This window comes from Pseudoalteromonas rubra (assembly GCF_000967655.1).
In the GTDB taxonomy this organism is placed as follows: Bacteria; Pseudomonadota; Gammaproteobacteria; order Enterobacterales; family Alteromonadaceae; genus Pseudoalteromonas; species Pseudoalteromonas rubra_A.
Genome location: NZ_JXYA01000039.1, coordinates 1 through 56,231 on the forward strand (window position 1 = coordinate 1; position 56,231 = coordinate 56,231).

Here is a 56,231-nt window from a genome sequence, read left to right on the forward strand (position 1 = left end):
GAACTGGATCTAACCGGTATTCACGCTAATAAGCTGTTGAACTAAGCCGCTACGCGGAGATAGCGGACCACACCATCTGAGTCACACTTACCTTGGGAATAATCCCAGACGATGAACCGAGGTGAGTGATGAATACCTTAATTGAACAAGTCCGATTGGAAATTGCCTATCGAGGCTACTCCAGCAAGACTGAAAAGTCCTACTGTGATGCGCTTCAAAAAGTCAGCCGTTTCCTCAACAAGCCCCTGGATACAGTATCTGCCGATGAGCTTAACCAGTTCTTTAAAGACCCTTCAACTCGACGATTGTCCCGCTCCAGCCAAAGTCTGATAATCAACAGCCTGGCATTTCTGTATAAGCACATTCTTAAGCGCCCACTGAAACTGGATGTGGCATTGCCAAAGGCAGCATTTAAAGCGCCTGCGTATATAAGCAGAAGTGAGATCCAAGCGCTGATCGCAGCTTGCGACCATGTGCGAGTTAAAACGCTTATCATGCTGTGCTACGGATGTGGTTTGCGAATAAGTGAAGCCTTGCAGCTAAAAGTTGCGGATATAGACAGTGAACGCAACACTTTATACATCGAGCATGGGAAAGGGAAGCGCGCTCGCTATGTGGTACTCCCCCCGAGCGTGTTAGCGCAGTTGCGAGCCTATTGGCTTGCATACCGGCCGACGGACTGGCTGTTTTACGCGCCTTATTACCCACAGCGACCAATATCAGCATCTACATTTCGCAAACCACTGCGCGCGTTGGCAAAGCGGTGCGGAGTGAGTAAAGCGGGGCATCCGCATGCCCTTCGTCATGCGTTTGCAACGCATCAGCTTGAGGCAGGTATGCCACTGCATCAGTTACAGCATCAGCTGGGGCATCAGGATATCAGAACAACAGAGGGATATTTGCATTGGTTGCCAGAGCTGGGCCATGGTGGTGTTGACTTACTGGCTCCGGGGTTAATGAAATGAGCGGGGTGCATTTGGCAGACATTTTAAACGAAAGTCTGGCGGACTACATGCAAACGCATTCATTGAGCTATCAGCAAAAGCGGGTATGCGAACATCTGATGGCGTGCAGAACCGGTAAGCTGGGTTATCAGCGCTGGGCCTGCGATACCTGTGAACAGATACAGGAAATAGGGTGCAGCTGTCGTGACAGACATTGCCCACGTTGCCAGGGGTTGGCAACGAAGATATGGGCAGAAAAGCAGCAGGGAAACTTGTTACCCTGCAATTATTTCCATGTGGTGTTCACCTTACCTCACGAACTAAATGGGCTGGCACGGTATCGCCCAGCGGATGTGTATAACAGCTTGTTCAGGGCTGCATGGGAAACGCTCAGCGCATTTGCTCAAAGAAAACAGCATGGCCAGTTGGGCATGACAGCGGTTCTGCATACCTGGGGGCAAACACTGGTGCAGCATATTCACTTACATTGCCTCATCCCGGCGGGCAGCCTGAAAGGTGAAAAGTGGCAGGGGATAAGCAAGGGCTATCTGTATCCGGTCAAGGCATTGTCTGCGGTGTTCAGAGGCAAGATGCTCAGTGCGTTGAATGAAAAAGGGTTAGCCTACAGTGAGCTTGGTATCCCTAAAACTTGGTGTGTGTATAGTAAAGCGTGCCTGAAATACAGTGAACAACTGATTAAGTACCTGGCTCGCTATACACGCAAAGGTATGTTGCATGAATCTCGCCTGGTTAATAACAGCAATAAGGTGGTGCTTTTTACCTACCGGGATTCATCAAATGAAAATAAGCAACGGCTCATGGAGTTGAGTCATGCCGTGTTTATTCAGCGTTATCTATCTCATGTGTTGCCAAGCGGGTTTATGAGAATACGGCACTATGGATTCCTGGCAAACGCGTGCAGAGTTAAGAAACTCGTGATAATACGTACGCAATGTGGCAGCGAGGCAAGGAGGTTGCCAACCGAGGGTAAAGAAGCGCTTTGTACAAGTCCACCAAGCTGGCCGTGCAAGTGTTGCCAAACCGGGCGAGTGTACTTGATGTCGGTGTTGATGGTTGAGAGGTGCAAAGGGCGCGAAGATAACTGGCGAGAAGGAGAAGCAGAGCGAACGAGATAGCGACCCGACGTGGTTGCCTGATAAATGAATATAGCGGTGAAGCGACTCTGCCAATGCAGCATGTAAGGGGGAGAGAGCCGTGCTGTGTCGAAATCACAACACCTTGCCAAATAGGAAAAAAGTGGGTCTAATAACACGCATAAATAACGTTGTTCAGGCAGGGAATGAGTCAGGTTGTAACGGTTTAAGTCACAAACGGTTCAGAACAGAAGTTACTCATCAAAAGCAAATGCCCATAGCATAAACCACACCAGCCGGATACGGCGTGCAGGTAGCGGCCCAGTTCAACAAACGATTATGCGTACTGCGTACGCATGAATACTAAAGCGTTAGGTGAATGGTGTCCCCGTTCAATCAGGAGAAAAATTTTGAGTACTTATCCTTTAAATATTGAACTTCCTTCTTTGAAGTCACTTTTTATTGAGATGTATTTTGGAGAACAGTTGTTAAGTACGGGCACTGCAATCTTGGCTGCAGTTAACAAGGAATCTCGTTGCGCATTAATCACGAATAGACATAATGTAACAGGTCGTCACCAAGAAACCGGGCAGTGTCTAAGTAAAACTCTTGGCATTCCTGATAATATTGTTGTCCACTTTCATCGCTCTGGTTCTCAAATTGGGGAGTGGATAAAGGTCAAACTACCATTGTATCGTGATGATGATAGTCCTTTTTGGATTGAGCATCCTACGTTTGGAGCCTCTGCTGATGTAGTTGCACTTAATGTAAAATGGGGTAGTGATGTCTTGTGTTTGCCATACTATATTGACCTTGATACTGATCGCGTTGGTATGGTTATAAACCCTGCTGAAACTGTAAGCGTTATTGGTTTTCCTTTTGGTTTGTCTACTTCAGGAAAGCTTCCTGTTTGGTCCACCGGTTTTCTCGCTCAAGAGCTAAGTTTGGTCACAGAGGATAAGCCTGAATTTCTAATTGACTGTCGCTCACGGCAAGGGCAATCAGGTTCACCGGTTATTGCATATAGAGTATCGAATTATAGAGTTGTAAATGGGGATAAAATTACAACGAGAGTTTCTCCGCAAATAGCTTGGGAGTTTTTAGGGATTTACTCTGGTCGTATAAACCCTGAGTCTGACTTGGGGAAGGTATGGCATGTTAGTATTTTGAAAGAGTTACTTATTGCGGCTGAAAAAGAATACTACCTTAAAAACTAAATTCACCTAACAAAGCATTTAAGAGTGATTCGCAACGCTTGGCAGTTTCGCTTCGCTCAAGTATAGCCAAGCGCAGCTCACACCTTAATGCGGCGTTAGCAGCCAATCCATACTCGACATTCCAGCGCCAAGGTTTAAGGGTGCTCGACCAGTGCAATTTTCTCAAATATTGGTTTGTCTCGGTGTTTCATTTGGCTGGTGTTTAGCTTACTAAAGTACAAAATCCAAACACAGGTGTTTGCAGGTTTTCTTTAATAAGTTAAAGTACTTACATAAAAATAAATTAGGTACATGTCGGCAGGTGTTTTTACTTAGGTAAAGTTTTGTCGGCTAACAAGGCGCTAAAGCAAGGACTCCAAAAGTTTGGCTCGGCTCATTCTTCGCCAGTGTAGCCAAAACTTTTTCCGCCTCTTAGCTTAGCGTTAAGTGCCAAGGCGTGCGGTGGTTCCAAATTTATGGTGGGCATAGAGTAAGTAAAGTGAATGAAATAGAATTTAACGTGAACGAGACCCTTAAATTGACGTTGTCTCAATCAGCATTACAACATGTCTTGCTAGGAGATGTTTCTGAGCGTTTAGAGACGAAAAATGGTAAAAGAACTGGCGAGAAAGAAAAGATACTTAAAGGCGGTATGCATACAGTAAAAGGCTTTCTTGATCTTAAAAGCTCCCGTGATGATATAGAACATCTTATGTTTTATGACTCAAATAAATATAAGTATTGGTACTATGCTCGTGAACTTCAAAATGGTGTGATTAACTTAAGGCTCCCTAAGGACATCTTTCAAAGCAAAGCTGCTAAATTGACAAATTTTCCTGATGAAAATTACAAATCTGGTTATTTGTGGAAAACGTTGTTTCCTGAGGGGTGGGGACAAAATGAATTGATTGACGTCACAACGCAAGCTTTACAAAATATTGATGTTGAGAGCACTCGTGACGGTGAAATAGTTGGTTATGCCCTGAATGATGACCCTTTGAAAACAATGCGAATATGTATTTTGCACCGAAATGGTGAAATTAATTCTATTTTCCCATCATGGACACAACCATGTACAGGAAACAATGGAAAGCCTTATTCGCACTTTGACAGTATTGGGCATATCATCTCAGAATCTACGTTGTACTTTGACTCAAAACATAGATTAAAGATGCCACCTGAAACATCTTTGTTAGGTGAGGATATTGTGCTAAGCAATTTACCTTATTATACACCGAAGTTTATACGGGATAGAGAGTTTGTTGGAAATGAGGATATTGACAGTTGGACTATTCGTAAAAATCGACTACTACTAGATTTCGCTGGAAATTCAGATGACGAAGTCATAGAAATGACTAAGAACTACTTACTAGACTTGTTAATTGTAAAAGACAACCACCTTACACCTAAATATATTTATGATAATCACTTCTTTGACGTAATTTTTTCTAAGGAAAAATTCAATTCATTTCACATGCCACAAAACATTATTGATGGTATTAATGTTGTTTCTTACTATGACTTATTGCATAGAACTAATCACATTAAATATGTATTGGAGTTTTTGTTAAAAAACATGGTTACCCATACAGGGAGCTTGGATAGTTGGAACAAAAAACGAATTTTAAATACAATGGTTGAAGTTGTACTTTCCCACCATGATAAGTCTTTAGTCTCATCGTTTCTCAATAATCTATCAGAATCTCCTTGTAAACGAGAGTTATTTGTTGACATAAATTGTGCAACATTTGATAAGTTGGATTTGGATGTAGAGGATGTTGTTAAAGAAGATGGAATGTTTGACTTTTCTTTAATTAATGTACATTTAACCCAACAAGAGGTTGCCTGTAAAATTAATCATTTTGAGTATTTTTACAAACTAAGTCTAGGCGAGACTTATTTAACCATATTCAATCAAGATGCACTTGAATCGGTATTTGAAGAACATCATAACTTTAATTTAAAGAGTTTTATTGCAGGTTCTTTGAAGTTTACAAGTTCTCGTGACTTGATGTTATTTTCTGAGCAGTTTGAAAGAATGGTTGAACATATGATAGGCGAAAATAAGTGTAACCTAGACGAATCGACTCTACTGGGGATATTAAAGGACTACTATAGAATTCAGTCAGCTCAAAGACTTAGATATAATCTTTACTATAAAGATGTAATTGATAAGGATCTTGACTATGGTAACCCTAAAAGTAAGGAATTTATACGAGGGACTTGTTTGAAGCATGAAAGACTATGTAATCAGTACTCTATTATGTCTTTTTTTGATTCTTGCGAAAAACTTGCTTCGTATATGGACTTCGTCAAATTACAGAAAGAAGTAGAGAAACAGCGCGAAAATTTTTCTAAACAAGTGCCACCCTTACCTGATAGAAATCATTTGAAAGTTGGCACTTAACAATCTGTTTAAGAGTGATTCGCAACGCTTGGCATTTTTGCTATGCGTTGCGTTTTGTGTTTAAGGTGGTATGCGGGAGCTTCGGTATTGCGTTGCTCACACCTTAACAGGGCGTTATGTACCTAAAGGGAGCCAGTAAGTGTCGAAATCTGTTGCGATTACCATTGAAAGCGAATTCACCAGAGTGGAGTTCTTGAAAAATAGAACACCTGAAACTACAGATGAAGAAGCCAAAAATGCATTTGCACTGTTATCTGAATATAGAGATGGCGGAATATACGTGGCTCACTATTCTGGTTATAGTGAATGGGAAAGGCATGTAAATGGTGACGAATTCGTTCAGGTTTTGGGCGGTGAAACGACATTGATTCTTTTGAGTGGAGGAAAAGAACAACGCAACGAATTATCATCTGGTCAAATGCTGGTTATCCCTAAAGGTGTATGGCATCGGTTTGAATCACCTATTGGTGTGAAAGTAATGACAATTACGCCTCAACCAACGGAGCACAGCATAGATAAACCAAATGGTACATAACAAGCCGTTGCTGGCAGGGACTTTTAACTGTTGGCTTCCCTCACTGCGTTCGTTATTTTAGCCAACTATTAAAATCCCCTGAACGGGGCATTAGCACCCATATTAAGTATGAAGTATCTTCTAATTATTACATTTTTGATTCCGTTTATAGCTTTGGCTGAAACCAGTACATGCTTTGGGACGACTTCTAATGGCAGTCTTACTAATGGAGTGAAACTTCCATCCGAAGGAAAAAACTATGTAGGCTACAGCACAATGGCGAGATTGGCTGGCCGCACCTATGTTCATTCTGAAGTGAGAGATATTGTCGTATCAGCATATAAAGACTTAGAGATTGAGCAGCCAACAAAGGTCTATAAATATGCGGAAACAGGATTCAAGGATGGAGGCCAATTCAAGCCTCATAAAACCCATAGAAACGGGCTGTCAGTTGATTTCATGACTCCAGTAAAGGATATGAATGGAAAATCTGTTCATTTGCCCACAAACGTCTTAAATAAGTTGGGTTACAACATCGAGTTAGATGCGAATGGCCATTATGATGGCATGTACATAGATTACGAAGCGATTGCTGCGCATGTTGTAGCATTGCACAAGCAAGCCAAGGAACATGGACATGATTTATGGCGAGTGATTTTCGACCCGAAATTACAGCCAAATTTATACAAAACAAAATGTGCACAGTATTTGAAGGAAAACATCCAGTTTTCTAAAAAAAGGTCATGGGTCAGGCATGATGAGCACTACCATGTTGATTTTGCAATACCGTGTAAATAACAGTGCTAACAAAGCGCTGCAACTGACAGCCAAACTTGTCACTCGTTTTGCGCACCGCAAAACCAGCGCCATTATTGTCTGCGGGCTGAGTGCCGCGTTGTAAAGATTGGGGGAATTGGTATTTTAATTCGGGGTATTAGAAGTCAGTTAAACCTAAAACCACACTTTTATGCTGAATCTACAAAAGTAGGGGGTGTTGGTTGTTTGCTTGGTGGCAGTCTTGCATTCTATCTGATGTTTGTCATTAACTCGTATTTTGGCATAGAAAATGATGTACCGATGAGGCAATATGAGCAATCGGTTATAGTTGTACTTTTTGTGAGTTACTTCATCACATTGCTAGTTTGCCTTTACGTATTTTGTGCACTTACAGCATTACTCTATTATCGAAATAAATACAATAAAGGCTATATAACGAAGTCAGAGCTTAAAGACATAGCGTTTAAGAGTTTATATCCGCAACGCTGGCAAAAAGGACTTTGAAAATCAGTATAACAAGTGCTTCACCCGAGGACGAAAAACACTTAGCTTGCTCACCTTCGTTGCCAATTTTAACCTGCAATTTTGTGCCGTTTACGGTAAGCATTATATAAATGGATTGATATGAAATTGAGATTGCTACTTCTTATTATAGTCTTAAGCCCATTGGCTCTTTGGTTTGGTTACAAACCGATCCGTATATTGGCTCCTGAGCTCAATGGGTTGGACTGCGTCAGCGCCACTATCTGCATAGATGATATTTCTCAGCTTGATACTGCATCGGAGCTTTATGCTTCAGCGCATGTTTTCATTGAAAAACATGTGGCTCCGTTTGAAACAAATCCCAGCGTTATTTTTTGTTCCAGCAAATCCTGTTTTAACTCTTTCGGTCTTAACGATATGAGAGCTGTAACGGTCAGTACATTTGGCGTTGTGGTTGGCCCCAGGGGTTGGGAATCGAGTTTTCTCGCTCACGAGTTTGTTCACCACTTGCAGCATGAAAAACTTGGCAATTTGGAAGTCTGGTTTGACACGCCTCAATGGTTTATGGAAGGCATGGCTTATTCTCTTACTGATGAGCGTGAAGTTTTAGACGAGCCATGGGAAAGTTACCGTGATGAGTTTGAGCATTGGGTCAAGGACTCTGGCATTGACAATTTTTGGCAAAGAGCGCGTTCGCTGTAGACTCACATACCAAGCCAGTAAAGTGGTGGGACAAAAACAGTTGGTTTTTTGCTCTTGCCTCGCTAAAGTATAACCAGCTGATTTTTAGCCTCTTATTAGGATTTTAGTGTTAAAAGGAAATTAAGTGTATGAAAAAAGAAATCTCAACCAGCTTCAACCTATTGGCAACGGGTACATTGTTGTTCGTTATGTTTGTATTTGAATTTTTTACTATGGATTTTTCAGGTACTTATGAAGACAGAACTTTACTTGGAATAATGTTTTTCCAAGCTGAATATAGAATTATCTTTCTTTTACTTTTGTTTATGGTTGTAGCTATAACAGCCTCTTTTATATTTAAAGAAGTTTGGAATCGGTTGATTCGTGATTTATTTAAAATTAGGGGTATTAACCTCAATGAAGCTTACTCAATTTGTTTCCTTGTGGTTGTTGTTATATCAATTTAATGCAAGCAAGGTCTTAAAGTCTTAACCGTAATAGTTGGCTCGGTTCCGCTTCGTTACAAATTATAGCTAAAAGTCAGTTATCGCTTAAGTTGGTTTTTAATCTAAAGTCGAGTGTTTTTTACAAGGAATTTTCAATGTTTATTGTTTTACTTAGGTTTTCAGAGAATAAGTCGCAAGCTAGTGAATATATGGCAAGCCATAATGATTGGATAAAACAGGGCTTCGAGGATGGCGTTTTCCTGTTGGTAGGCTCACTTCAACCTGGTTTAGGTGGCTCAGTCATTGCTCATAATATATCGAAGGAAGACTTAGAGGTTTTCGTCAATGCAGATCCCTTTGTAAAACATGATATTGTATCGGCTGAAATCTTAGAAATTGATCCGAAAAAAGCAGATAATAGGTTAAGCTTTCTTGTGTCGTAGTTTCAACAAACAACGCAAGCAATTATTTAGTGGCTTGCAATGTACCCTTTAGATGAAATCATAAGCTTAAGGCGTTAGGAAACTTAGCCAGCTAATGACTCAAGGTGGTGCAGGGTATTCACTTCCGTGCTTGACCACCTCGTTTAAGTCAGGAGCTTTTTAAGCTTGGTATATTCAATAGCTTATTTTTCTTTATAGTAAATGTTTGAACGCGATGATTTTTTGTGTTCTCGGTTTAGCTTTACGCTCTTGTCATTATGTTGTTAGGGGCTTTAAGATGGTGCTTAAATTTAAATATGGAATAGCAGCGCTTCTGTTGTCTATATCTGCTGATATTACTGCTCAACCAAGTACAGATCTTCAACTCTCGCAAAGCCTAGTTGGATCATGGACAGTGTCAAAAGCTGATACTTATTATGGACAAGAAGGCCATGTTAGCACATATAGGAAAGATGGAACTTTACAATATATTCAATATACTTCTGGAAAATGTAATTCAATCGACTCAATTACGAACGGTAGTTGGTTAATTAAAGACGGGCAGCTCATGCTCACAGTAACAGAAAGTAACGGTAAAAACCCTTTTCCCATCGGTATAGTAGTTACAGAAAAAATCGTCACTATCGATGATAATTCATTTGTTTTTCTCTCAAGTGAAGGGCGCAAAGTACGCAGAACACGTAGTAATAAGTGTTTATAGAAAAAAATAAAAAATGCTTTAATCAGAGAGGGCAAAAAAATTAAGCTCTTTGATGAAATGTAAACTGGTTTTTTGCGGTCACACGGTAAATGCTATAAGTAAATTATAATATGCAGTATGAACTTAAATTTTTGAGTGAAATTAAATTTGGCCCAGCTTATTACACACTGATAATTGCTGGTAAAAAAGTGCCTAATTTTTTTTATGGATTCACACGCAGTGAGTTACTAAATGGGCGCTATTTAGCAATCGAAGAGTGGCTTACTACTGATTATCAAAAAGGACCAATTACACGAGTAGCGATATTTGACTTGGAGAATAAGCTTGTAACTCGATTAGCAGCTGTGAACAAAGGTTTTGTTGGTAACTTTAAACTGGAGAATAACACTTTCACTTATAACAAAACTTACCATGGGAATGGCAAAGTTGTTGAGTCAGAAGTGGGTTGGAATTTAATCACACAGTGGAGCGATGCTTACTTATAGCAAGTGCTACAATCTCGGGGGTGTAAAACAGCATTTGCTGCCAATTCTAGCCAAGTGTCTTTAATAAATTAGCTAAAACAAAGTCGTGAGTGTTCATAACATTGATTTCAAATATGAATATCTGGGGATGCCTCAGAATCGAGCGTTATACGCAATGTGGAAGTAAGGAGTATTTCTGTGAAAACTGAAGAAAGAAGACTGTTCAAAGAAATCGCTTCCATATTATGGAATGACTGGGACCCGATCGGTGTTAACGATGGTGAAAACGATTGGGATGACGAATACGATAGTTATGTGCCTGAAATATTTCGTTTAGCGTTAGAAGGTCGAGACGCATCAAAAATTGCTCGATATCTTTCTTCTTCTATTGAACAAAACATGGGTTTATCTGCATCTCTACAGCATGACATGAAAATCGCACACAAAATAGTGGAAGCTAAGGTACGCATCTTTGGTTAGCGTATAACAATCAAGTTAAGTGTTTATGGCACAATGTTTTAGGTTTGGGTGGAGGCGTTGTTCACTTCTTAATTGAGTGTTAGGTTACCACGAGAAAATGAGCTAGTGCATTGTAAAATACTTAAGCCAACTACTGAGTAAAGCAAGCTCTGTCACCATATCTTTTCACAAAAAAGGAATTATCCAATGTCTTATTCAGAGACTAGTTGCCTGTGTGGCGGCGTTAAAATTACAGCAAAAAACATCAACCCTAAGTTTACGGTTTGCCATTGTCAGTCGTGCAGAACCTGGGGTGGTGCGCCTTTCTTTGCTCTGAAATGTGGGACTGACGTGACACTGGAAGGAGAGGGCAAGGTAAAAATGTACGAGTCGTCTTCCTGGGCTTCACGTGGTTTTTGTTCTGAATGTGGCACACATCTGTTTTTTAAGTTCACAGAAACCGGTGATTACAATATGCCGGTGGGTTTATTTCCAAACCTGGCGGGGCTGGAAATGGACATGCAGTATTTTAGTGATGTGCGCCCGGGCTACTATTGTTTTGCCAACGAGACTAAGGAAATGACCACGGACGAGATCATGGCTTACTTCGCCGACAAGGTGTAACCGACCAAATATCACACCAATTGGAGTAGTTGACCATAACTGTGATGCCTGCAGGGCAGCTTTTTTGAGTGATTAGTGTAAAATGTCGATTTTTCACATGGTCTTATTATATGGTGGGTTGGCGGCGAGACTGATGGCTCAAACAGCATAGTGTGTGCCCACCATATTGACTTAAATATGAATATCGACAACATCTGAGGTACAGGTGTTTGCCTCACAGGAAAAGTATGAATAATCTGAGAGTTATATTTGGTCTGCTTATTGGCTTGGCGGCAATGATGGCCCGTGCCGATTTGTCTGAGAGTGTTTTTGTGCCAAAAGAAGAGATGGAATTTGCCAAAGGCTACCTCTCTGAAGTTAGGGAAAGAAACTACGAATATGTCTTTAGTCATATTGACCCTGAGTTATCAAGCCAGGTATCTGAAGAGAAGCTTGACGAGATAGCTGCCTACTTTCCTTCGGGACAGTTGCTTTCAACGGTGTTAATTGGATCACAAGTACATACTTATAATGAAGTATGGCAAGGAAACTTTACTTTCGAATATCAATTTGAGTCTGGCTGGGCAGTCGCCAACGCAGCTTTGCAGCGTAAAGCTGATAAAATGACCGTCATTGGTTTTAACGTATATAGAACCAAAGCATCTCAGAAAGAGCTCAACAAGTTTGAACTGACAGGTAAATCAGCGCTACATTACTTGGTTTTGTTGGCCGCATGCATTGTGCCTGTATTTATTATCGTTTCAGTTTTTTATTGTATTAAAACGCCTATACATAAAAGAAAGTGGTTATGGGTTTTGTTCGTCCTGGGCGGTATTGGCACCATGAGCATAAATTGGAGCACAGGTGCTTTAGGCTTTAAAATTGCTGAGTATCAGCTTTTGGGTGCTGGGGTCGTGGCCTCTGGTGAATATGCGCCCTGGATACTCTCAGTGGGCTTTCCTTTGGGAGCGATGGTTTTCTGGTTCAAACGTAAATCATTTATCGAGCAGGATAAAGCCAGCAAGTTAAGCCAACAGAATGCCAGCAACGATGATACCTCTGCTTAAGGTGTTGTTAGCTTGAAAACCCTGGCGACTGGTTTTACTTTACCGAGTTAGCTTTATAGTCAGGGTACTATGAAAAAGCGAGATCCCAGTTTTTCTTTTTTGCATTGAATAGCCCCAGCTACAAATATAAATGTGTAAATTGCGGTGCATATATTAAGAAAGGCGATTTAGAGTGCTATCGTTGTGAACACAAGTTTTCGAATGACAATGTCGAAAAAATGATAAGTCACTACAAGGAGAGTGCGACCGGGAATGGGCACCATATCATTTTCTTGGTTTTATTTATGGCATTCGTACTGGGTATTTTGCTCTTTTCTCGATTTTAGATGGTAAAAAGCTCAACAAGTCGGCGTGCAATACCCGTTGAATTCGTGCTTTTGCAGTCGGCGAGCGCCTTTGAGAGGTTAGGTGAATATATTAAAGCTTTTTTTGCTCATTTTATGTGTGGCTGTCCCTTCAGTTGTTTTATTTTATAACAAGGCGGCACTGGCTTGCGAGATGGCACCTTTCATCGGCTTTGAAGCCGTTCAGGCCGAGCTTTACGTCGATGCGTCGCTCAGTAATGCGCAGCGAGAAAACCTGATAGCACAGGTGCACCAGGCAAAAAACAGAGTGGAGGCGGCTTTTGGTAAAATGCAGTCCAGTCCCAGGTATATCGTGTCTAAAAACCCCGCATATCAACAAGCTGGCTTTAATCCCACTGGAATGGCGCGTAGCGCTTTGTTGAGAGAGTGCGTTTTTATTGGTCCCAAAGGCATGAATGTGGATGTGATAGCACATGAAACCGCGCATGTTGAGGTGTTTCACAGAGCCAGTTTTTTTACTAAAAACTTCAAAATCAAGCCCTGGTTGCTCGAAGGCTCTGGTACTTATGTTGATTACCGCGCTCCTTTGCTTCTGGAGAACATCAATATTGAGCGTGCACAAGTGAGTCGGGTGATGGGCTTGTCAGATTTTTCACCCAAAGATACCTGGGCATATCAGGCGTCGCGGGTGGCATTTGAACGTATTGATCCTAAAACCCTCTATGGGGGCATAGAAAGATTAAACTCAGGCGAAAGCTTCGATACTGTGTTTGGTAAACAACACTAACTAGCCGTTGATTGGACTGCAAAGGGATGGCGCCATAGAAAAATGAAAACAATATACGAACATACTCAGTCAAATGTTTTGGTGATCCCACAGGCGCTGTTCGCAATGAAAGATGTGGCGGTGCTTTGCCATCATCGCAATTCAGCTATTTTTTATAAGTGCCTTGAGCAGGACCTGGTAAACATTGAGTTTTATACCAACACGCCTTGTTTTATATATATCGAATATGGCAAAGAGGTGATCACAAACACTAATAACAGCACGGTCGAGTTAAGTGCGGGAGCTTCTGTCTTTCTTCCTCAGGGATTAAATCTTCAGTCTGATTTTGTGAAAGAAACCGACGCGCTGCGGGCTTACCTGGTGTTTTTTGATGACGATGTGGTCAACGATTACTTAAGTAAAGCTAAGGGGCCTTTTGCTTGCGATGAGCGCAATGAAACCTTTTTCATACAGGATGGTGGCGACGAATTTGCGGCTTTCTTTGCTTCAATTCGCGCAGACATAACCACGCCCGCCTACCTCAACGTCAAACTGCAGGAGCTGCTTCATCTTATTGCCTGGCGCGACAAGCAGCACATTTTTTAACGCCTTGCTGGCGACCAGGAAACGCATTCCGGCCAAACAAAACCTTGCTCGCATGCTGCAAACGCTCGATGTGCTGCACTTATCTGTAAGCGATTTGGCCCATCTGTGCGGAAGAAGCCTTTCAAGCTTTAACAGAGACTTTAAAGAAAGCTATCAGATGACACCAAAAAAGTGGTTACAAGAGAAAAAGTTATCTAAAGCAAAAGACCTTCTGGCAGGCAATGAGCTGTCTGTGACACAAGTTGCGATGGCGATGGGGTATGACAATGTGTCGGCGTTTATTAAGGCTTTTAAGCTTAAATATGGCGTTACCCCAAAACAGATAAAACCGCATAAATGACCGGAAATCGTTACTTTTGACAGCCTTTGAGTAGTTTGGCTTTGACTGTTTGGATAGTCTGAACGCAGGTATTTTATCCCAAAGGAGTAACACATGAGTGTCAGAGTCACCTTAAACTGCCAGGTAAAACCAGAACAATTCCCAGCCTTGTTACCATTTTTACAAGAGAACTTACCCAATGTCAGAGGGTTTAAAGGAAACATGCGCGTGAGCGTTTTATTCGACGAAGCCAATAATGAAATGCTGCTAGACGAGCAGTGGTTAACAACCCAAAGCCACCAGGCGTATTTGCGTTTTATCAGTGATAACGGCGTACTGGCAGCACTGAGTGCATTCCTCAGCGCTCCACCGGTCATCAAGTATTTTCACAAGGTCGAAGTGTAACGAACAGAGCGAGCGAGGCGTTTAAAAATCGTCGTACTCAGGCTTAGCTGTGTTTTTACTTACCCCATATTTTCCTCGCGTGTTAGCCGTTAGAGCCTGTGTTTTGTCTGAGCTTTCCGTTTTTAGTTACAAATCATGTGTTATAACGTAGCATTGATGCTTAGCAAATAGTAAACAAGGAAGCGCGATATGAAAACGATTAACAGCTACCTGGCCATGTTGCTCTGCACTGTGGTCAGTGGTCACGTTATGGCAAAGGAGTTGGTGAAACCCATAACTATCCCCATGTCTGACGGTACATTATTGAGCGGTACAGTATTTTTGCCCAATATTGATAACGCCATACCGATTAAGGCATCACCAGTTGTGGTACAGATCACGCCGTATGGGCGAGAGGAAGCCAAGAAGCGGGGGCAGTTTTTCCGCAACAATGGTTATGTATTTGTCTCAGTTGATAGTCGCGGAAGGGGCACCTCTCAAGGCCACTTTACGCCGTTTGTTGATGATGGAAAAGACGGCTACGATATTGTCGAGTGGCTTGCAAAGCAGCCGTTTAGTAATGGACAGGTGGCCACTTTAGGTGGGTCTTATCGTGGCTTTACACAATGGGCAATTCAAAAGTTTTCACCTCCATCGCTGAAGTCCATGATTGCGATTGCCCCGGTATATCCTGGTAAGGATTTCCCTCTCAGAAATAACATCTTTGCGAACTACACTATGTCCTGGTTAAACATGGTCTCAAAAGCAGGTAAGGGAGCTGCATATGGCGGTGAGCAATGGAACACACTCTACCTCAAACAGAAAAATGAGGGGTTAGCGTTTGCAGATCTGGAAAAGCTGGTGGGCAATCAATCAACGATATATAAAACCTGGTTACAGCATCCAAGCTATGATGACTATTGGCGCGAATTTGTGCCAGCTGCGGCAGATTACAAAGCCATCAAGTTTCCCATCTTGTCTGTGACGGGTCATTATGACGGTGATCAGTACGGTACCCTTAGTTATTACAAGCACCACCAAAAGTGGGGAGATTCGGCGGTATTCGATCAGCATTACCTGCTTATCGGCCCGTGGGATCACAGTGGCACGCGTTATCCAAAAGCTACTCTGGGCGACTTGGCACTGGGAGAGCCTAGTATATTGGATATGAATCAGGTTTATCTCGACTGGTTTAACTGGACGCTAAAGGGCAAACCTAAACCAATATATCTTCAGGGGAAAATTAGTCACTATATGCAAAAGTCGGGCAACTGGTATACCAGTGAGCAGCTGGACCTGGGAAACTGGCACACACTTTATTTTGCGCACAATGCGCTGTCGGATAATCCCAATGTGTTTGTCAAAGAGGCACATAGGCGCTCTCGGTATGTTTACGATCCGATGATAAAAGAGTTGGCCCCGCTTGAATTTGATCTCAGTGCAGAAATACCGCTAAGCCCGAACAATGGCGATCAGCTTACGTTTGACAGCGCCGCGCTTAAAGCAGATCTGGTGCTGTCTGGACAGATACAGGCAGAGTTGTGGCTCAGTATTGATGTGCCAGATACTGATTTCCACGCCAGAGTGTTTGAAGTATGCCCGCAAAGGAAGCCGCTGTTGCTGGCGTTTGCAATCAAGCGCGCCAGATACAGCTCTGGTCTGCAAAATCAGTCGGTTGCTATCTCTGAACAACCGTTTAGGCTAGCTATGAACGACTTCAATTATGTGAGCAGGGTGCTATCTAAAGGCTGTAAGATACGTTTTGTTGTTTCATCAAGTAGCTGGTATCACCAAAAACACTATAACGGGCCCGGCGCAGTTGCATACCAAACTGTGAAAGATGCCAGGGCTGCAAAAGTCACGCTTTGGCATGATAATACGCACGCAAGTCAGCTACGATTGCCGGTGCTTAAAACGTTGCCGGCCTTTAACACTCAGGCCTTTCCCTTAGCAGACGCTGCCAAATGAAAAATGTGGGCACCTTGCAAGTGCAGGGATGTTTTGGGTTCAATATTTTTTGCCGTCGCAAAGCGTGAATCTAAATATCGTCATTGGGCTGAAGGATAATATCATTATGCCTGGCTGTGGCTTATAGTAGGAACTGGGTGTTTATAACTGATTTAAACAATGTGTTCTCTATAACTCTAAGGAAAGTAGATGCGAAAGTTCATTAGTTCAGGCTCTCACCTCGAAGCGCCGATTGGCTTTTCCCGGGCAACGCGTATTGGTGACCATATTGCAGTTTCCGGCACCGCGCCGATAGACAATGGCAAAACAGTTTTTGTCGGAGATGTTTACGAGCAGACAAAATATTGCCTGACGTTGTCACTTCGAGCCATAGAAGAAGCGGGGGGAAGCCTTAGGGATGTCATTCGCACCAGAATAATGCTCACGGATATTGCCACCTGGGAGCAAGCGGCTAAGGCGCATGGAGAGTTATTTTCCGGACAGCGCCCGGCTTGTACCTTCGTTGAAGTGAAAGGCTTTATTGATCCACAGTGGTTAGTAGAAACGGAAGTCGATGCAGTGCTATCCTAGCCAGAGCTAGTATTTAATAGTACCAGGACTATCAGTGATAAGGAGAGATACGTGCAGTTAGAAAGTTGGATAACCTTTTGCTCAATCGCGTTATTAGCGACTGCAACGCCAGGGCCGGCGGCTTTGCTGGTATCTGTACACAGCTTAACTTTTGGTTTTAGAAAGTCGTTATGTACGGTGCTTGGCAACGTCACTGGTTTATTTATCATGTCCGGGCTATCTGTGCTTGGCTTGAGTACAATCGTACTGCATTCTGCTGTGGCCTTTACTGTCATCAAAGTGCTGGGCGCACTCTACCTGATTTATTTAGGGGTAAAGTTGTGGCGGCATGGGCTTGGGAAGGTAGATGTGAGTGGATCTGCCAGTACCAGTGGCAATGTGCTCAGTTTATATTGCCAGGGGGTGCTGGTTGCGCTTACCAACCCTAAGGCAATCGTGTTTACCACGGCGCTTTTCCCACAGTTTATTGTTGTATCAGAGCCTCTGCTGGCTCAGTTTTCCGTGCTGGTGTTCAGTTTTATGTCTTTGTCGGTGTTGTGCTTGTGCAGTTATGCTTTGGCAGCGCAAAGTGTGAAAAACAAAACCCCCAAGTTGGTTTCCGGCTCCTGGTTGGGAAAACTCTTTGGCTCAACCTTTATCGGGGAAGGGTGCTTCCTCGCCACAACCGCAAAGTGAGTTATAGCTAGCCACCCAGCGAGTTTGCTAAATTAAGTATAAGAAATATAAATGAATAAGCAGTTTATCCCTCAATCATTTCAGCCGCCTGTCCGTCATGATACCGAACATTTTCACTTCACCGTGCTGGACACCCGTGTGGCGGAGCTGGACTATGAAGCGGTGATGTCGAGCCTGCAAAGCTTGCAGGGAATTTTCGGTCCTGATTTTGACTGGCCGCGCGCGGATATGACCCTGAATGAGAGTATTGAAAGTCTCAAAGTTCACAGGCACGAGTTTGATACCCGCGCGGCATTTGCCTACAGCGTTTTTGATCCCCAACAGAGCAGATGCCTCGGCTCTGTTTATATCGACCCCAGCCGCTCACCTCAGTACGACTGCGAGGTTTATTTGTGGATCAGAACAGATAGCCAGGCACTTGACCAAGTTTTGTATCAGAGTGTTCAAGCCTGGCTAGAGGATGACTGGCCTTTTCACAAAGTGGCCTTTCCCGGGCGCGCCATTTGCTGGCAAGATTGGGCTTTACAGGTCCAGTAAAAATCATGCTTAGCAGAGTCGAAAGTCATATAGTTTGTGTTAATGCACTCTGACATGCCAAGTGCTTCAGCGATAGTTAGGCGCGTGTGCAGTGTTGTTGATTATTAAAATGACCCATTTTATTTAGAAAACTGTTCAAGCAAAACCAGACCTACGGGCTACGGATTGAACCGGGCCATAACATTAACGTCTCACAGAGGGAATCTGATGAAAACATTCACTATTTTATTGTTAATACTATTCTCCTTTAATACCTATGCCGGGTTTAGATACTCAAATTCACCTTCTGCTGGCAGTGTCGTAGTGCCGGTTAAACTGGCTGATGAGGGGCTGTATAACTTAGTGATAGGGGTTGAGTTTATGACCCGACCTTATGACAAAAAGCCCTATGACACCGACAGCTATGAAGAGTTGATCGATCGTTTACGCATTCAGTGGCGTGAGCCCGCAATACACACTGTACTTGAAAACCCCAATCTCAAGCTGACAGAGTTAGCCGGTGTGAAGAAGGCGGTGACAGCCAAGTTAGAGGCGCTGATTGAGAAAACCAAGCTTAACTACGGCATTTCTAAAAATACTGAGGTGGTTTATTCTGTCAGTCACTTTTACCTATCAAAGCCGGAATAAACGCTTTTGCATTGGCGCATTGATTGGCTTGGCAAGCGGCCTGTTTGATATGTAATCAAAGCATCGAAATTCTAAAAATACCAACGAAAAGGGATGCCAAATCAGCATCCCTTCACATTGCTCACAGCTTGTCAGTTATTGCGACGCTCACTCCTGGTCGTGAAACAGATCTTCAAGTTTCAGCCCGGTGAGCTTTTTCAATGAGTTAAGCAGGTAGTAGAGCGCGATAAAAAAGACAATCATGGTGGGGACCATGATCACCGGATAGCTCAGTGCGGTCATTCGGCCCAGTTCGTTATTATAGGCTTCTGTGCCCGCGGGGCTGACCACAATCATTTTTGCCAGAATATAATTCAGAGCCGAAGACAAGAAAAACGCGCTAGCGAGGATCTTAGAGGCGACCAGCTGCACTTTGGCTAACTTATCGCTGTTGCCCTTGTCTGCTAAGGCTTTTTCAATCCCTTCAATGTCCATCACAGTATCGTTGAACATCAGCGTCTTCAACAAAGGGTACTTAGTATACTGGCTGACGATAATACCAATGCCGATAAGGCCCGGGATCAGCGCTTCTTTAATCGCGATGTACTTGGCATCCAGCTCCAGCAGGCTGATCCCGCCGGTGAGCAGTACCGAGACAACTCCAAGACCCGAGATAAAACTGAATTTACCCGTGTTTTTACGCTCCCACAGGCCAAACCCGAGCGGAAAAGCCAGTGCAACGACAACGCCGAGTGCCGGGCCCAGATGTTGCTCACCCGAAAACTTAGTCAGGATCACCACCGGAATAATAATGTTAAAAATCATTTGGCTGAAAAAGCCGCTTTGTTTCTTATTGGACGACGACACTTTGTCCCCTGTAGTTCTAAACAACGAATGGCTTGAGTGTAAGGCAAAGCGGGTGTGCAGGGCAACTTTAGACTGAGGCGAGTATGGGGCAAAAAAGAAGCCGCATTGCGCAGCTTCTTTTTAATCTGACTGTTACTGAGGGTTAGTGACAGAAGTTCTTAACCCAGGTAAGGTCATTCACGCGGTGCGGAACGTGAAACAGCTTAGTCGCTTGTGCCGTTTGCGGATCAATGGTGAAGATTGCGGCATCGGCATTAGGTTCACGGCCCGACACATACAAGGTGCCTTCGGGTGAAATAGCCAAACCAGATGCCCAGTTAATGCCATGTTTGCCGATCAGTGTCAGCTCCAGGTTTGCATCGGCGCTATACAGGGCGGTGCCTGTGAGTACATATAGCGTGTTGCCGTCTGCCGAGTAAGCAAGGTCACCGTTTTTGAAGTTTTCGTTTGCTGCCTTCATTTTGCCCAGCACGCGTTTTTCGCCTGTGGCTACATCGTAGTCGTAAGCATAAGTACGGCTGGTGGCTTTCAATACGTCACCCGACACATCATAGGCCAGACGAATGACTTTATAGCCATCAGTGACCGACTCCAGCGTTTGCGTTTGTGTCGCCAGATCATAACTGTAAATGTGCGATGCGCGGGTTTTAGTGCTTTGCTGGTCAATAAAATACAGTTTGCCGTTATGAGCAGCGATATTGGATGCCGTGTTGTTCAGGTTGATCACTTTGTCGGATTTGCCTGAGCGAGGGTCAATCTGGTGCACATAACCTTGTTCAGCATCGCCGTAATAGTTGATGGCATACAATCCGCCTTCGCAGACAACGTTGTCATTAGGAAGCTGACCAATAAACGTTCCGCCACGTAGTTCCATCGAGCCTGTGAAGCTGTTTGCTACGACCGGCATAGTTGCCGTACCGTGAGGCGCTGTGATATCCGCTTTAGGTGCTAAGATCACGCCTTCAGTTTGCAGGCCTGCCAGGTTTAGCGTTGTTGCATCCGGGAAATTAAAAATGGTGCGTTGTCTGTGCGCACTTAATGTTGCGTAGCTTTTGTTGTTCAGCGGCGCAAAATTATCTCCATTGCCCGAGATATTGAATACGATGGTGGCATTGTCTGGAATACCCGATACATCGAATGTGTGGCTGGACTGCACGTCCTGACCAGACAAGTTAAATACCTGCAGTTCACTGGTGTTGTCGCCTGTCAGATAAAGGCCACCCCACTGTTTAAGGGTTTCGCCTGTTTGTGGTAGTGCTGCCAGGCTCGTTGAAAGTGCCAGCATATCAGACTGAGCATCTGCAAAATCTACAGGCAGGGCTGGAGCGTTGGCAATGACCTGAGCACCGGTTTCCAGACCTAAACGTACCGCTTCACTGATTTGCTCAGTCTGACCACCGGCAATGATATTACCGACATACTGTCTGCCATTGATGTACTGAATATCTCCGCCGGCAACCAGGTAATGGGCGTTCAGTGCACTTTGATGGCCATACCCAATAGAATAACCATTGAGGCTGACGTCATCGCCTGCGAACACAGCACCCAGTGCATTTCCTGATGTTGAATAAAAGTCATCAAAAACCAGTGCGGCATAGCCTTTATCCAGGTCGTGCTCAGATGATGCACTGACCGAAAATGCACAAGCAACCAGTGCGCTTGCGAACAGCTTTTTCTTCATTAAGTTCTCCACGAGTTAGGCCTGCACAGGTGTTAAAGTGCAGCTGCCTTGTCAAAAATTCGCCTATTCTAGTTCTTTTATACTAATTTGTCTGCACTTTTCTTTGAGTTTGTACCTTATTTGTGTATTTCTCTGGCTCTGAGCTATCCTGGGATGAATAAAAAGTGAGCGAGGTCAAAGGGCTGAGGCCGGACCTTCACAACTGTGATATTGATAAATTTGCCCGGCTAGTTTATGCAACTTACTGGTGCGCATTTGTGTATAAAGTGTCTGTGTTGTTTAATCCTGTAGATCCAATACAATGCCTCAATTGGGTATAAAGTGCCCTTTGAGGACAATAACAATAATAACAGGACCTCATCATGGAGATCAGAAAACTCAATACGCTGAGAGGCCTGGCCGCCCTCATCGTCTTTTTAACGCATTTCAGTGATATCACACATTGGCTGGATGGCGCACTGGGAGGCGGGGCAGGTGCATATGGCGTGATGCTGTTTTTCCTGCTGAGCGGCTTTTTGATGTCTTATCTTTATCTGGATAAGGACTTTGCTTCACGCAGTGTAAAGCACTACCTGGTGGCGCGCTTTGCTCGTGTTGTGCCGCTCTATGTGCTGGTGGTCTTCGCGTCGTTTGCGCTGACAAAGGTGGGCAGCGATCTGCTCTATCATATTCCCGACCATCAGGCTTTGCTGGGGCACCTTTTGTTCCTTTACGGCGACAGCGTGCTCTGGTCTATTCCACCCGAAGTTCAGTTTTATCTTGTGTTTGTGCTGCTGTGGGCGCTCGCCGCGAATCGGCGTGGTTATATTTACCTGCTGATTGCCGGGTGTCTGTTGCTGCTATTTTTTACAAACTTCCCTCGTATCTATGGCGACATTTACGGTGTGCCGTATAACCAGTTCACTGTGCTGCGCAGTCTGCCTTATTTCTTTATTGGCGTGATATTCGGGTTACACTACAGAACCCTGACCATCCCCGCGTATCTGAAAAAACACCGGTTTGTATTTGTATTGTGTTTAATACCCCTGATGTATCCTGAATTGTCGCCCATTACATCGGATGCCAAAAACCGCATGTGGCTCAGCTATGAGGTGCTGCTGGTTATGAGTAGTGTGTTCTTTTGTGTGGTTTTTCTGGTTCCCGACAACAATATCCTGCTGGCCAACAAGGTTGGGGACTTCTTCGGCAAAATCTCTTATTCCCTGTACTTGTTACACATGCCAGTGATCACTTTTATACATCAATTTGACTGGGCTGTTGAAATTAAACTTATCGTTTCATTTGTATTGAGCACGGCGATTGCGTTTGTGTCTTTTGTGTGTATTGAAAAGCCAGCAGCCGGCTTGGTCAGACGTTCGATTGAGGTGTGTAATTCGAAGCTTCCCGTTAGAGGGTGGTCTAAAGCAGAGCGTTTGTAACCGGGTATGCCTAAGAGCATTGCACAAATAGTACTACATAAAGCCTTCGCGGGTTGAGCACAGGCCAGCCGATTGTATGTTATACGCACCCCCTTGTATCTATTATAGAAAGGGCCGCTGTTGTGGTTCCTGGTGACTTTTCACAACAAAATATTGCGAAAAATTGCATAGTTTTTGTTTGACCTGCACGGCGATTCAATTAGAATCGCTTCTTTTTTGTTCGAATATCTGTTGCTGAAAGTGAGGCATTGCATAGTGGTAAACAATATCGTGGGTGTAGCGAGAAGGTCTCTGGTGATCGCGCTGCTGGGTTTTGGGCTAAGTGCTTGTGGAGGAGGTGGCGGTGATTCATCAACTGGATCCCAAACAAACACTCAAACAGGCAACGGCGGGTCTACGGTTTCTCCGAAAAACACAGTACCGACTGTGTCAATCACCGGAGCGCAAAGCGTAAACGAAAATGAAACCTTGACTCTAACTGCCGTTGCCGATGATCGAGATGGCCAGATTAGTCGTTATGCGTGGTCATATCAGTCTGATGCTCAATTGCAGCTAAGTGGTGAAGACAGCCCGACGCTTGAGATCATCACTAAAGGTGTCGATGAAGATACCCAGGTAACAGTCTCTCTGAGCGTCACTGATAACCTGGGCGCACGGGCAACAGCCACTTATCCGGTGACTATTAAGAATGTATTGGAACCATTCTCGATTGAGGTAACCGGAGAAAGCGCATATACAGAACAAACCGATTTCATACTCACTGTTGTGCCTTCTGTAGATGCCAGTCAAATCTCACAGATCACCTGGACGCACGATGCCGCGATTGAGTTGCTGCTCAGTGGAGCTGATACGCCTGAGCTCACCGTTAGCGCCCCGGATCTGACGGATAACCTGGGTGTGAATTTCACGGTCAATGTTGAGCACATTGATGGTCGGGTGCAATCTGAGTCGCATTGGGTACAGATCCGGGCGTTACCGAATGCCTCACCGGCGGTTTCTGTGTCTGCGGATGAAGCAGTGACAGAGGGCGTTACCTTCACGCTGGCAGCAGATGCGTCTGACAGCGATGGTCAGATAGCGCGCTACTCCTGGTCATATAGCTCTGAGCTGCAACTGGTGGTGTCAGATGTGACAGAACGAACCTTGCAGGTGACAGCGCCCGATATAATCTCAGACAAGACCGCTCACTTTAGTGTGACAGTGGAAGACAATCAGGGGGCAACGGCGACGGCTTCGCATTCTGTCTTGGTTCGCGCGCTGCCTAACGTTGCGCCAACGGCTGTCATTCAGGGCGAGACAACTTTGCTTGAAGGGAAACAGCTAATACTCACAGCACAGGCCAGTGACAGTGATGGCCAAATTGAGCAGTATAGCTGGAGTCATACAGCATCTGTTGATCTGTTATTAGATACCACAGTTGAGGGGCAGCTTACCCTTTCCACCCCCGATATTATGGCCGACAGTACTGCCACTGTGTACCTTGAAGTCACCGATAATCAAGGCGCGGTTACCCAGGTTGCACATAACATTGAGATAAAAGCGCTGCCAAATGTTGTACCCCAGGTGAGCATAAGTGGCCCTGCACAGGCCGGCGAACGCACGGCTTTCTCTTTGCTTGGCGATGCGAAAGACTCGGATGGCGAAATCGTGGCTTATCAGTGGCAGCATAATTCAGGTTTGGCTCTGGTATTGGATGGTAGCGAGCGTGCCAGCCTGTCAGTGATCAGCCCGGATATCCAGCAAGCGCAAGAGGTTACATTTACCCTGACCGTGACGGATAATCAGCAAGCGCAATCCAGTTATATTCACCTGGTAACCATTGAACCCAACAGGGTTGAACTCACCATACAGGGTAAGGTGACGGATGCGCCGATCCCATTTGCCGATGTCGTGCTGGACGTCGCACAGAGCAGCTTTACCGCGCAGGCAGATGAACAGGGCGATTACCAGCTGACCTTCAGTGTCGATGAGAGTGAAGTAAATGCGCTGGGTACTTTGCGCGCCACTGACACCACAACCCAGGGGCGTGTAGAGCTGGTATCGCAGCTGGGCGCCGTGTCAGAGCTTCAGGAGGCTGCCGGAGAAGACAGCACACTTAACAGTGATGAGCTATTCGATGTGAACGTCACTAACGTGACTACAGCTGAGTACGCCTTACTGCGGCGTATGCATTCGGCTGGTTTCAATAATGCGAACGAGCTGAAAGAAGCGCGCAAACACATAGCCGCAGGCGAAAAACTGTCGATTGCATCGCTATTAAAAGCAGTGATTGACCACGGGGTTGCTCTACCAGAAGGAGCAGCTTCGACACTGGCGCTTGCACAAAATGCCGAGTTGCTCGCTCAGCTGACGGACTCTCTGGACACAGAGCAGCCCGCGTTACTGACGCAAATTGAAGAGGAAATTAAACAGGATGATACCTTAGTTGATGTTTCCAGCTTTTCGCCTTCAGGCACTTATTACTTACTTGAAACCTCAGTGGTTGACGGTTTTGGCGCCAGCATAGAGTTTAATGAAGACCAGACAGGTTCTCTGGCAGGCAGATCTCTGTCCAACTTCACATGGGAAAAACAAGGGCAGCAAATCCTAATAAATCTGGAGAATGAACTTGATGTCAATACCAGTCAATTTAGCACCCGCACGGGATTTAAGACGACCCAGTTTACCCTGACTATTTTCGACAGTGCGGAGCACGCTCAGGCTGTCACCATTGATTTTGTGCCAACCCAGGCGTTGCCTCAGGCTCCAGAAGGCACCGTTTCAGTTAATGCTCAGTTGTTTGATAGCAACAAGATCACTCAGCTAGCAGACGATGCGTTTATTGGTCAATGGTCGCTGCTATACAGTGATGACCACAGTGAGCCAAGGCGTTATCGTTTTGATATGAATGCCGGTAATCAGAGTAAGGTTTACATAGATAGTTCAAACCTCAATCCAGGCAGAGAAGACTGGGCTGATGTTGGGACCTGGTATTACAGCTGGCCCTGGGAAGAGGTTAGAATTAATACTGCGTATTTATTCAACTTTGGCTTTGTGCCAGTCAGAGAGACTGAGTTTGGTTATCAGGGCTTGATGGTTCAGGGCTACCGCGAAGATAAGCGATTTATTCAGGCTACTCTTATCAAACATCAGGACATTAGTTTTGATGATATTGATTACCAGAAAATGTGGCGCCAGGTAGGTAACAAAGGCTCACAAAGCAAATTTAAAATAGACAGTAACGACAACTTCCAGTACCGCTGGCACAGAGACATTGAAGGTATTAAAGCAAGCGGTGCTTTGTATCAGTATGACTATGAATTTGCAGGCGCGGACGTAGCGCAATGTGATACCAACCTTAGTGCATGCGCTATCAGTAAAACGACCCGCTATAAGCTGCTAGCGATGCATGAGGACAAAATTGCAGTGGAATTTGCTACAAGTGTAGTAAATAGGTCGGATAGCACCAGGCGTATACATTTCTATCGCCTGTCTGACAGGGACTGGAAACTGGGTCAGTTTGATAAGTCGCTCTACAAGAATGATCGCTTGAGACGATTACTAGATCATGGTCTGGGTCTTTATCATGTAACCGATAATGGTGTGTCGCATATTGAGCGAGACCTTCATTGTCCGACTAGGCCGTCTCCAGCTCACTTATGTTCCGACACCTTGATTATCAATGGGGTTGAGTACAAGGCACGGCTGGATGGTACGCGCATAGAACTGGAGCACCTAGTAACTGAAGCCCGTTCGTATCTGTTGATCCAAGACGAATCTGAGTCCGAAGTAGTGTTGTGTCATGTTACAGAGGGAGAATCTTGTAATGCCAATAATACGTTCCGCTTTAGCTACACCAAGCCGGCATTAAACATTAGCTTTGCTATTGAAGGCCCGGGGGAGTTATTGCCAAGTACCTTTGACTATTATTATGGTGAAGCGTTCTTAGTTGCTGTGAACGTGCAGGAAGGTTCACGCCTGGTAAATATTGAAGGGTGTAATGGTTATCTTACTGAACTTCAGGGACAAGCTTACTATCGGGTAAATAATCCAGTTTCAGATTGTGAAATCAGCGCCAGCTTTATTGAGGATTTTGTGCCGACAGTGTCAACCTTATTGGTCGATACAAGCGCGGAGGTTCTACCAACTGGCTGGTACTATGAAATGACGGGTGATAACCGTGGGGTATTTTATGGCACAGGCGCTACTGCAAATTTCTCATTGACACAATCAAACGATAATAGCTCTACTTTCTCCTTTGATGATGAGACGAAAATCCTCGTACAACTTACCGACAGCGAGTTAAAGTGGGTTAATGGTTTCACGCTCTCCTATCAGGGCCAGAATGTGGATATTCGCTGGAGTGCGTCTGACTGGCACGGTGGGAAGGCCAGTATGACGGACGCGCGCTCGGTACACCCTAGTCGCTATCTGGCGTCACTTGACATAGAAAGAGATAACCTAATCGGAGAATGGGCTGTCACCTCTATTGAGCGAGGAAAAACGGTCCGCCTTAATCTCAATGACGATCATACCGGGGCAGTGTCAAGATTTGAACCAGGCTTGGGCACACCGTCACAGTTTACCTGGGAGTTGACCGCACAGAATGAGATCCGTTTGTATGGCGAACAGTCTGGCTTTTCAGCCACAGTGAAGCTATTTGAACAAAGGGAAGGCGGCTATGCATTTGCCATTGAGCAGGTAGAATACGAAGACTTGCCAAATAGTACGGATCTAACCTGGTTGAGGCACGGTTCTGGTTTGCTTATTCGGTTAGGGCAGACGGCTACGACCCTGGAAGATTTGGCTGGGAGCTGGCGGTTCAGTTTAAATGGGTCAAGCCATGGTTTTGAGTTGTACAAGGGCGGTGAACTTCGCTCGGGGCGTTTCAATGGGGCTGCAACAGCCAGGTTGGAAAATCATCAACTGACAGTGAACGCTTTTTACAATGAAGATTTAAAAACATATGATGCGTTGTGTAACGCTGACAGATCACAGTGCAGGCAGCAAGTTGTTGGTTCGTATACCGTGTTGACTTCAATTTCCGGTGATCTCTATGTATTCGAGCATAACGATTCGAGCGCATTTGGTACTCTAGTGCGGGTTAATTTTGACCCGCAAGGGGAGCTTAGCGGATTTGATCGGCATTTGAGTCGTTACAGTCGGTTTTATCAAAAAACTGACTCCTCGCTTCTAAAATGGTCCTTCACCGAAACACATGACGGTAATTACAGTTATTTAAGCATATCCAGTGGCAATAAAATTGGTACCCAATATCAGCTCAGTTATTACAATGATATTGTCGAGTTATTAGGCCCGGATAGCGAGCTCATTCGATATCAAATAGTCGATAGCAATGTCAATTCCATAACACTGTGCCCACTATTTGACGGGCAATGTAACCCGACAGAACAGATTAAATTGGACTACCAGCCTGCCACTGTTGAAGTGACGATTTCTGCTCCTGAAGGCGTAAAGGTAACAAGTAACCTGATTTCACCGTATCTTCATTATGGAGATCGCTTCGAAGTCAGTGTTTTGTTGTATGACCAGGAAGACATGTATGTGTCGTCTTTCGCAGGCTGTGGTATTGAACGCCCCACATATATGTTAGGTGATAAAGTAAACTTTAGGGTTGACTCGCTCACTGAATCTTGTGATTTCAGGGTTTCTGTGGAAAAAGTACCTGAGTCGCATGCAGACAGGCTAGGTGTAACAGATGAGTACTTGCGTGAATGTATTGATTCTAAATCTACAAACTATATTGAGTATGGCTCTGATTTAGCCTGTTATAGCGAGGAAACACAAGCCACAGATCTGGCTGGTTTAGATAAGTTGCGATATTTGGAAAAACTGTACTTAAGAGAGGCGATATTAAGTTCAAATGCACTGCGCTCCATCGAACAATTAACCAACTTAACAGAGTTGACCCTGGAAAAGAGTGAAAAGGACGATGGGGTGTTCGAGCTAGATTTGGGCAATCTCCGGTCCATTGAGAGAGTTGCAGTGTCCAGGGGGGCGCTTGATTCAGTAAAGCTGCTAAATGCAGATTCACTTACCAGCTTCTCTGCGTCTTATACTCAAATCAGCGAACTTGATCTAGCAGAGGCTACGGGCCTGAAAACCGTTTATTTGAAAGGCTCAACCTTAGCTCGATTGGATGTAAGCCAAAATACTCAGTTAAGTCGGTTGGATATATCAGCGTCTCAGGTTCGAGAGGTGACAGGGGTGACAGAGGCGCATCAGTTGGAAACCCTTTTGGCTGAGTACTCGCAGTTGAGTTACCTTGATTTAAGCCAATTCATACATCTTAAAGAACTGGATATTAAAGGAACATTGATTTCGGCTCTGGACTTAACTTTCGCAGCGGATCTGCATGAGTTGGACGCTTCGGACACACCATTGGTTTCTCTGATGCTCAATAGAGAGTCAAATCTAACTCATTTGGTAATTCGAAATGTGCCTCTGACAGCTCTAAATACCGAGTTTATGAAGAACTTACGCTTATTGGATGCGTCTCAGTCTCAGCTGTCGAGTATCGATTTGTCATTCAATTCACAGTTGTCGTCTATCAGGCTTGCAGACGCCCAATTGATGAATATCATTATGCCACAAGAAGGGGGCCATATTTCAGAGCTATATTTGTCGAACAACCCCCTCACGGAGTTCACCGCTAATACGGGCGTTATAAACAGCTTGTATCTAAATGGCACAGCATTAACTTCGCTTGATTTGACGGCACTAGAATACATTGAATCACTGGATATATCTGAGAGTTATATTGCGCAAACGGTGCTGCCTTCAACCCTGGGAAGGCTAAACGCAGAAAACGTCCCAATGACAGAAATCACGATCCCTGATAATTCAAACTTATGGCTTGTTTATTTTAATGGTAATACGCTTAATGCGATTCATGGGCTTGATGCTTTAAATAGCCCGGATCGTAGGCAAAATCTTAATCTATACATATATAACACCCAGGTTGATGAAACCTTATTACAACGCCTTAAATCTATGGATTCTGTGGACGTTATAGGCCAGTAACATCCTGTTCGAGCGAAACTGGTCTGTGTTCCCAGTTTCGCTCAGCACTATCTGTTCGTTAATTCTGTCCAATTTGTTGCCGGCAAGAATAGACGGTTGTGACCCCCATCAGTTATTCACCCCCCAATCTTGTTCGTTAATCGAATTCCCTCTCACACTGTGTGAACTATTGCCCTGGAACCGGGTCAGGTTTATTGGTAGCCAGTGACTGTCAGGTTAACTGCTGGCGAAGCACCGAGTTTTAGGTAATACACCGCGTTATTCAGGGAGTAACTTCTCAATTATGGGTTCTGACAATTCACCGGCATTGAGCCTGGGCGAGCCGCTCCAGGTCTGTGATAAGCAAAGAAAGCGGGCGGTGCGCAAGCGCTGGATCTTAACCGGCTCCACCAGCGCGGTTCTAAAACAGCTTACCCTACCTATGCTGTGGGCGATTCTGGCGTTATTCAGCGCAGACTTGATTGAACTCTATTTTGCCTCGCGTCTGGGTGTTGAAGAGCTGACCGCGATGAGCTTTACCTTGCCTGTTCAGGCGACCTTGTTCGCTTTTGCCATTGGCCTGGGTATTGTCGTGGCAACCCGATTGACGCAGGCAAAAGAGGTAGAGCAGCTGGCTGCGGTTAGCCTGATTTTTACGGTACTGGTCGGCGCCACGCTTGCGGCTGTCATCTGGCTGGGTTTACAGCCTCTGTTGACTTTACTTGGGTTTGCTGAATTTGCTGCGCGGGAGCAAGTTTGGCCGACGCTTGAGCGTTATATGCAGTATCGCCTGGGCGCCGTGGTGTTCTTCTTTATTGTGATGGTGGTGTTTGGGGTGCTGCGGGCGTTTGGCAATATGCGCGGTGCGGCGCAGTTGCTGGTTACTTTTGCTGGATTGCAAATTGTTATTAGCGCCGCTTTGTTCACACCCTGGGCACATTCTGCGTTACCACTGAGTGGTCTGGAGCGCCTTGGGGTTGCACACTTTATTGCGGCGGTGAGTGCCAGCTTATATGCGCTCTATTTATTGCGTATTAAAGAAAATATTTCGCTCAAAGTGCGCTTACTATCACAACGCAGTCGGCAGGCATTTCGCCGTTTGTTCAGGCTGTTTGTGCCTGTTGTGGCTATGCAGCTGCTTACGCCACTGGCCCAGTCGTTATTAATGATGATTGTGGCCTCGCAGGGCAGTGATGCCGTTGCTGCCTTTGGCGTGGTGATGCGAATAGAGCCGCTTGCCTTGTTACTACCCATGGTGCTGACCACGTCATTGCCTATCTTTGTTGGTCAAAACTGGGCGGCGAATAAATCACTGCGGGTGCGCAGGGGGATCAAACAGGCAATAGCCGCTTGTCTGGTCTGGCAATCTGTAATCGCGCTGGTGCTCTTTTGGGGCGCCGACATGCTGGGAGTGGGGTTCTGTAAACAGTCTTTTGTCAGCCAATCCATTGAGCTGGCCATGTGCATTTTACCTGTGTCCTATGCGGCATTGGCAGGCGTTATGCTGTATGTGAGTTGCTGCAACGCAATTGGCCGAAGTGCTCTGGCGCTGAATGTGACCTTAGTGCGCTTGTTTGTGCTCTCCTTGCCCTGTGCCTATCTCGGTGCTCAGCTCAATGGTTTCCAGGGCATTGTCTGGGCACTGGCACTAGCTAATTTTGTGGTGGGGGCCTGGTTGTTGTTTAGGGCACTGAATGTGCAGCGCAGACCACAGGTGCTCACTATGTCATAGCCGTTTATTTATTGATTAGTTATTCGTCATAGCAGTAATTAAAAACACTATGTAAGGATAACTATGAAACACCTTTCCATGAGTGCCGCGGCCATTATATCTGCTGCATTGTTATCAGGATGTCAATCTGATCCTCAGGAGTTACTGGGTTACAGCGCCAATCAACTGTGCTCCAGACATTTCATTTCTAATGAACCCATTGAATTTATTACTCAAAATGTGATTCCGGAGGCGTTGGCGGCACTACCTGACAGGCCTGAGATTGGCGTTGATACAAAGCTAAAGACGGTGAGTGTAAGTGCGCAGGTTGATGGCACCATAATGAAAAGAACATCTGTTTTTCGGCCAGGCTTAGGTTGTACTCTCTTGTTTGACATGACCCCTGAGCAACTACACGCACAAATTAAGCATGTTAACTTACCTGTACTTACTCCCAGCACCCCGTTAGAGCAAGCTATTCGTCAGGATGTGTCTTTGGATGATTTTTTCGCGCACAACTCGGGGAATTACGCACACAGTGATAATACGTTTGCTGTGGCTGTCATGTACCAGGGGAGGTTGGTGGCTGAGCACTACGATGAACACCATGATGGTGATACTCGGATGCTGAGCTGGTCAATGGCCAAGACGCTGACGGGTCTGATGACAGGTATTTTGGTTCAACAGGGTAAACTGACTTTAGATCAGGAGGTGATGGCTGGTTCGCATTCTATGACAATTGCAAACCTGATGCATATGAGTTCAGGCATAAAATGGTCTGAAACGGCCGATATTCATGGCTATCAGGATTTGGCTCCTATGTGGTATCACACACCTGACTCAGTTCAATATGTTACTCAATTGCCTAATGAGTATGAGCCGGGGAGCCGGTTTGAATATTCTACCGGGACCACTCAGCTGTTAAGTGATGCACTAAAAACAGCATCTGGTGGTGACTTGCAGCCTCTGCTCAATCTTTATCATGATGGGCTATTCAAGCCGCTGGGGATCAATAATGCCATTGCTGAGTATGATGAAGCCGGGAACTTAAGGGGCGGGGCTCGGATGTTTCTTAGCGTGCATGACTGGCTTAAGATAGGTCAGTTGTTTATTGAGCAGGGCAGTTGGCAGGGCCAGCAAGTCGTGCCGCGCAATTGGGTTGTTGACGTAATGATGTCTCCCGGTGTTGCCAAGCACTATGGTGGTCAGTTATGGCTCAATGATATGGGCTGGTTGATGCCAAAGTTGCCCAAAGACACTGTGTCATTGCGCGGCCACCGGGGGCAATATGTGGTGATCATACCTTCAAAGCAACTTGTTGTGGCTCGTTTTGGTGCCTATGGCTCGGCCGTGAATAAACACATAGGACTGGCAAACAGGCGAGTATTTCAGTCTGTGGTTGATTTAATAGAACAACTGGAAAAGTAGGTTATTGAGCCAGGCGGACCTGGCTCATCAATGACGTGTTATTTGAGGTCGATGCTCAAGGCGCAGTGATCTGCCAGCATCTTGTCTGGGTCCATATCTGCAAAATAATGGAACTGAGCACTGCCCGACTGATAGTGGTCTTGCATGGTTTTGGCAACAAGAATATGGTCGATAGGCGCCGGGTAGTAGGGGTGGCAACCGGTTAGCATCTGGTTGGCGTTAAATACTGGCGCCTTGGCTACATTGTTAGGCTGTGCATTTGCCGCTCCCTGCGGAAAATACAAATCCCGGCTGAGGCGGTTGAATGGGGCTGTCAGACGGTGATTAAAGTCGCCCAGAACAATAAAATCGGCCTTCGCTTTGGCCTTTTCCTCTACCCAGTTATCCAAAATGGGTGCCTGTTTGGACAGCAGTTTACAGGCTTCCTTGTCGGAGCGTTGGTAGTCATCAACAAAACAGCCGCTTTTGAGGTGCACATTTAACAGGTGCAATGCTTCACCCCGGTGGGTCAGCTGGATCTCAAGCCCGTTTCTGAGGCCCGGCTTTACGGCTGAAAAAGCGCTGTGCTGCACTATTTTATCAATGGTCAGCGGCTTTTTGACCACAAAGGCGATTTTTTGCTGTGTCGACTTATTACCGCTTTTACGACAGGTATATGTTTTGCTGTCGGCTCTGTCTGACATCACAACATGCCAGTCTTGCTCACTGAATACCTGTTGCACTGCCGCGGCAGAGGCCACTTCCTGAAGTGCAATCACATCGGCATTAAGCGACTGCGCATACTGTTTAAGGGCCTGAATGTCTTTTGCACTTCGAGGCTTACAGCCCGTGTTGTCTGATGCAGAAAGGTGTTCAATATTCCAGGTTGCAACGCGCAGTGTTTGCTTTGATGTTGTCTGTTCCTGATGAGAATGCGACAGTGCGGGTGCCGCACAAAGCAGCGCACACAACGTCGCAGCAGGTTTTAGCATAGAGGGAGTCATAAAGCGTCTAAATTCATAAAATTGCAATAGTGATATAGTGTATCAAGATTATTGCCATTTGATGATAGTGCCGGGCGCTTTTGTGTTGAATGTACTCAAAATGACGTTAACTTAGCTGTTAATGGTTTTAGCCTGAGCAAAAACAGCGCTTTATTGAAAAGTAAACTGGTTAGTGCAAAAATACCCAAAGGACAGTGAGATAAAATGAACCCGCACAATGACCGTTAAAGTTACCCGCAGCATGCTGAAACGCCAGGCTATTATTGATGGTGCCCTGAGCGCCTTTCAGCAATATGGTGTCAGTGACACCAGCATGGATAAAATTGCCGAAACAGCCCAGGTTTCAAAGCGCACCGTTTACAATCACTTTGAGAGCAAAGAGCAGTTAGTCACGCATATCATTAAAGAGATCTGGCAGCAGAACATTCTCACATGTGATATCGAATATGATGCTGACATTGCACTGGACGCACAGCTGACAGCGTTACTTAAAAATGAGCTGGACTTTCTGAGTAACCAAAATTTGCAGGAGCTGATCCGGGTCGCGATTGGGTATTGCCTGTTTAACCCCGATATTTTTACGGCTGAAATGAGCGAGTTTTTCGACCAGGAAACGGCGTTGATCCGCTGGATCAAACAGGCCATGTTGCAAGGCCGCCTGCGTCAGGCCGACCCTCAGGTGGCGCATGCGCAGCTGATCAGCCTGCTGAAGGGGCAAGCGTTCTGGCCGCAGATTTTGCATCAACAGCCGGTGCTGAGCAGTGACCAAATAGACACGCTCGCAGCTGAAACCGTGGCCTTCTTTTTGGCCTATTACCGAGCTTAATTACGCAAACGCCTGTATTGGCAGTTTGCACAGAGCCAAAACAAAAGGGATGTAAGCCACTTAGCTCACCTCGGTTACGCCTTCCAGTCAAAACTCTGAGTGTATTATCCGGCAGTGCGCTCAGTTGTACTACACTTTAGCTCATCTGCCATTAAGGAAAAGACATAATGACATTACGCGCGCTCACTCTCATAATCACTCACGGCCTGGTTGGCTTTGCCGGCTTTGCGGGCGGCGTTTATATGCTGCCTATTTTAACTGCGCCCCCAGCGCCGAATGAGGGGGCTGTTATGGCAGCCTCTTTAGGGGCCGACTTCTCAGCACAATTTCGCAAATCTTTGCAAGACAGCGATGCATTGCACTGGGGCGAGGGTATGGTGTCCATCAGCAAAGATCACATCACCTTGCTTGGCGAGCTGGCCCCGGGGCCCGATTATCGTTTGTATCTGTCACCTCAATTTGTTGAAACAGAAGCCGAATTTAACCGCCTCAAAGCCAGCATGGTTGAGGTGGGCGACATTAAAACCTTTAGTAACTTTGTGGTTGATGTACCCGAGCAAATCAATCCGGCAGATTACAATACGGTGATTGTCTGGTGTGAAGCCTTTGGCGAGTTTATTACGGCGGCACAGTATCAGTAGACTGCGCTTGTTGAATGAAAGCGGGAAAAGTTTACACGTTTCATCGTAAACTTTTCCCAATTGAATTGTTACTTTTTCGCAATCACCCAGACAGCATGAAGCACGCCCGGGAAGTAGCCTAATAGTGTCAGAAGCAAGTTGAGCCAAAACGATGCGCCCAGCCCCACTTGCAGAAATACGCCCAGCGGCGGCAGCAGGATTGCAATAATTACTCTGAGAATATCCATAATTCCTCCTAATATTGAATGAAACAGTGTGTGCGATTGACCCCCTGACTTAAGCAGGACTTATACCAGTTACAGGGTGGACTGAAAATTGCTCCTAACTTTGCAAGAACTCAGTAACTTATAAGCGAGCAGGTATGTCGGGTGTCGATTTTGATCTGATCATCTATCATCTTTTTAAAATAGGCGTGGCGTTTATGTTGACTTTGCCCATGGCCGTAAATCGTGAAAAAAAGTCAGACAGTGCCGGGCTCAGAACTTTTCCGCTCGTCACCATTGCGTGCTGCGCTTTTGCACTGGTTGGTATTGATGTTTTTGAGCAGGGCGATGCCCAGGCTCGGGTTGTCTATGGCGTGATCACCGGGATTGGTTTTATCGGTGGCGGGGCGATTTACAAATGCGACCGTCATATAGAAGGGACGGCAACAGCCGCAGGGATCTGGCTGACCGGGGCGATTGGGATCTCGGTAGCCTACAGCCGTTACGAAATTGCCATTGTGCTGAGTCTGACCAGCTATTGTGTCTTTAAGTTACTTGAGCATTACAAAATAAAACCGCAGCCTGTTCAGGGGGGTGATCATGTTTGAGTCCATTCAGCTTAGAGGCATATACCTTAGGGTGATCAATAGCATCGGATTTTATCCGGCGCTTTTGGTGGTCATCTCTATGATTTTGTCGATTGCTTTTGTCTCCGTGGAGTACCTGGGCTTTATTCAGGCGTTAAAAGTGCGCATGGCTTTTTTCCTGGTAGATACAGAAGAAAATGCCAGAGCAATACTGACGGTGCTAATCGGCAGTGTCATTTCTCTCACTGTATTTAGTTTCTCTATGGTGATGGTGGTGCTCAATACCGCGGGCTCCAATCTATCGCCACGCCTTATCCCAGGGCTGGTTACCAGAAAGCCGCACCAGCTGGTACTGGGCTTCTACCTGGGCACGATCATCTTTTCGACGATTATGTTGATCAATCTGGATAAGCAAGGCTCTGTCTCTGATGTGGCCAAGATCCCTTCTCTGGGGATCTTGTTCGCGCTGTTAATGGGTTTAGTCTCACTGATTTTATTTGTGTATTTTATTCACTCCATTTCGCGTGAGGTTCAGGTCGACAACGTACTCGACCGTTTGTTTCGTAAAACCAAGCAAGGCATTACTGAGGTGATTGCACAGCAGGCAAAGAGCAAAGGACACGATTTACCGGATGTGAGCCACTGGTATCCGTTAACCAGCTTGTCCGATGGCTATTACAAGGGCATGGATAAATCCAGGCTGCTTAAGGTGGCAAAAAAGCACAACCTGACTTTGTACATCACCATTGCCCAGTCTGATTTTGTCTTTAAAGGGCAAACCATTTTGCTGTGTAATGAAGACATTGACACACAGGATGAACTGCATCAGGAGATCAATGCCTGCATCATTTTTTATGTCGAAGAATACGTGAGCGATCACTATAGCTATGGACTCAAGCAGATCTCAGAAATTGCCGTGAAGGCACTCAGCCCGGGGATCAATGACCCGGGCACCGCTGCAAAAGCCATCGATATATTATGTGTGTTGCTGATCCGCGCATTACCCCTGGCAGGCTATACCTGCATAGACGAAGAAGACAGTGAAGCGCCTGCTATGTTCTGTTGTGAACCTTCTTTTGAACGTATCGTGTTCGATAATCTGGTGCAGATAAAGTCATACGCCAAAAGTGATGTGTTTGTGGTGTGCAAGCTGATCCGCTCGGTGCACAGGGTACTGATATCTGTTGATGATCCCCAGAAGCAGGAGGTACTGTTTTTGTACATGCAGTCTATTGTATGCGATGCCAGCGCGGCACTGGACAACCAGTTTGATAAAGCAAAAATTATCAGCGCCCTGAAGGAGGTTCAGAGCACAGACCCCGAATACGCTGAGCAGCTGCTCAAGGGGTTAGCTTGAACCACGATGCTGACAATGCACATAGGTTAAAGCGGACATTAATAAAACTATCATCCACTGTTCCCACTTCGGTAATAGAGCCCCTCTATGGTTGTTTTCCTTAACAATAAAAACGTTTTCTTTTGGCGTAAACTTAGGAATAACAATGAAAAAAATAACTTATCTCTCTGCTGTTATTGCGGCTTTGCTGTTGACTGGCTGTGATGATGACAACACCGAAGTGGTTGAAGTAGAAAAAGCGGTCGTGACCACAGACACCAAAACTCAGGTCGTGGAAGTCGAAAAAACGGTGGTCGTCACCGACACAGTGACGGAAATCAAAACAGTAGAAGTACCGGTGGTTGTTGAAGTACCGGCTGGTGGTGCCAACAACATGCAAGTGGGTACGCGTCCGGATTTTCTGGTACAGGATATGGATGAAGGTGAGCTGAAAGACAAACTGGCCCAATGTGCAAATGGCCCGTTTTACAAAACTGACTTCTCGATTGGCCACCGTGGTGCGCCGATGCAGTTCCCTGAACACACCAAAGAGTCTTACCTGGCAGCGGCCAAAATGGGCGCGGGTATTTTGGAGTGTGACGTGACCTTCACCAAAGACAAAGAGCTGGTGTGCCGCCACTCTCAGTGCGACTTGCACACCACCACCAACATTCTTGAAACCGACTTAGCCGAGAAATGTTCAATCCCGTTTGTACCGGCTGACCCTGAAAATGGCGTTGTGGCGCAGGCTAAGTGCTGTACCAGCGACATTACCCTGGCGGAATTTAAAACGCTGGAAGGCAAAATGGATGCATCGAACCCAAATGGGACCACAGTCGCTGAGTACATGAATGGCACGTCTAACTGGCGCACCGACCTGTATGCCAGCCGCGGCACGCTGATGACCCATGCCGAAAGTATTGATTTATTCAAAGCGCTGGGTGTAAAAATGACGCCGGAACTGAAGTCGCCTTCCGTGACTATGCCGTTCGATGGCTTCTCGCAGCAGGACTATGCACAGAAGATGATCGACGAATATAAGTCCGCGGGTGTAGAACCTAAGCATGTCTGGGCGCAGTCATTTAACCGTGACGACATCAACTACTGGATTGCCCAAAATCCGGAGTTTGGCGCGCAGGCCGTGTATCTGGATGACCGCTATGACGCGCAAAACGTGGATAATGAGCAGGGCGTGACGGCTCAGCAGCTGGTCAACAATCCTGAATTGCTTGTACCGACCATGGCCGAGTTAGCAGCCGATGGCGTGAAGATCATTGCACCTCCTATGTGGGTGCTGGTCACCGAAGAAAACGGTGAAATGGTGCCGTCGGCCTATGCCAAGGCTGCCCGTGAGGCAGGGCTTGGGATCATCACCTGGACACTGGAGCGCTCTGGTCACCTTACCGAAGGGGGAGGTTGGTACTATCAGAGTGTTAATGGCGCACACCGTGGCGATGGCATGATCAATAACGACGGTGATACCTTTAAGCTACTGGATGTACTGGCTAAAGACGTGGGCGTAATGGGCGTATTCTCTGACTGGCCGGCCACAACTACTTACTATGCAAGCTGCATGGGTATGCCTGCGAGCATCTGATCCGACAAATTTAATCTTAACCTGTAGTTAAAGCCGCAGCTTTCAGTCTGAGCTGCGGCTTTTTTGTGTTTAAAAGAACTTACTGAACAGCAGACGCACGGCAAAACTGCCATCGCTGTCTACCAGGGGGCTGTCGGTGATACTGTCGTCAAACCAGGTGTAATCAAACGCAAGCTGAGTAAAGCCGCCAAAGAACATGGGCGTTGAGACTGAAAAGCCCAATGCCACATTGGTGGCATTGTCACCCTGGTAATAGGCGCGGGTATTGGTGACTTCGGTTTGTCTGACGCCGTAATAATAGTCTACATGACTACTATCTAGGTAGCTTACCTTGAGGCTGGGCTCGTAGAAAAAAGGACCAGATTTAAATACCTTGGCAACACCACCCGATAACTCGTAGCCGTCCGACTTATCCAGCACATCGTGGACCGCAGAGACATTAAGCTTCCAGTTGCTTCGCTCGTACTTGATGCCAATACCCGCATCCATCGAAAAGTCACGCTCAGCCATGCCCTTAAACACATCGCTGTCTGATTCGTCAAAGCCCTGGAAACGCGGGGCGGCTTGCAGCAGGATCTCAATGTCGTTGACTTCCAGCACCTCATAGCTGATGAAAGGCCCCAAAACGGAGAGTTTGTCGCCCCGATAGCCGAGGATGGGAAGCGGGATCACGCGTCTGTCGTAGCCCTGATAAATTTCTTCACTGACACCGAGCCCGATGCCATATAAAAATCCTTTCGGTTCTAACTGGGCTCGTGCCGCGCCCCGTTCGTCGGTTTGTGCCTGCAGTGGTAGCGCGGCGGCCAATAAGGCGCCAATACAAAGTGCGTGTTTTAACATAGAGTGTCCTTATCTGGGTTTATTATTCGCTCATCAAGGTGACATGATGAGCGTAAGCCTGAACAATGCGTCAGGCTTCTTTTACGAACTATAGACAAGGAACGTTTAGTCTTGATGTCACTTAAACAAAGAAAGTGGACCGTTAAAGTGCACCAGGTTGGGGAAGATACCGTTGAGCGTGCCTGTGTCCAGGCCCATCCATTGCCCCAGGCTGGCGGCATATTGATCCACAGAGGTGGTCGGAATAAGGCGTCCGCCACCGGCGTCCAGCTCATGGTTGAGCTCCGACTTTGGAATATCGCCAAAAATGGTGCCGCCATTGACTGCACCACCCATCACAAAATGATGCCCGGCCCAGCCATGATCGGTGCCATCGCCGTTAATCGCCAGCGTACGGCCAAAGTCCGACGCCGTAAACAAGGTAACCTGCTCACTGAGGCCGAGACTTTCCATTGCGTTATTAAAGGCCACCAGCGCGCTGTCCAGCGTGGCCTGCAACTTAGGCAGGTTTTGCGCCTGCCCCGAATGGGTGTCGAATCCGCCCATGGCGACCACATAAACCTGCCTTGATGCGCCCAGTTGCTGGCGCGCAGCAATGCTTTTGCCCACCGTTTGCAGCTGTTTGCCCAAACCCGTGGCCGGGAACTCTGGCAGGGTCACTGTGGTGTTAGCCTGGGCGGTATTGAACTGACTGTTTGCCTCATAGGCGTTGTTGATGGCATTGGTCAAATCCTGTTGCAGCAGGTTTTGTGAGTTCTGTGCCTGGTTACTGAAATGGGCAATCAGCTCAGGATGATGGTCAAATTCTTCCAGTGCCTCTATGGTGGCAGCCTGACCATCACTGACATGATACGGAGCAGTTTGTTTACCGGTGAGCCACAGGGCACCATCGGCGGTGGTGATGGCATTAAACGGTGTATTACCCGTTAAACCTTGCGTCATCAGGGCGTCATTCATTAACCCTCCCCAGCCAAACTGGGCGCCCTCGGCGGCACCCGACATCCAGGTTGATTGCTGATCGTTGTGTGAGAACAAGCGGGACGGCAATCTGGCGGTGTCCTGGGCAATCATGCTGGCGGTCACCGGGCGCAACAAGGGCCCCACGTTGCCCACCACAGCCACTTTATTTTGCTGATACAGGCCTGCTAACCCGGCTAACTCAGGGGGCAGAGCGAAGCGGCGAGAGTCAAATCGACCCGGCGTTGCTATGGGTAACAGGTTTGCCTGCGTGCGCGGTGTCGTATATTTGCCCAGCAAGCTTTGCCGGTGACCGGCCCACTGCGTATAACTGGGCTCATCGAAAGGGATAATGGTGTCGTGGTTGTCCATGCCGCCGTATAAAAACACGCATACCAGGGCTTTGTAATCACTGTTTTGAGCCGGACTGTTTGCCAGCGCCTGACCTAACCGAAACATCGAGGACGCCATTAAGGAGGCCCCACCGAGTTTGATAAAATCACGTCTGTTCATGGGCTTTGCTCCTATTTCTGGACTAAATAATCAGGTGAGGTCATCACCAGTAAAACGGCCAGGTGCACCAGTCTTAGTGGCTCGGCTTCGTCGTTTTGCGCCACCGTTTGCAGGATTTGTCTAATCTCCTGTTTGCTGGTGGCGCTGAGCTGTCCGGCGCAGAGCAGCAGATCAAGGCGCTCGATTAAGGCATCCGGGTTGCCCGCCAGTGCCTGCTCGGCATCGTAGCTTGCCAGAAAGCTTTCTACGGCGTTTTCGGCATTGAGCGGAATGTTTTCTTCGTCATAGCTGGCCTGCAAGTCTTCAACATCCACTTCCTGCTGTAACCCGGTAATGTAGTAAGTCATAAAGTTGGCGTAGCCGGTAATAGTGCTGGCGTTGGTGATCTGCAGCTCGGGCGCCACCATGCCACTGGCCGCACTCAGGCTGCCCGGTGCGGTATAACCTGGGCGGAAGAAGTTGAACACACTGGGTGAGCGGTACGGGTGTTGGCCCAGCATGCTGGCGTCTCGGGTATCCCAGAGCATTTCCTGATATTCAGGGGTGATATTTTTAACTGAGAATGCCCGCGCCCATTGGGTAAAGCGCACTATGGGTTCGCGGATCTTGCCGCCGCGTTCGGTGGCAGCTGCTCTGGCTTCTGGGTCAAACAAAATGGCGGCCAGGGTTGCGGTTAAATCGCCACGGCGGCCGTTTCCCACACTACTGCCATCGGGCAATGTGGCCTGACCGCTGCTGAACGCCCCGGAAACGCGGGCGACGTAAGCGGGTGAAGGGTTAGATGTGACCAGCCGCTGGATCAGCTGCTTTGACACAAATGGCGGTACATTCGGGTGAGCAAAAATATGATCCAGCGCCTGTGTGACCGACGCCTTGGGTCCTGTACCTGCGGCGATGGTGGTGCCCAGAAAGGTCTTGCTTTTTTCACTGTGATTCTCCGGGTAGACGGCCATGGGCAGCGCAAATTCGTTGATTTCCTGTGCATCTGAGGTGTCGTAGTCCAAATCCAGACCGGTAAATACCCGTGCCAGTCCGGTGATGTCCTGATTGGTGTAAAGCTCTTTTGTTGCGCCATTGTCATCTTTTTGCTCGGTGCCGTCCGGGTTCAGAGCAACCACGCCAATGGTGAACAATTGCAGTAACTCGCGGGCGTAGTTTTCGTCCGGCATTCTGCCGGAAACTTCATCGCCTTTGAGGTTGCCCATATAGGTGAGGTAAAAGCCCATCGCGGGAGAGTAGGTGACCGCTTCGAGCAGTTCCCGGTAGTTACCAAAGGCATGCTGGATCAGGATATCCTGATACGAGGCGACGGCCTCTGGTATGTCGGTCAGCTCTTCGCCACCTGCATTGGAGACCACCAATAGCTCAGAGAGGGCAAACGCCATACGCTGACGCAACTGATCTTCCCCGGCAATGGCATGACGCCAGAAGGCAACACTGGTCGATTCGATGTAGAGCGCATTAAAATCATCTTCTGCTGTGGGCGGTGGAGTAAACTCGCTCACCACCGGCATGATCAGGCTGGGCGGTACTTTAAGCTGTGCTTGAAACCAGCTTGATGCGCTTTTTCCTGTCAGCGTGTCCAAGTCCTGTGGCCGGGTCCCAAAGGTGGCCTGTTGTAAAAAGCGCGAGGTACTGACGGCGGTGGTAAAAGTCGGATCGGTATTAGATGTATTGTCGTCCGGTGTGTTGTCGTTGGCGTTATTGTCATCATTATTGTTGGCGTTATTACCTGTACCGGCGTTATTGTTATTATCACCATTGTTGTTGGTGTTATCGCTTGCACTGGCGTTGTTACTGCCATTGCCCGAACTTCCGGTGTCCTGTGAAGGTGCTGATACCGGTGCTGGGCTATTCGAGGTGGGTTGGCTAGTGTCACTGCCACCACACCCTGCCAGGCCCAGGCAAACGCTGAGCAGCAGTATGTTAAGCGGGGTTAGTCTAAACATGGTTTCACTCTCTTACTTAGGGATGCTTTAAGTCTAGAGTGAAACCGTTTGGAAAGGTTATACAGTTGCCATACGGCTTTAATACAAAATTGTATGCTTAGTGGTTCCCGGCTCGCAAGCCGGGATGTCGAAATCGAGAAGTGTGCTTAGGAGATAAATAAATGACCCACACCAGCTATGACTAATCACTCCGAGCAGGACGTGTGGGGATCTCAATATTAAATACGGCACCGGGCTGTTGTTCAAGCAGGCATAGCTGCGCTTTATGTACGTCGCAAATGGCCCGCACTATGCTGAGTCCAAGGCCATTGCCAGGGCGGCCACGGCTGATGTCGGCACGATAGAACTTATCAAAGACTTTTGGCTGGTCGCATGGAGGGATCCCGGGACCATCGTCACCAACTTGCAGCAGGGCGCTGTCGGTATGACTTTGTAGCCGCAGCCAGACATGGGCATCGCTGTGGCTGTGTTCCAGTGCATTTTCCAGTAAGTTGCAGATCAACTGACCCAGCAAGTCTCGGTCACCATGACAATGCACGGCGGGTACAATCGATACCTCAAAGCGTCGGCCGCTGTCTTCAAAGACCGGCTGATAGCTTTGTGCCAGCTCGTCAATCAGGGCGGATAAATCAAAGGTTTTAAAGCCCTGAATATGCTTACCCGATTCGATGGCATTGAGACGCACCAGGTTGTTAAAGGTATTGATGACCTGTGCCAGTTCATTGTTGGCTTTGTCGATATGGCCTTCGAGGATTGCCGGGTTGTCGAGGTCCTGAACCATACTTTGCAGGCGATTTGAAATGCGCGATAAAGGCGTTTTCAGGTCGTGGGCGATCCCCACCGACATGGTTTTCAGATTGCCATGCAGTCGGGTGATTTCATCCAGCATGCGGTTAATGGCAAGGCTGAGCGCAACTATGTCCGGGTTGGCTGTGCTCACTTGAGTGCGCTTTGAATCCGGCGAGTGGGCCACCTGAGCAAGTTGATCAGAGAGTGCCTGCAAAGTGCGGGTGCGCTTGTACTGCAACCAGGCAATGGCAGCCAAAATCAGTGGCAGGCTGAGCAGCGCAAACCAGTGTGTTATTTGGCTATAAAATTCGGCTCTGTGGGCGTGCAGTTCGTCTCGCTTTTGCCAGTAATGCAGTTGCAGGTTGTCGGGTAAGTTCACCGAAGCCGACAGCAGTTCTACATTGCCTTCCTCGCCAAGTGATACGCTTTGCCACTGCGGCGTTGAGGTCACGGTCAGCTTAGTATTGGCGCCCAACAGTAGCTGTTCTTGCTTAAACAGCGCAACCAGCCAGCCTTCGTCGAACAAATGGGTTTGCGCTTCGCTATCGGGCCAGACTTCATCTTCCTCCAGCTCAAACTCCTGTAACACGTGTTCCAGGCCATGCTCTTCCAGTGCGCTCTCAATCTCGCCCAGAAACTCCTCAAACTCATGCTGTTGCGCTTGTTTATCCTGCCACACCAACAGCTGACCTGTGAGCCACAACAGCAACAGCAGGGTGGCCCAGAGCGCGCCGCCAAGCAGCGCTGTGTGCTTAAGATGATAACGGCTAATCATCATTGCTGCCCATCAGCAGATAACCGCTGCCGCGAATGGTTTTGATCATGTCAAAAGCAAAGGGCTTATCCAGCTTATTGCGCAGGCGGCTGACATGGGTTTGCACTAGGCTGGTTTTAGGGTCGAAACTAAATCCCCAGACTTGTTCCAGTAACATGGTTTTGGTGATCAGCTGCTCGGGGTTCTGCATCATGTATTCCAGGATCTGATATTCCTTGGGCATCAGCTCAATTTCTTTTCCGGCTCTGTATACTCGGCGCGACGTGCGGTTGAGCCGCAGCTCACTGTACACCAGCTCCAGTGTATCTGATCTGAGCGGCTGACGTCTGGCAAGGGCTTTTAAACGGGCATACAGCTCGGCAAAGGCAAAGGGTTTGACCAGATAATCGTCGGCACCGGCTTCAAGCCCGGCGACCCGATCGGCGGTATCACTCAGTGCGGTGAGCATGATGATGGGTGTCCTGACTTTACTGGCGCGCAACACCCGGACGGCGTCCAGACCGTCCATGTTGGGCAACAAGCGGTCAAAAATAATCACATCAAAGGCAGTGGCAGAGGCGCTTAGCATAGCCTGCTCAGCATTATTGCAATGCTGCACGCGGGCATTGTGCTGCGCCAGCCCGGCGCAGATAAACTCGGCCGTATCCGGGTCATCTTCAACTAATAAAATATGCATACAAACTTGAGGTTAGCGTCACTGTGTTAAAGCATATCGTATTTTTGCGCCGCTTTGGCATACAATTTTGTATTGTGCTTTTTTTGCGCGTGTGTATAAAATTAAGCCAATTTATGATGAACATAAGGAAATACACATGACAGACAAACAAGTCGAAGCCGGGCCTAATCCGGGCCTGTATATTGGAATTGGTGCAGGTATCGGGACTGCCATTGGCATTACGGTTGGGGTAACCTTTGATATTCTGGCTTTTTCCATTGCTCCGTGCGCGGGGGCTGGTATAGCCCTGGGTGTTGGACTGTGGGGGGCTAACAAGCAAGCCGGCAAGTGATCAGGGCCGGTATATCCAGCCCTATGCGGTGTTATTCCTGATAGGCGCCTGCGCTGTAGATCAGCTCATAACTGTGGCTGTAAATCTCAACGATGTTGCCAAACGGGTCTTCCATATAAATCATCCGATAGGGCTTTTCGCCGGGGTAGTAATAGCGCGGCTTTTCCATACGCCTTTTACCACCTGCGGCCACGATTTTATCTGCCAGGCCTTCCACATCCGGATCTTGCACACAAAAATGAAAGACGCCGGTTTTCCAGTATTCAAAATTATTATCGGGGTTGGTCTGGTTATCGAACTGAAATAGTTCTACGCCAATACGATCGCCGGTAGACAAGTGCGCAATACGAAAGCGCTTCCAGCCCGCGCCAAATACGTCGGTGCACATTTCTCCGATGGCGCTGTCGTCTTCAACAATGTCTGTTGGGGCCATAATGACATACCAGCCCATTACCTGAGTGTAAAACTCAACGGCCTTTTCCAGGTCTGGGACCGAGATGCCGATATGCGAAAAATTACGTGGATAAACCTGGCTCATAGAATGCTCTCCTCTGTTTGAATGCTGTGCAGGTTACAAAGACTCTTCTATCAAGTAAAATTATTAAAAATAATCAAAATAAGTATGTTATGTAATGATTAATAACGCCTGGCTACGAACATTTTGCGCCCTGGCTCGAATTGGGCACTTTACCCGCACGGCTGAGCAGCTACATATGACACAATCGGGTGTGAGCCAGCATGTGCAAAAGTTAGAGGCGCACTTTGGCGTTGCTTTGCTGCTGCGCGACGGCAAGCAGATTGTACTGACGGAGGCCGGGCAACGGCTGTGCACGCAGGCAAAGCAAATTCTGCAAAGTTTGTCGGACCTTGAGTCCAGTATAGGCGAGGATCCGCCATTTGAAGGCGCAGTCAGCGTAATGTCACCCGGCAGTGTCGGACTCAGGTTATATCCGCACTTGCTGGCATTGCAGACCCGCCACCCTGAGCTTGTCATCGATCACCGTTTTGCACCGAATGAGACAATCATCAAGGCGGTGGCACAGGGCAGCGCAGAGCTTGGCCTGACCACGCTAAAGGCTAAATCGGCCGAGGTCAGATGTGAGGCAATCGCCACCGAGCCTTTGCTATTGGTAACACCAGCAAAGGTACATACGCCAAGCTGGGAAAATCTGGAATCGCTGGGGTTTATCGACCATCCCGATGGCGCACATCACAGCGAGCTGTTGCTCAGTGCCAATTTTGCGCAGTTTCAGCACTGCGCTCAGTTTGCACGCAAGGGCTTTTCTAACCAGATCAATCTGATCCTGGAACCCGTTAGCCGGGGGATAGGGTTTACCGTGTTGCCTGCTTTTGCGGTTGAGGCCTTTGCCCGGCGGGAACAAATACGCGTTCATTCGCTGAAGTACCCTGTGAGCGAAACTATTTACCTGTGCACAGCGCGGCGTGGCCACTTGCCAGCCAGAGTACACACTGTGATAGCGCAGGCCAAAAGCGGCCTGTAATCGCGACGCGTTTATGCTCACCTGTACTAAATCAATAAATATAGGCTTAGCACTGGCACATCCGGGGCTGAGCCATTACTATGCAGACCAAATGAATCAATACGTAGTAAGTAATTATGTCTTTACCTCCTTGCCCAAAATGTAACTCTGAATATGTCTATCAGGACCAGAGTAATCTGGTTTGTCCTGAGTGTGCCTATGAGTGGAACCCAAATGAAGTCAATGAAGACGATCTGATCCAGGTAAAAGATGCCAACGGCGCATTGCTGGCCGACGGCGACAAGGTGACGGTTATCAAAGATCTGAAAATCAAAGGCAGCTCTCAGGTGATCAAAATTGGCACCAAAGCCCTGGTCCGCCGTGTGCTGGACAAAAAAGACCACGAACTGGATTGTAAGGTCGATGGTGTGGGCGAAATGATGGTCACAGCCAAGTTCGTTAAAAAAGCCTGATTGTTCTGTTGGACTTGAGATGACGGCGTTTAGAGCGAGTCTATTTCCAACACCTCCCTCAGTCATCCCGTGCTCCGACACGGGATCAGCTTACCGACACCACTTTCGTTTTCTTTGGCATTAACGCTACGCTTGGTTGTTTCCGCGTTGGGCTGGGAATAACGGCGTTTGGCGCGCCGTGATAAGGCTGCTATATATCTGTGTTAAGGTAAATTAACCAAACAGTGAACCGGCGCGTTTTCTTAGCCGTACCAGAACGTGTTGGTTTAGAAGGAGCACGCATTGAAAACACTGTTAATTATTATGATGACGCTGGTCATTAGCAGTTGTCTGGGCATGCCGCAGGGTGTACAGCCCGTGGGGAATTTTGAGCTTAATCGCTATCTGGGTAAATGGTATGAAATTGCCCGGCTGGATCATTCTTTTGAGCGTGGGCTGAGCAAAGTCACGGCCCAGTACAGCATGCGCGATGATGGCGGCGTAAAGGTCATCAATCGAGGTTATAATGCCGAGGAAAACCAGTGGCGTGAAGCCGAGGGCAAAGCATTTTTCGTCAATCAGGACGATGAAGCTTATCTGAAAGTGTCTTTCTTCGGTCCGTTTTATGGCGCCTATGTGGTGTTTGAACTGGATCACGACAACTACCAGTATGCCTTTGTCTCAGGCCCGGACACCGATTATTTGTGGCTGCTTTCAAGAACTCCGCAAGTCGACCAGGCCATTATCGACAAGTTTGTGCGTATGGCGGCCGAGCGCGGCTTTGATACCGATTCACTGATTTTTGTCGCGCAGTAATTTTTTAGCTCAGCAACTTTTGTAGCGCAGTAACATCGCACGTTCGGCGCTAACCGAGCGGCAACTGAATCCTGGCCCTGGCACCGCGCTGATCAGTGCGGTTGACCAGCGTCAGCTGGCCGTTGTGCTGTTCCACAATGTTTTTGCACAGCACCAGGCCAATGCCTTTACCATTTTCTTTTGTGGTGTAAAAAGGCACAAACAGATTATCCGGATTACTGACACCAGGACCCTGATCCAGAATGTCGATAAAGGCATACTGGGTGGTTTTGCTGATGACAATTTCAACACCGGCAGGTTCGTCACTGGCCTCCAGCGCATTGGTGATCAGATTAACCAGCACTTGCTCCATCAGGCTAACATCTACATGCAGCGTAAAAGACGCTGTGGCAGAGCAGGTGAGCTGCGTGCCATAAAGCGCCTGCATTGGGCGCAGCAGGGTATCTGTGGTGACTTCCTCCAAATGCAACTGATGTTGCCTTGCCACGCTTGCATAGCGGTTAACGAACGACATCAGCCCATCGCTGCGCTGCACAATGACCGCAAGCGCCTGATCAAAATCGGCCTGCGTATCCGCGCCGGGTTGCAGCATTTGCAACGTTTGCGCCAGCGACTTAATGGGGGAGAGCGAGTTGTGGATCTCATGGCTCAGAATGCGGATCATTTTTTGCCAGGCGTCGCGCTGCGCCTGACTGACCACCGACTGCACATCGGTGAGGATCAACAAGTGGGCATGGCTGTCGTTTATGGGGATCCGGCTTTGCCTTAGCTGCCATTGTTGCGCAAGTGAAGGATGGCTGAACTGCCACTGGCCACTAGACTGAACCAGGCTGAAATGATGTGCTTTGGTGAGCCGTTGCGTTTGCCAGGGCTTGCCGGTCCAGTTGGAGAAAGCGTCGTTGGCATGCACCAGCGCATTGCTTTGGTCGAAAATGGCAATCGGACTGGGCAGCTGCTCAATCAGCCGAAACAGCAAAATAGCCTGATGATCCCGTGCTGATTTATACGCCTGCAAGTGCGTGCACAGCTGGCTGGTTTCGGCTTGTAATTGTGCCAGGATCCCGCTTTGGTCGGCGCTGTAAAAACGTTGGCCATAATCCTCAAGGCGCATGGCTTCGATTGTGGTGGTCAGGTGGTAAAAGGGCTGCACAAGGCGCTGTTTTATGCTCTGTAACAGCAATACCGCCGGACCTAATACCAGCACCCACAGGGTAACAACACCCAGCCAGCCGCTGCCCAGGCTCAGCAGTAACCCGGTGCTGAGACTGGCCAGCAGCAGCCAGACAAGCGTTAAAAATAGCGTTGTGAATCGCTCGTAGTTCAGAGACATCAGGTTCAGGGCTGCCGGGTTTTGATGTTGAACTTATCCATGCGCCGGTACAGCGCACTTTTACTTATTCCCAGTAAAACCGAGGCTTCCTCCACGTTGTCGAGGCACTGGGACAGTGCCATTTTTATGAGTTTTTGCTCTGCCTGCTCCAGTGTTACCAGTTCAGAGATAGGGCCATCAGGCGCAGTATTTTCAGGTTTGATTGGCAGCTGAGCAGCTGTGATCTCTGGCTCGTCGCACATGAGTACTGCGCGCTCCATAATATGGCTGAGCTCCCGCACATTGCCCGGCCAGTGATAGGCTTGCAGAGCGTTGCACGCGCAGTCAGACAAAACCGGTTCGGGTAGTTCATAGCGCTTTGCATGCGCCGAGATAAAGTGCCTGGCAAGCGGAATAATTTCGTCGCTGCGTTGCCTCAGTGGTGGCAGTGTCAGCTCTATGGTATTGAGCCTGAAATACAGGTCCTGACGAAATACCCCTTGTGTTTGTAATGTCTCGAGATCGGCATTGGTGGCGCTGATGAGCCGACACTCTGCGTGGCGTGTTTTGTCGGAGCCGACCGGCTCATATTCGCCGCTTTCCAGTACCCGCAACAGCTTGGCTTGTTGCGACTCACTTAAGGTCGCAATTTCATCTAAAAACAGGGTGCCGCCGCTGGCCTGGCTGAAACGGCCTTCGCGGTCTTGTCTGGCATCAGTAAATGCCCCTTTGACATGGCCAAACAGCTCGCTTTCGAACAAGCTGTCGGGGATGGCTGCCATGTTAACACTGACAAGCCCACCTGTGCGTGCGCTTTGCTGGTGCAGGTACTGTGCAATATGCGATTTACCCGTGCCGTTCTCGCCGCGCAGCAAGATATTGGCCCCGGTTGGCGCTACCCTGTCTAGCTGTTTTTTCAGCGTCTGCATTTGCGGACTCAACCACAGCAGTGCTTTATCGGGCACTGGTTTGCTTACAGGCGCTGCGCTGTGTCTGGCCTTTGCCATGTGCCGCAGGCCAAGGTGTTTTTTCACCATCATCAGCACCGCGTGGTTATCCCAGGGTTTGGCAAAAAAGTCCACCGCGCCCCGTTGCATAGCTTCGACCGCAAGCGTCACGCTGGACCAGGCGGTCATGGCAATAAATGCCGGGCTAGATGGGCCGCGTGCTGCATGCTCAGATAAAAAATTCAGCCCTTCCTGACCTGAAGTAGTATCCAGCTCATAATTCATATCGAGCAGTACCAGGTCGATGGGTTGTTGGGCAAGGGTTTGCGCTGCTGCACTGAGCGAGCTGCTCTGAAGCGTGTTAAAGCCGCTGTTTTTTAGCAGCAGGTGAAGACTCAGACGAATATCGGCCTTGTCGTCAACGATAAGTAGGGTGCCTTGCATGATGTAACGGGCAGGCGCGAGTGTGCGCCTGCATTTCCTCATTGATTATTGTTTGATTTATTATTCATTTCTCAGGGCCCGAATGGGGTCCTGACGGATCACCTTTTGTACCGGCAGATAGCTGGCGATAAAGGCAACCAGTAACATAACCGGAATACTGCTCAGCACGGCCAGCCAGTTCACCTCGACCGGTCCTTCGCCAACGCGCGACCACAACAGATAACCCAGCGTGGCAAACAGCAGGCTCACCGCCAGCCCGGTAAAAATAGGCACGAAGCTTTGCTTTACAATCATGGCGGTCAGTTTATGAGTATGTGCACCCAAAGACAAATGAATGCCCAGTTCGTAACGGCGCATCTGCACACTGTAGCTGAGTACCCCATAAATGCCCGCACCGGCCAGACTGAGCGTTAGGGTTAATAAAGCCACGGTGAGCATGGCCTGGAGCCAGGTTTGTCTGAGTCGCTGACTGAGCATATCATCCACTTTCCTGAAAGCCGAGAAGTTTAAGGTGGGGTGAATATCCTTCAGTACATCACCAAGCTGAGCCTGAGCCAGGGGCCCGCTGGCTTTGACAATAAACGCGCTACTGCCTTCGGTTAGCGGCACATAGTAACGCGCCAGTTCATAGCCAAGCGGGCCGGTGGGTACGTAAACATCGCCGACCACACCCACCACTTTTCTGGGCGTTTGCTGGTCGATGTATAGCGTCTGCCCTAGGGGACTTGCTTCGCCATACAGGCGCTTTGCCAGTGATTCGGAAAGCACTATTTCGTTGTTGTCTTCACCGGATGCTGCAATGGGGGTAAAGCTGCGTCCTTGTCTGAGCGGCAAGGCTAAGGTGGTGAAGGCATCTTCATCTATAAATGCCAGACTGATGATCCCAAGCAAAGCGATGTTTTCGTCGTACAGGTAATTCTTCCAGCCCATCACCAGGGGAGATGTTGCACTGGCGGCCACTGAGTTGATGCCTGCTTGTGCGCTTAGGGTATTTTTAACCTGCCGGGCCAGTTCAAACGGCGCAATGTCAGTGGCGCTGCCATCGACACGCACGTAGTAAAGGTGTTCAGTATCAAAGCCGGTTGGGTGGGTCATTTCCTGATAGGCAGGCAACAGTTTATTGGCGGCCAGAAACAGCAGTAAACTGGCAAACATCACTTGCAGTGCCACCAGAATATGGCGGGTTCTGGCAGAGATTTGCGCGCCTGTACCTTTGCCGCTCGCATGCAGGGCGTCGGTGAGGGCCTGATAGTTAACCTGGCTGCTGGTGATGGCCGCAATCAGCAAAGTGATCAGCAAAGCCAGCACAAGTGCAATCACAATGGTGGGGGCATCGAGCGACAGGGCCTGCATGCGGGTAAACAGGTAGCTGAGATCTTCAGCCAGTAACACATTCAGCCACTGCGCGGCAAGTAAGCCTAATACCGTCGCTGCGCCAATCAGTAACGCACATTCACAAAACATACTGACAAAGATGTGCCGGGGCTTGGCACCCAGCGCCGCCTGAATGGCCATAGTGCGTTGCTTTTGCGCGCCGCGAGATAAAAACAGGTTGGTGACATTGGTCAGGGCAATGAGCACCAGTACCGTAGCCGAAAATAATAAGCTCAGGGCCAGGCTATCGCTCTCGGCGATGATCCTGCTGCGCAGTGGCGTAAAGCGTGCGCCGATTGCGGTATCGGGGGCCACGTTTTCCTGGGACTGATACAACGCATTGATCTGCTCGCCCAGCGCGTGATTGGCCTGCTCTGGGTTCACACCCGGCTTGAGACGGGCAATGCCATTAAACTGGCTGCTGATGCTGTTCCAGTTGTTAGTGGTGCTGAGCGCCTCAGGAAAACTGCTGAATCCGCTAATAGCAAAGCTGCGAAAAATCTCCGGCACTTCAAACTCGGCGGCCGTGACGCCAATGATTTGATAGGCCACACGGTTAAGCTGCGTAAAAGAGCCTACCACCTTAGGGTCGGCGTTAAAGTTGTCTTGCCAGGCCTGATAGCTCAGCACCAGCACCTTTTGCTCATCGCTGACACCTTCGTTGGCGTTCAGTGCCCGCCCCAGATGCATGGGCACACCCAGTAACGAGAAAAACTCCGGTGATACGCGCAGTACATCCACGGTGGGGCGGTTATCCACATCCATCAGTCGGGGCGTGGTATGGTGCAGCATGGCCATTTGTTCTATAAACTGTTGATCCTGATAGATCAGCAGCTGAGTGGGCAGCATCTGAAAACCATATTGGGTTTCGCCATTTATGGTTTCGCTTTGGTCGGTCACCCACAGGGTATCGGCATTGGGGTAGGGCAAGGGCTTGGTCAGCAGCCGGTGATTGATGTTGATCACCACACACAGCGCCGCCAGTGTCAGTGCCAGTGTGAGGACCACGGTTATGCTGAAGCCGGGCAGTTTTTTCAGGTTGGCTGCGGCCAGTTTGAGTTCTTCTTTCATCATCCCGCCATCTCCAGTTTCACCTCGTCGACCATCACACCGTCGAGCAGGAAGAGTTTTCGCCCGGCCATATCGGCATATCTGGGGTCGTGCGTCACCATACACATAGTGGTGCCTTGCGCATTCAAGTCGTGCAGCATCTGCATGACTGCATCACCGTTTTTGGAATCCAGGTTACCGGTGGGCTCGTCGATGAGCAGAATATCCGGCCGGTTAACCAGCGCCCGGGCAATGGCGATACGCTGCTGCTGGCCACCCGATAACTGATTGGGCTGGTGGTCAACCCGGTGGGTCATCTGCACCAGCTCCAGGCAGTGCATTACCCGCTCTTTGAGTTGCGCACCTGCTAAAGGCTGTTCACTGTATTTTACTGGCAGCGCCAGGTTGTCGAACACGCTTAGCTCGTCAATAAGGTTAAACGACTGAAAGACAAAGCCAATATGCTTGTTCCTGAGCGTTGCTCGCTGATTAACACTGAGCTGGCTGACATCGTTACCGGCAATCTGATAGCGGCCGCTGGTGGGGGTATCCAGCAGGCCCAAAATATTGAGTAAGGTCGACTTACCACAACCGGAAGGGCCGGAGATAGACACGTATTCGCCCTCGTTAATGTTTAGGTTTACGCCTCGTAAAGCCTGTGTTTCCATACCGCTGAGCAGGAAGTGTTTGGTGATATCGTTGAGTTCAATAACGCATTTGTTGTTCATTGTTGTTTCCTTATTTACTCAGGTACACGACCGGCTCACCCTGATAGGATGCCATATCCGACAGAATAAAGCGCTGCTTTGGCTGTGCGCCACTGAGCAACTGAATATGCTGTGCGGTCTGGGCGCCATAGTGTACCTCAATGGCCTGTGCTTGTTGGGTATTGGGTTCGATGCGATATAAAGTGGCGGTGCTGAAGGCTTTGGCGCCAACGGGCTTGTCGATATAAAGCGCCTCTTTGAGTGTATTAATGTGTATGGTGCCTTCGATATTAAGCTCGGGCCGGGCGCTGTCGGGCAGCGCAGCGGGCAGGGCCACTTCCACTTCAATATTGCCGTTTTGCACCATAGGGTTTATGCGCGAAATGGTGCCGGCTATGAGGTCGGTTCGGGTATTCACTTGTACCGACTGCTCAAGCTTGATTTGCTCGGCATACGCCTGCGGAATTTGTAGCTGTGCATATAAGTCTTTTGTGCTGCCAACCAGCGCCAACTGGGCACCCAGCGGTACACTTTGACCCAGCTCAACATGTAATTGCTGTACTACGCCAGTGATCCCCGCGCGCACCGTCAGGCGCTCAACCCTGTGCTGAATAAGCCCATAGGCCTCTTCGGCGGCGTCGATATCCGAGCTTGCCAGCTGCAAATTGGCCTGATGTAGTGTTTGCAGCTGAGCAATTCTGCGCTGCTCAATCTCAATACGCCGTTTAAGCTGACGATGCTCCAAAACCGTGCGCTGAAAATCCAGTTTAGACACCGCGCCATCTTCAACCAGGCCTGCCTGGGCAGAGACCTCCAGCTCAGCGCTTTCCAGCTCAGACTTTAAGATCTCCAGGCTTGCCTGATGCGACAGCATTTCGCGCTGCTGATTAATATCCGCCTGTAAATACTGATCTTTCGCCTGTTGCAATGCTCGTTTTGCATCTTTAAGTGCCTGCGCCAGATTGGCATCCTGAAGCCGCATAATCACACTCCTGGGTGTCACCTCAGCACCCGGGCGCAGCACAATCTCCTCAACCGTGGCCTCGCTGGCTGCACTGATCAGACGCGGCGTACGCGATTTGAGCTGACCAAACCCGGCCACCGAAATCGTTAAATCCCCCTGTCTGACCTCACCAATCCAGGCATCACCCGTTGCCAAAGACGCCTGCGCCGTTGGCTGAGCAAGCAGCCAGCCAGCCACAATGACAAGCACAGCAATACCACCGAGCCACAACCAGTTTACTTTTATGCTCTTTTTCTGTTCGACCTGTATGTCCATACCATTTCCTCTGTGGGCATTTGGGAATAGTCATTACAAGTCACGTGCCATTTTTTAAGTTGCTGTATTATATGGTTTTGTGTGGTTTTTGAGTCTGGTTTTAACGTGGCGATTTGTGGAAATGGAATTGCGATTTTTGGAAATGGGAAGGCGATAAAATGTGCTGGTATATTGCTTTTTTGTTGTCATTTGTGGTTTTTTGTTGTTACATTTGACTACTGATAAAAAGTAAGGATAACTAGGAATTA

At 47.7% G+C, this 56,231-nt stretch carries 51 protein-coding genes; 36 read left to right on the forward strand and 15 right to left on the reverse strand.

Features of this window, described 5'->3' with window-relative positions; all coding sequences use genetic code 11:
- The first annotated feature begins 128 nt into the window (after positions 1-128).
- The 23 genes from TW77_RS16045 (at position 129) to TW77_RS16150 (ending at position 19,035) form a co-directional block, all read left to right on the forward strand.
- Positions 129-965 (forward strand): tyrosine-type recombinase/integrase, encoded by an 837-nt coding sequence (locus tag TW77_RS16045; protein ID WP_046005995.1) that lies wholly within the window; start codon positions 129-131, stop codon positions 963-965.
- Positions 962-2,080, forward strand: a complete 1,119-nt coding sequence (locus TW77_RS16050) for an IS91 family transposase (protein WP_046005996.1) — start codon at positions 962-964, stop codon at positions 2,078-2,080. The genes TW77_RS16045 and TW77_RS16050 overlap by 4 nt, the downstream gene beginning before the upstream one ends.
- A 368-nt stretch (positions 2,081-2,448) precedes the next feature.
- Positions 2,449-3,255, forward strand: coding sequence for a hypothetical protein (locus TW77_RS16055; RefSeq protein ID WP_205623878.1), 807 nt, complete (start codon positions 2,449-2,451; stop codon positions 3,253-3,255).
- Between the two features lie 478 nt (positions 3,256-3,733).
- On the forward strand, positions 3,734-5,641 hold the full coding sequence (locus TW77_RS16060) for a hypothetical protein (protein ID WP_046005998.1): 1,908 nt from the start codon (positions 3,734-3,736) through the stop codon (positions 5,639-5,641).
- A gap of 139 nt (positions 5,642-5,780) precedes the next feature.
- Positions 5,781-6,176, forward strand: a complete 396-nt coding sequence (locus TW77_RS16065) for a cupin domain-containing protein (RefSeq protein WP_045988808.1) — start codon at positions 5,781-5,783, stop codon at positions 6,174-6,176.
- A gap of 108 nt (positions 6,177-6,284) precedes the next feature.
- Complete coding sequence (locus TW77_RS16070; protein ID WP_046005999.1) at positions 6,285-6,953, forward strand: penicillin-insensitive murein endopeptidase; 669 nt, start codon at positions 6,285-6,287, stop codon at positions 6,951-6,953.
- A 603-nt stretch (positions 6,954-7,556) separates the two neighbouring features.
- Positions 7,557-8,117 (forward strand): hypothetical protein, encoded by a 561-nt coding sequence (locus TW77_RS16075; protein ID WP_046006000.1) that lies wholly within the window; start codon positions 7,557-7,559, stop codon positions 8,115-8,117.
- A 128-nt stretch (positions 8,118-8,245) separates the two neighbouring features.
- Positions 8,246-8,563: a hypothetical protein gene (locus tag TW77_RS16080; protein WP_046006001.1), complete on the forward strand. Its 318-nt coding sequence runs from the start codon at positions 8,246-8,248 to the stop codon at positions 8,561-8,563.
- A 134-nt stretch (positions 8,564-8,697) separates the two neighbouring features.
- Entirely contained in the window at positions 8,698-8,985 is a 288-nt protein-coding gene (locus TW77_RS16085; protein ID WP_046006002.1) for a YciI family protein, read from the forward strand.
- A gap of 205 nt (positions 8,986-9,190) precedes the next feature.
- A complete protein-coding gene (locus TW77_RS16090) occupies positions 9,191-9,685 on the forward strand; it encodes a hypothetical protein (RefSeq protein WP_162197964.1) in 495 nt (164 codons plus the stop codon).
- 110 nt (positions 9,686-9,795) lie between these two features.
- Positions 9,796-10,170: a hypothetical protein gene (locus tag TW77_RS16095; protein WP_046006004.1), complete on the forward strand. Its 375-nt coding sequence runs from the start codon at positions 9,796-9,798 to the stop codon at positions 10,168-10,170.
- Positions 10,171-10,347: 177 nt separating this feature from the next.
- Positions 10,348-10,629 carry a hypothetical protein gene (locus tag TW77_RS16100; RefSeq protein WP_046006005.1) on the forward strand — a complete coding sequence of 94 codons (282 nt, stop codon included), beginning with the start codon at positions 10,348-10,350 and terminating at the stop codon, positions 10,627-10,629.
- A 186-nt stretch (positions 10,630-10,815) separates the two neighbouring features.
- On the forward strand, positions 10,816-11,232 hold the full coding sequence (locus tag TW77_RS16105) for a GFA family protein (protein WP_046006006.1): 417 nt from the start codon (positions 10,816-10,818) through the stop codon (positions 11,230-11,232).
- A 227-nt stretch (positions 11,233-11,459) separates the two neighbouring features.
- Positions 11,460-12,278, forward strand: coding sequence for a hypothetical protein (locus TW77_RS24385; protein WP_052713228.1), 819 nt, complete (start codon positions 11,460-11,462; stop codon positions 12,276-12,278).
- A 498-nt stretch (positions 12,279-12,776) separates the two neighbouring features.
- Positions 12,777-13,370, forward strand: coding sequence for a hypothetical protein (locus TW77_RS16115; protein ID WP_156158689.1), 594 nt, complete (start codon positions 12,777-12,779; stop codon positions 13,368-13,370).
- A 42-nt stretch (positions 13,371-13,412) separates the two neighbouring features.
- A complete protein-coding gene (locus tag TW77_RS25660; RefSeq protein WP_205623879.1) occupies positions 13,413-13,955 on the forward strand; it encodes a hypothetical protein in 543 nt (180 codons plus the stop codon).
- A gap of 52 nt (positions 13,956-14,007) precedes the next feature.
- Entirely contained in the window at positions 14,008-14,295 is a 288-nt protein-coding gene (locus tag TW77_RS25665; RefSeq protein ID WP_205623880.1) for a helix-turn-helix domain-containing protein, read from the forward strand.
- A 93-nt stretch (positions 14,296-14,388) separates the two neighbouring features.
- Complete coding sequence (locus tag TW77_RS16125; protein ID WP_046006008.1) at positions 14,389-14,679, forward strand: putative quinol monooxygenase; 291 nt, start codon at positions 14,389-14,391, stop codon at positions 14,677-14,679.
- A 189-nt stretch (positions 14,680-14,868) separates the two neighbouring features.
- Positions 14,869-16,626, forward strand: coding sequence for a CocE/NonD family hydrolase (locus TW77_RS16130; protein ID WP_046006009.1), 1,758 nt, complete (start codon positions 14,869-14,871; stop codon positions 16,624-16,626).
- A gap of 189 nt (positions 16,627-16,815) precedes the next feature.
- Entirely contained in the window at positions 16,816-17,196 is a 381-nt protein-coding gene (locus tag TW77_RS16135) for a RidA family protein (RefSeq protein ID WP_046006010.1), read from the forward strand.
- Positions 17,197-17,247: 51 nt separating this feature from the next.
- Positions 17,248-17,871 (forward strand): LysE family translocator, encoded by a 624-nt coding sequence (locus tag TW77_RS16140; RefSeq protein ID WP_046006011.1) that lies wholly within the window; start codon positions 17,248-17,250, stop codon positions 17,869-17,871.
- 51 nt (positions 17,872-17,922) lie between these two features.
- On the forward strand, positions 17,923-18,408 hold the full coding sequence (locus tag TW77_RS16145) for a hypothetical protein (protein ID WP_046006012.1): 486 nt from the start codon (positions 17,923-17,925) through the stop codon (positions 18,406-18,408).
- A gap of 207 nt (positions 18,409-18,615) precedes the next feature.
- On the forward strand, positions 18,616-19,035 hold the full coding sequence (locus TW77_RS16150) for a hypothetical protein (protein ID WP_046006013.1): 420 nt from the start codon (positions 18,616-18,618) through the stop codon (positions 19,033-19,035).
- A gap of 147 nt (positions 19,036-19,182) precedes the next feature.
- Here TW77_RS16150 and TW77_RS16155 read toward each other — a convergent pair whose 3' ends face one another.
- Both TW77_RS16155 and TW77_RS16160 read right to left on the reverse strand, forming a co-directional pair.
- On the reverse strand, positions 19,183-19,839 hold the full coding sequence (locus TW77_RS16155; protein ID WP_046006041.1) for a VC0807 family protein: 657 nt from the start codon (positions 19,837-19,839) through the stop codon (positions 19,183-19,185).
- Positions 19,840-20,023: 184 nt separating this feature from the next.
- Positions 20,024-21,562, reverse strand: a complete 1,539-nt coding sequence (locus TW77_RS16160) for a choice-of-anchor A family protein (protein ID WP_046006014.1) — start codon at positions 21,560-21,562, stop codon at positions 20,024-20,026.
- A 362-nt stretch (positions 21,563-21,924) separates the two neighbouring features.
- On the opposite strand from TW77_RS16160, the gene TW77_RS16165 reads away from it, so the two are divergent.
- The 4 genes from TW77_RS16165 (at position 21,925) to TW77_RS16180 (ending at position 33,121) form a co-directional block, all read left to right on the forward strand.
- The gene (locus tag TW77_RS16165) at positions 21,925-22,980 is read left to right on the forward strand and encodes an acyltransferase family protein (protein WP_046006015.1); all 1,056 of its coding nucleotides are present in this window, start codon (positions 21,925-21,927) and stop codon (positions 22,978-22,980) included.
- Positions 22,981-23,406: 426 nt separating this feature from the next.
- Positions 23,407-30,003 (forward strand): leucine-rich repeat domain-containing protein, encoded by a 6,597-nt coding sequence (locus TW77_RS16170; RefSeq protein ID WP_162197965.1) that lies wholly within the window; start codon positions 23,407-23,409, stop codon positions 30,001-30,003.
- A 283-nt stretch (positions 30,004-30,286) separates the two neighbouring features.
- On the forward strand, positions 30,287-31,714 hold the full coding sequence (locus TW77_RS16175; protein ID WP_046006017.1) for an MATE family efflux transporter: 1,428 nt from the start codon (positions 30,287-30,289) through the stop codon (positions 31,712-31,714).
- A gap of 63 nt (positions 31,715-31,777) precedes the next feature.
- On the forward strand, positions 31,778-33,121 hold the full coding sequence (locus TW77_RS16180) for a serine hydrolase domain-containing protein (protein ID WP_046006018.1): 1,344 nt from the start codon (positions 31,778-31,780) through the stop codon (positions 33,119-33,121).
- Between the two features lie 38 nt (positions 33,122-33,159).
- Here the strand turns inward: TW77_RS16180 and TW77_RS16185 are convergent, their stop codons facing one another.
- Complete coding sequence (locus tag TW77_RS16185) at positions 33,160-34,092, reverse strand: endonuclease/exonuclease/phosphatase family protein (RefSeq protein WP_052713229.1); 933 nt, start codon at positions 34,090-34,092, stop codon at positions 33,160-33,162.
- A gap of 229 nt (positions 34,093-34,321) precedes the next feature.
- On the opposite strand from TW77_RS16185, the gene TW77_RS16190 reads away from it, so the two are divergent.
- Together TW77_RS16190 and TW77_RS16195 are read left to right on the forward strand one after the other, a co-directional pair.
- Positions 34,322-34,930: a TetR/AcrR family transcriptional regulator gene (locus TW77_RS16190; RefSeq protein WP_046006020.1), complete on the forward strand. Its 609-nt coding sequence runs from the start codon at positions 34,322-34,324 to the stop codon at positions 34,928-34,930.
- A gap of 167 nt (positions 34,931-35,097) precedes the next feature.
- Positions 35,098-35,571 carry a DM13 domain-containing protein gene (locus tag TW77_RS16195; protein WP_046006021.1) on the forward strand — a complete coding sequence of 158 codons (474 nt, stop codon included), beginning with the start codon at positions 35,098-35,100 and terminating at the stop codon, positions 35,569-35,571.
- Between the two features lie 68 nt (positions 35,572-35,639).
- Here the strand turns inward: TW77_RS16195 and TW77_RS24610 are convergent, their stop codons facing one another.
- On the reverse strand, positions 35,640-35,798 hold the full coding sequence (locus TW77_RS24610) for a YqaE/Pmp3 family membrane protein (RefSeq protein WP_046006022.1): 159 nt from the start codon (positions 35,796-35,798) through the stop codon (positions 35,640-35,642).
- Positions 35,799-35,932: 134 nt separating this feature from the next.
- Between TW77_RS24610 and TW77_RS16205 the strand changes: the two genes are divergently transcribed.
- From TW77_RS16205 to TW77_RS16215, 3 genes are all read left to right on the forward strand, one after another.
- On the forward strand, positions 35,933-36,382 hold the full coding sequence (locus TW77_RS16205; RefSeq protein ID WP_046006023.1) for an MgtC/SapB family protein: 450 nt from the start codon (positions 35,933-35,935) through the stop codon (positions 36,380-36,382).
- Positions 36,375-37,718 carry a DUF2254 domain-containing protein gene (locus TW77_RS16210; RefSeq protein ID WP_046006024.1) on the forward strand — a complete coding sequence of 448 codons (1,344 nt, stop codon included), beginning with the start codon at positions 36,375-36,377 and terminating at the stop codon, positions 37,716-37,718. Before TW77_RS16205 ends, TW77_RS16210 begins: the two co-directional genes overlap by 8 nt.
- Before the next feature lie 145 nt (positions 37,719-37,863).
- On the forward strand, positions 37,864-39,294 hold the full coding sequence (locus TW77_RS16215) for a glycerophosphodiester phosphodiesterase family protein (protein WP_046006025.1): 1,431 nt from the start codon (positions 37,864-37,866) through the stop codon (positions 39,292-39,294).
- Between the two features lie 69 nt (positions 39,295-39,363).
- Here the strand turns inward: TW77_RS16215 and TW77_RS16220 are convergent, their stop codons facing one another.
- From TW77_RS16220 to TW77_RS16240, 5 genes are all read right to left on the reverse strand, one after another.
- Positions 39,364-40,134 (reverse strand): MipA/OmpV family protein, encoded by a 771-nt coding sequence (locus TW77_RS16220; protein ID WP_046006026.1) that lies wholly within the window; start codon positions 40,132-40,134, stop codon positions 39,364-39,366.
- Between the two features lie 117 nt (positions 40,135-40,251).
- Entirely contained in the window at positions 40,252-41,604 is a 1,353-nt protein-coding gene (locus tag TW77_RS16225; RefSeq protein ID WP_046006027.1) for a DUF1501 domain-containing protein, read from the reverse strand.
- Between the two features lie 11 nt (positions 41,605-41,615).
- Positions 41,616-43,553 (reverse strand): DUF1800 domain-containing protein, encoded by a 1,938-nt coding sequence (locus TW77_RS16230; protein WP_046006028.1) that lies wholly within the window; start codon positions 43,551-43,553, stop codon positions 41,616-41,618.
- 181 nt (positions 43,554-43,734) lie between these two features.
- Positions 43,735-45,120 carry a sensor histidine kinase gene (locus TW77_RS24390; protein ID WP_082078950.1) on the reverse strand — a complete coding sequence of 462 codons (1,386 nt, stop codon included), beginning with the start codon at positions 45,118-45,120 and terminating at the stop codon, positions 43,735-43,737.
- Positions 45,110-45,793, reverse strand: a complete 684-nt coding sequence (locus TW77_RS16240; RefSeq protein ID WP_046006029.1) for a response regulator transcription factor — start codon at positions 45,791-45,793, stop codon at positions 45,110-45,112. The genes TW77_RS24390 and TW77_RS16240 overlap by 11 nt, the downstream gene beginning before the upstream one ends.
- Positions 45,794-45,929: 136 nt before the next feature.
- Here TW77_RS16240 and TW77_RS16245 point away from each other — a divergent pair, with 136 nt between their 5' ends.
- Complete coding sequence (locus TW77_RS16245) at positions 45,930-46,124, forward strand: hypothetical protein (protein WP_046006030.1); 195 nt, start codon at positions 45,930-45,932, stop codon at positions 46,122-46,124.
- Positions 46,125-46,155: 31 nt separating this feature from the next.
- On the opposite strand, the gene TW77_RS16250 is transcribed toward TW77_RS16245, so the two are convergent.
- Positions 46,156-46,662, reverse strand: coding sequence for a lactoylglutathione lyase family protein (locus tag TW77_RS16250; protein WP_046006031.1), 507 nt, complete (start codon positions 46,660-46,662; stop codon positions 46,156-46,158).
- 94 nt (positions 46,663-46,756) lie between these two features.
- On the opposite strand from TW77_RS16250, the gene TW77_RS16255 reads away from it, so the two are divergent.
- From TW77_RS16255 to TW77_RS16265, 3 genes are all read left to right on the forward strand, one after another.
- Positions 46,757-47,626 carry a LysR family transcriptional regulator gene (locus TW77_RS16255; RefSeq protein WP_046006032.1) on the forward strand — a complete coding sequence of 290 codons (870 nt, stop codon included), beginning with the start codon at positions 46,757-46,759 and terminating at the stop codon, positions 47,624-47,626.
- 116 nt (positions 47,627-47,742) lie between these two features.
- Positions 47,743-48,078, forward strand: a complete 336-nt coding sequence (locus tag TW77_RS16260) for a zinc ribbon domain-containing protein YjdM (protein WP_046006033.1) — start codon at positions 47,743-47,745, stop codon at positions 48,076-48,078.
- Positions 48,079-48,381: 303 nt separating this feature from the next.
- Positions 48,382-48,873: a lipocalin family protein gene (locus TW77_RS16265; protein WP_240479509.1), complete on the forward strand. Its 492-nt coding sequence runs from the start codon at positions 48,382-48,384 to the stop codon at positions 48,871-48,873.
- Between the two features lie 49 nt (positions 48,874-48,922).
- Here the strand turns inward: TW77_RS16265 and TW77_RS16270 are convergent, their stop codons facing one another.
- The 5 genes from TW77_RS16270 to TW77_RS16290 are packed head-to-tail and all read right to left on the reverse strand — an operon-like array spanning position 48,923 to position 55,983.
- Complete coding sequence (locus TW77_RS16270) at positions 48,923-50,203, reverse strand: sensor histidine kinase (protein WP_240479507.1); 1,281 nt, start codon at positions 50,201-50,203, stop codon at positions 48,923-48,925.
- 5 nt (positions 50,204-50,208) lie between these two features.
- On the reverse strand, positions 50,209-51,573 hold the full coding sequence (locus tag TW77_RS16275) for a sigma-54-dependent transcriptional regulator (protein ID WP_046006036.1): 1,365 nt from the start codon (positions 51,571-51,573) through the stop codon (positions 50,209-50,211).
- A 60-nt stretch (positions 51,574-51,633) separates the two neighbouring features.
- Complete coding sequence (locus tag TW77_RS16280) at positions 51,634-54,021, reverse strand: ABC transporter permease (protein ID WP_046006037.1); 2,388 nt, start codon at positions 54,019-54,021, stop codon at positions 51,634-51,636.
- Positions 54,018-54,725 carry an ABC transporter ATP-binding protein gene (locus tag TW77_RS16285; RefSeq protein ID WP_046006038.1) on the reverse strand — a complete coding sequence of 236 codons (708 nt, stop codon included), beginning with the start codon at positions 54,723-54,725 and terminating at the stop codon, positions 54,018-54,020. Before TW77_RS16285 ends, TW77_RS16280 begins: the two co-directional genes overlap by 4 nt.
- A 10-nt stretch (positions 54,726-54,735) precedes the next feature.
- Complete coding sequence (locus TW77_RS16290; protein ID WP_046006039.1) at positions 54,736-55,983, reverse strand: HlyD family secretion protein; 1,248 nt, start codon at positions 55,981-55,983, stop codon at positions 54,736-54,738.
- Positions 55,984-56,231 lie beyond the last annotated feature (248 nt).

Bases quoted from the DNA above. Each gene is read 5' to 3' on its own strand.
- TW77_RS24390 (WP_082078950.1), bottom strand. From the start codon at position 45,120: ATGATGATTAGCCGTTATCATCTTAAGCACACAGCGCTGCTTGGCGGC.
- TW77_RS16250 (WP_046006031.1), bottom strand. From the start codon at position 46,662: ATGAGCCAGGTTTATCCACGTAATTTTTCGCATATCGGCATCTCGGTC.
- TW77_RS16180 (WP_046006018.1), top strand. From the start codon at position 31,778: ATGAAACACCTTTCCATGAGTGCCGCGGCCATTATATCTGCTGCATTG.
- TW77_RS16255 (WP_046006032.1), top strand. From the start codon at position 46,757: ATGATTAATAACGCCTGGCTACGAACATTTTGCGCCCTGGCTCGAATT.
- TW77_RS16215 (WP_046006025.1), top strand. From the start codon at position 37,864: ATGAAAAAAATAACTTATCTCTCTGCTGTTATTGCGGCTTTGCTGTTG.
- TW77_RS16220 (WP_046006026.1), bottom strand. From the start codon at position 40,134: ATGTTAAAACACGCACTTTGTATTGGCGCCTTATTGGCCGCCGCGCTA.
- TW77_RS16210 (WP_046006024.1), top strand. From the start codon at position 36,375: ATGTTTGAGTCCATTCAGCTTAGAGGCATATACCTTAGGGTGATCAAT.
- TW77_RS16280 (WP_046006037.1), bottom strand. From the start codon at position 54,021: ATGATGAAAGAAGAACTCAAACTGGCCGCAGCCAACCTGAAAAAACTG.
- TW77_RS16195 (WP_046006021.1), top strand. From the start codon at position 35,098: ATGACATTACGCGCGCTCACTCTCATAATCACTCACGGCCTGGTTGGC.
- TW77_RS16205 (WP_046006023.1), top strand. From the start codon at position 35,933: ATGTCGGGTGTCGATTTTGATCTGATCATCTATCATCTTTTTAAAATA.
- TW77_RS24610 (WP_046006022.1), bottom strand. From the start codon at position 35,798: ATGGATATTCTCAGAGTAATTATTGCAATCCTGCTGCCGCCGCTGGGC.
- TW77_RS24385 (WP_052713228.1), top strand. From the start codon at position 11,460: ATGAATAATCTGAGAGTTATATTTGGTCTGCTTATTGGCTTGGCGGCA.
- TW77_RS16085 (WP_046006002.1), top strand. From the start codon at position 8,698: ATGTTTATTGTTTTACTTAGGTTTTCAGAGAATAAGTCGCAAGCTAGT.
- TW77_RS16135 (WP_046006010.1), top strand. From the start codon at position 16,816: ATGCGAAAGTTCATTAGTTCAGGCTCTCACCTCGAAGCGCCGATTGGC.
- TW77_RS16285 (WP_046006038.1), bottom strand. From the start codon at position 54,725: ATGAACAACAAATGCGTTATTGAACTCAACGATATCACCAAACACTTC.
- TW77_RS16150 (WP_046006013.1), top strand. From the start codon at position 18,616: ATGAAAACATTCACTATTTTATTGTTAATACTATTCTCCTTTAATACC.
- TW77_RS16245 (WP_046006030.1), top strand. From the start codon at position 45,930: ATGACAGACAAACAAGTCGAAGCCGGGCCTAATCCGGGCCTGTATATT.
- TW77_RS16230 (WP_046006028.1), bottom strand. From the start codon at position 43,553: ATGTTTAGACTAACCCCGCTTAACATACTGCTGCTCAGCGTTTGCCTG.
- TW77_RS16175 (WP_046006017.1), top strand. From the start codon at position 30,287: ATGGGTTCTGACAATTCACCGGCATTGAGCCTGGGCGAGCCGCTCCAG.
- TW77_RS16075 (WP_046006000.1), top strand. From the start codon at position 7,557: ATGAAATTGAGATTGCTACTTCTTATTATAGTCTTAAGCCCATTGGCT.
- TW77_RS25660 (WP_205623879.1), top strand. From the start codon at position 13,413: ATGAAAACAATATACGAACATACTCAGTCAAATGTTTTGGTGATCCCA.
- TW77_RS25665 (WP_205623880.1), top strand. From the start codon at position 14,008: ATGCTGCAAACGCTCGATGTGCTGCACTTATCTGTAAGCGATTTGGCC.
- TW77_RS16190 (WP_046006020.1), top strand. From the start codon at position 34,322: ATGACCGTTAAAGTTACCCGCAGCATGCTGAAACGCCAGGCTATTATT.
- TW77_RS16225 (WP_046006027.1), bottom strand. From the start codon at position 41,604: ATGAACAGACGTGATTTTATCAAACTCGGTGGGGCCTCCTTAATGGCG.
- TW77_RS16115 (WP_156158689.1), top strand. From the start codon at position 12,777: ATGGCACCTTTCATCGGCTTTGAAGCCGTTCAGGCCGAGCTTTACGTC.
- TW77_RS16080 (WP_046006001.1), top strand. From the start codon at position 8,246: ATGAAAAAAGAAATCTCAACCAGCTTCAACCTATTGGCAACGGGTACA.
- TW77_RS16130 (WP_046006009.1), top strand. From the start codon at position 14,869: ATGAAAACGATTAACAGCTACCTGGCCATGTTGCTCTGCACTGTGGTC.
- TW77_RS16260 (WP_046006033.1), top strand. From the start codon at position 47,743: ATGTCTTTACCTCCTTGCCCAAAATGTAACTCTGAATATGTCTATCAG.
- TW77_RS16155 (WP_046006041.1), bottom strand. From the start codon at position 19,839: ATGATTTTTAACATTATTATTCCGGTGGTGATCCTGACTAAGTTTTCG.
- TW77_RS16185 (WP_052713229.1), bottom strand. From the start codon at position 34,092: ATGCTAAAACCTGCTGCGACGTTGTGTGCGCTGCTTTGTGCGGCACCC.
- TW77_RS16165 (WP_046006015.1), top strand. From the start codon at position 21,925: ATGGAGATCAGAAAACTCAATACGCTGAGAGGCCTGGCCGCCCTCATC.
- TW77_RS16160 (WP_046006014.1), bottom strand. From the start codon at position 21,562: ATGAAGAAAAAGCTGTTCGCAAGCGCACTGGTTGCTTGTGCATTTTCG.
- TW77_RS16275 (WP_046006036.1), bottom strand. From the start codon at position 51,573: ATGCAAGGCACCCTACTTATCGTTGACGACAAGGCCGATATTCGTCTG.
- TW77_RS16105 (WP_046006006.1), top strand. From the start codon at position 10,816: ATGTCTTATTCAGAGACTAGTTGCCTGTGTGGCGGCGTTAAAATTACA.
- TW77_RS16270 (WP_240479507.1), bottom strand. From the start codon at position 50,203: ATGTCTCTGAACTACGAGCGATTCACAACGCTATTTTTAACGCTTGTC.
- TW77_RS16095 (WP_046006004.1), top strand. From the start codon at position 9,796: ATGCAGTATGAACTTAAATTTTTGAGTGAAATTAAATTTGGCCCAGCT.
- TW77_RS16240 (WP_046006029.1), bottom strand. From the start codon at position 45,793: ATGCATATTTTATTAGTTGAAGATGACCCGGATACGGCCGAGTTTATC.
- TW77_RS16125 (WP_046006008.1), top strand. From the start codon at position 14,389: ATGAGTGTCAGAGTCACCTTAAACTGCCAGGTAAAACCAGAACAATTC.
- TW77_RS16145 (WP_046006012.1), top strand. From the start codon at position 17,923: ATGAATAAGCAGTTTATCCCTCAATCATTTCAGCCGCCTGTCCGTCAT.
- TW77_RS16050 (WP_046005996.1), top strand. From the start codon at position 962: ATGAGCGGGGTGCATTTGGCAGACATTTTAAACGAAAGTCTGGCGGAC.
- TW77_RS16265 (WP_240479509.1), top strand. From the start codon at position 48,382: ATGATGACGCTGGTCATTAGCAGTTGTCTGGGCATGCCGCAGGGTGTA.
- TW77_RS16070 (WP_046005999.1), top strand. From the start codon at position 6,285: ATGAAGTATCTTCTAATTATTACATTTTTGATTCCGTTTATAGCTTTG.
- TW77_RS16045 (WP_046005995.1), top strand. From the start codon at position 129: ATGAATACCTTAATTGAACAAGTCCGATTGGAAATTGCCTATCGAGGC.
- TW77_RS16290 (WP_046006039.1), bottom strand. From the start codon at position 55,983: ATGGACATACAGGTCGAACAGAAAAAGAGCATAAAAGTAAACTGGTTG.